We start from the raw sequence: 54,707 nt of genomic DNA, 5'->3' as shown, positions 1-54,707 counted from the left end.
CGCCGTCGCGGCCGACCGGCACGACGAGCTGGCCATCCCCCGGCTGACCGTGAGCAGGGGCACCACGATGGCGCGGTTCGCGCTCGCCGTGGAGGGCCGCGGCGTCCCTCTCATCTACCTCAAGGAGCGCACCCTGACCAAGGGATACGCCGTGATCCGGCGCACCCGGTACGGCTTGCGCAAGATTGCCACTCGCCAGTAACAATCACGGCTCACTAGGTGTCAGCTCCGGCGCATAAGGGGAGAAATCAGGGCGATCGAAGATTGAGGGGGCACAGTGGCCCACGCATGGATGCCCGGCGCCAGCCGAATTCCCGCTCCCGAGGACTCCGGCCCCATGATCGGCGGAGTTCCGAGGGCCGTCTGGTTCATCTGGCCGACCGACCCTCTCGCGGTGTCGGCCAAGTCCGCCGCCCAACGCATGATCCAGCTCGGGTGTCCCGCCCACCTGGTCTGGAATCCCGTGACCGGCGAGATCGCCCAGTCGCTTCCCCCCACGCGCGCGGCCTGCGGACTGCCGGGCGATCGGGGACGTGAGGGACGGGTGTGCGTGCAGATCCGCGTGCTCGGCTCGGTGGAGCGTCCCTTCACCGACGGGAAGCTGGACGGTCTGGACGACATCCTGACCTGGCTGGACGCCTGGCGGGTCCCCCGCCGCTGGCCGGCCGGGCCTCCGCTGCCCTCGCCGCACTCGCTGGCGGCCGAGCGCAGCCGCCGCCTCTGGGCGCGCGGCGGCCACTTCGGCCACTCGCAGGTGCCGGGGACGGTGGAGGGCGACCCCGGCGGGATCGACGTGAACCGCATCACCGGCGAGAGCGTGCCGCCGTTCGAGCTGCCCCGCCCGCGGGAGGAGTTCCGCATGCTCGAACGGGTCATCTGAGCGGGCCGGGAGCCCCGCGGGTGCGCTGTCCGCGGGCGTTCACCGGGATCGAGGGAGCGGAGCGGAAGGGAGCGAGGCCCGGCGAAGCGGGCATTCGCGAGGCCCGCAGGTTCCCTCCGGCGAAGTGACCCACCCGGGTCGTGGACACCCCATCAGAGATCGCGGGCCAGCTCCCGGATGACGGCGCAGCCGCGCCGGAGATCCGCCAGCGACGCGGAGCCGTACCCCAGGACGAGGCCGTGGACCCGGATCGGCCCGTGGTGGTGCCGGGCGGTGGTGTCGAGCAGCACGCCACGCGCCCGCGCCTCCTCCACGAGCGGGCCGACCGCGTCCTCGGGCAGCTCGACGAGGACGTGCAGGCCGGCGGTGTCGCCCTTCACCAGCGGCCCGAGCGTCTCGACGACCGCCGCCCGCCGGCGCGCGTACTCCAGGCGCATCCGGCGCAGGTGCCGGTCCAGGTCGCCGCGCCGCAGCAGGGTCGTGACCGCGCGCTGCACCGGGCCGGAGGTGCGGTCGCCGAGCAGCGTCCTGCGTTCGGCGACCCGCGCGAGCAGCTCCGGCGCGGCCACCAGCCAGCCGAGCCCCACGTCGGGGCTGAGCGACTTCGACAGGGTGCCGAGCAGCACGACCCGCGCGGGGTCGAGCCCGTAAAGCGCGGGCAGCGGCGCGACGTCGTAGCGGAACTCCGCGTCGTAGTCGTCCTCCACGATGACCGCGCCGGTGCGGCGGGCCCAGGCGAGGAGCCGTTCGCGCCGGGCCATGGGCAGCCGTCCGCCGAGCGGGAACTGGTGGGCCGGAGTGGTGTACAGCACGTCCAGGTCGTCCGGCAGCTCGTCCACGATCACGCCCTGGTCGTCCACGGGGCACGGCACGATCTCGGCGCCGCGCGCCCGCAGGACGTTCCTGGCCACGCGGTAGCCGGGCTCCTCCACCCCCGCGCGGGCGCCGGGCCGGAGGAGGGACGCGGCGAAGAGGTCGAGCCCGTGCCCGGTGCCGCGGGTGACCAGCACGTTCTCCGGCCCGGCCGGTACGGCGCGCGCCCGGCGGAGGTGGTCGGCGAGCAGGGCGCGCAGGTCGGGGTGCCCGCGGGGATCCGGGGTGTCGCCGGGTGGCGCGTCCCCGGCGTCGCGCCAGGCCCGGCGCCACACGGCGACGTCGTACCCGAGCACCCAGGGCCGTCCCGGGCGCAGGTCCAGCAGATCCGGCCCGGCGGGTTCGAAGGGGTCCGTCGGATCCCACGGGATCCTCGGCTCCAGCGGCCTCACCAAATCCGGAAATATCGTGACATCGGCGACGTACGTGCCGGAGCCGCGCCTGCCGTCGAGCCAGCCCTCGGCGTAGAGCTGCTGGTAGGCGTCGGTCACGACCGTACGGCTGACGCCGAGCAGCGTGGCCAGCGCGCGGCTGGACGGCAGCCGCTCGCCCGCCCGCAGCGCCCCGCCGCGCATGGCGTCCCGGAGTTGGTCGGTCACCTGCGCGGCGAGCGCGACGGGCGAGAGCCGGTCCACGACCAGCGGAAGGTCGACGTGCGCCCGCAAAGTGGTCCCCCATTCATCCCCGGAAGTGGCCATGTGCAGCGGTCCACTCGGCCCCTAACGTAACGGACATGCTTTCCACAACACCCCGGACCGTCCTCAAGCGCGGCAAGGACCGTGCCCGCACCGACCGCGCCGACCTGTACGCCGTGCTGGACGCCGGGCTCATCTGCCACCTGGGCGTCCTGGTGGACGGGGCGCCGAGAGTGATCCCCACCGGGTACGGCCGGATCGGCGAGACGCTGTACCTCCACGGCTCCACCGGGGCCGCCTCGCTGCGCGCCGCATGGGCCGCGCCGGTCTGCGTGACCGTCACCCACCTGGACGGCGTCGTCCTGGCGCGGTCGGCGTTCCACCACTCGGTGAACTACCGCTCGGCGATGGTCTACGGCCTGGCCCGGGAGGTCGAGGACGACGGCGAGCGGCTCGACGGCCTGCGCGCGGTCACCGAGCGGATCGCCCCCGGCCAGTGGGACGCGGTCCGGCCGCCGACCAGGAAGGAGCTCGCCGCCACCGCCGTGCTCGCCCTCTCCCTGGAGGAGGCGTCCGTCAAGGTACGGCAGGGCCCGCCGGTGGACGACGAGGAGGACTACGCCCTGCCGATCTGGGCGGGGGTGCTGCCGCTGCGGAGCGTCTGGGGCGAACCGGAGCCCGACCCGAGGCTGACCCCCGGCATTCCCGTCCCGGAGCACGTTCTCGGCAGGTCATGACGGGTTTGTGACCGAGTTTCACGACTTTTCGTCTTATTTAGTGATCAATCACTAAGCTACGGTCTCGTCATGCGCCGATGAGGAGACCTGATGTACGGGCAGACGGGCGCCTGGAGTGCCCCCGGATACACCGAGATTCGCGAGCTGGGCACGGGGGGCGGCGGCCGGGTCGTGCTCGCCAGGCACGACGCCGACGGCATACAGGTGGCGATCAAATACCTGTCCGACGCGCTGCGCTCCGACCTCAACTTCGTCGGCCGCTTCCGCCAGGAGGCGCACCTCCTCGCGCTCATGGAGCCCAGTCCGCACGCGGCGCGGTTCTACGAGTACATCGAGGCGCCGCTCGGCGCCGCCATCGTGATGGAACTGGTCGACGGCGTCTCGCTGCGCGCGATGCTCCGCTCGGAAGGGCCTACCGGGCCGGAGGCCGCGCTCACGGTGTTGAAGGGCTCGCTGCTCGGGCTCGCCGCCGCGCACTCCGTCGGAGTGGTCCATCGCGACTACAAGCCGGAGAACGTGATCGTCACGGCCGACGGCATGAGCAAGCTGGTCGACTTCGGCATCGCCGCGCGGGCCGGCGAGGGGGTGAGCGCGGCCGGCACCCCGCCGTACATGGCGCCGGAGCAGTGGTCGGGCAGCTCGGCGAGCCGGGCCACCGACGTGTACGCCGCGACCGTGGTCTTCTTCGAGTGCCTCACCGGAACCCGGCCGTTCCGGGCGCAGAGCCTGCCCGCGCTCGCCCGCCAGCACCAGTCCACGCCCCCGCCGGTCGAGGAGGTGCCGCAGGCCCTCCAGGCGCTCATCGAGCGCGGCATGGCCAAGAACCCGGCCGACCGGCCCTCGTCGGCGGAGGCGTTCCTGCGTGAGCTGGAGACCGTCGCCACCGAGGCGTACGGGCCCGCCTGGGAGGAGCGGGGACGGCGGCGCCTGGCCGCCCTCGCCGGCCTGCTGCTCCCGTTCTTCCCGCTGGCCGAGGAGACGCCCGAGGCCGCCACGGCGCTCGCCGAGACGCACCTCGCCGGCAACCGGTTCACCAAGCTCAGCATCAGGATCGGCCTGGTCGCGGTCTCGGTGGCGCTGGTCGGCGGCGGCACGGCCGCGCTCGTCGGGTCGTTCGGCGGCGCCAAGCTGCAGGCCCACACGACGGTCGATTCCCCCAGCAGCACGCCCCTGGACCTCGGCATCGACGACGAGGACGAACCGGTCGTGGAGGTGACACCCGACGCGTCGCCGTCACCGTCGCAGACGCCCACCCCCACCCCCACCCCCTCCCCCTCGCCCAGCGTCCAGCCCACGGTCAGGACCACCCCGCCGACGGTCCCGTCGGCGAAGCCGTCGCCGAGCAGGAGGCCGACGCCCTCGCGGACGCCCACCCGCCCGCGTCCCCGGCCGAGTCAGTCGAGCCCGCAGCCGGACGACACGGTGAACATCCCCGACCTCCCGGACTTGGGGTCCACGCCGACCCGGCCGCAGAGCACCCCCACGACCTCCTCGCCCACGTCCGCGCCGACGGACACGGGCCGCCCCACGGAGACGCCGCAGGAGACTCCCCGGCTCACCTCCGCGCCCGTGCCCACCGCCTCGATGGGGGCGTTCGCCCTGGGCCTGGTGACGACCGGCCTCGTTCCCGCCACACTGGCCGTGAAGAGGATGACGGGACGGCATCGGAGGCGGCGATAGATGGATGACGGCGGTTCCGTCGCGGGGCACCGGCTGACCGGACGCGCCCGGTCCGGCGAGATCGGCATCTGGAGCGAGGCGGTCTCCCCCGCCGGAACGCCATCGGGCGTGCTGCGGTTCGACCCCGCCCTGGTGGCCGCGCCCGCGGCCCGCGAACGGCTGGTCGCCGCCGTGACCGCCGACCGCCACCTCGCCGGAAGCACCGGGCTGCTCCCGGTCGCCGACCTCGTCACCGCGCGCGGCGACATCTGGCTCATCACGGACGGCGCGCCCGTTCCCGCGCTCGCCGACCTGCTCACCGAGGTGTACCGCAGGGGCGTCCCCTCCCCCGGCTCCGGCGCGGTGGCGGCGATCCTGGCCGACACCGCGCGGACCCTGCTCGACCTGCACGCGGCCGGGCTCGCCCACGGCGCGCCGCACCCCGGCACGATCGTGATCGCGGGGGACGGCACGGCCCTGCTCGCGGAGCGCGGCCTGCTGCAGGCGCTGCGCGGTGCGCCCGCGTCGCCGGAGCGGGACGTCGCGGCCTGGGCCGAGCTCGCCAGGGGGCTCGCCGCGAGCTGGGCGGACGACGGCTCGGCCGGCCTGTTCGAGCGCGCGGCGGCGGTCGCCACGGCCCACGGGCTCGCCGCCGCCCGCGACGTCCTCCTCGCCGTGGGCGACCCGATCACCCAGAGCCACACGACCAGGGAGCCGCTGGTCCGCACGCTCCACCTGTGGTCCTCGGCCGCTCCGGAACCCGCCCCGGCGGCGGACGAGATCGGTGACGCCGTCACCCTGCTGGGGATCCCCGGTACGGCCGCCGCGGACGACGTCGTCATGCGCTTCGGTCCCGGCGTTCCCGCCGACACGACGGCGGCGCAGATCTGGCGTTCCGGGACGACCACGCAGTTCGCCGGCGATGTGGACCGGAGCGCCGGGCCGGCCCGGCGCGGTGGGCGGCGCGGTGGGCGGCGCGGTGGGCGGCGCGGCCGGCGGGGCGCGTGGGCGGGATCGGTGCTCCTCGCCATACTCCTCGCGGTGGTCATCCTGTGGCTGCGCTTCCAGCCGGCCGCGGACGTGCTGGCCGAGAAGGTGGACGTGCGCGGCCCCAAGAAGGCGATCGCCTGCGACGGCACGGCCACGCTCGTCGGCACGGTGACCACCAACGGCGGCGCGGGCAGCATCCGGTACGTCTGGCTGCGCAGCGACGGCGTGCGGATGCCGGAGCGCGAGCAGAACGTGCTCTCGGGGGACACGTCGGTCGAGCTCCCGCTGCGCTGGGAGGTGACGGGGTCCGGCCGTTTCAAGGGCGTGGCCACGTTGCGCGTCCTGTCGCCGACCGCCTCGGGAAAGCCGCTCCAGGACAAGGCGTCCTTCTCGTACCGGTGCTGAAACCCGATGCGGACACCACCTGCGGAAACACCTGCAGCAACACCGTGCGGAAACACGGTGGGTGAACCCGCTGCGTGAACCCTGGTGCTTGAACTCCGGTGCTGAAACGGCGCGCCCGGGTGACCGCGATTTGACCGCACTTTCCCGCGAACTGACAGCAACATCACAGAAAGCCGACGTTTTCCGGCAATCTCATGAACAGATGCGGGATTGCTAATGTGGCCCGCATGACGACGACGCCCGCCGGCTGGTATCCGGATCCGTACGGCTCTCCTCTGTTGCGGTGGTGGGACGGGTCCCAGTGGACCGACGCGACGCATTCCAGGGAGCAGCCGGGCGGCGCCCAGCCGGAGGCCGGGCAGACCGTTCCCGGCGGCGCGCAGGGCGGCAACGAAGGCGATTTCCCGACCCAGGCCGGCGGCCCGCAGTGGGGCTCCGCGCCCCAGACCGCCCAGTACCCCCTCCCCGGCTTCGGGACGCCGCCGCCGAAGCAGTCGTCACCGTGGCCATGGCTGCTGGGCGGGCTCTCGGTCGTCATCGTGCTCGCCCTGGTGGCCGCCGCCGGGCTGTTCCTCTTCCGCGGCCAGAGCGGCGGCGCGGTCGCAGGGACCAACACGGAGACGACGGCGCCCCCGCTCGACCACACCGTCCCTCCCCAGGAGACGGAGCCGCCCGCGCAGCAGCTCCCCGAGCTGCCGCAGCCGTCGGACGGCCGGATCTCCGACCCCGTCACCGGACTGTCGTACGCCTTCCCGGGCGACCCGTGGGCGGTGCCGAAGGCGGCGGACATCAACAACCCGAACAACCAGAGGATGCCGCTGTGGTCGAGCGGCTACGAGGCCCTCTCCCAGCAGAACTTCGACGGCAAGAACGGCGACTGGGTCGCCTCGGTCTTCGCCGCTCCGCTGCCCGAGTTCTTCCCGTACAGCGGCCCGCAGGACCTGCGCAACCTCACCAGCGGGGTGCTGGCCGCGTACGAGCCGTTCTTCTACTCGCCCCAGCACACGCGCAAGATCGTGAGCAACAAGGCGATCAAGGTGAGCGGCCGCGACGCCTGGATGACCGAGTTCGAGATGGACTTCACCGAGGAGTCCCAGCGCAACGGCTGGAAGTTCAAGACGGAGAAGGGCGCGTTCATCCTGGTGGACCGGGGTGCGGGGCAGCAGCCGGCCCTGGTCTACGCCTCGGTGCCCGACAATCTCGACCAGTCGGTGCTCCAGCAGGTGGTGGACTCCCTCCAAGTGAGTTGAACGCCCTACTACTCTGGGTCCCATGACTGACCTGCTGGTCTGGATCGACTGTGAGATGACCGGGCTCGACCTCGGCCGTGACGCGCTCGTCGAGGTGGCCTGTATCGTCACCGACGGTGAGCTGAACCAGCTTGACGAGGGCGTGGACGTCGTCATCAAGCCCCCGCCCGAGGCCCTGGCCCAGATGTCCGAGGTGGTGCGCGACATGCACACCACCTCGGGTCTGCTGAGCGCCCTTCCCACCGGGGTGACGCTGGCGGAGGCGGAGACCATCGTCCTGGAGTACATCCGGACCCACATCCGCGAGCCCAAGAAGGCCCCGCTGTGCGGCAACTCGATCGCCACGGACCGCTCGTTCATCGCCAGGGACATGCCGCTCGTGGACGGCTTCCTGCACTACCGCATGATCGACGTCTCCTCCATCAAGGAGCTGGCCCGCCGGTGGTACCCGCGGGCCTACTTCGCCTCCCCAGAGAAACAGGGCGGCCACCGCGCGCTGGCGGACATCACCGAGAGCATCCGGGAGCTCCGCTACTACCGCGCGGCCGTCTTCGTGCCGCCGCCGGGCCCCGACACGGCCACGGCACGCGAGGTCGCCGAGGCCGTCTCCACCGACTGACCGGTTCTCAGGTCCTGGCCGGGTCCTCGCGCTCCGCACGGGCGAGCGCGAGGATCTCGTCCACCGGCCACTGATCGTAGGCGTGGTCGCCGTACTTCACCGCGACCACGCGGCCGTCGGGTGCGATCAGGAAGTCGGCCGGCAGCCCGAGACGCCCGCCCTCGGGATTGAGTGACGGCGCCGGCCGCCGCCCGCGCAGGACGGGACCGAGATCGCGGAGCACTCCGTACACCACCCGGCCCCAGACACGCGGGTCGAGCAGGGCGCGGAGCGCGGACTCGACGCCGAACTCGCGGTACAGCCGCCTGCCCGGATCCGCGACGACCGCGAACGGCAGCTCCGCCGTATGCGGCCGCAGCGTCTCCGCCGTCGAGTGGAAGACCACCACCTCGCGCACGCCCGCGGCCGCGATCTCGTCGTGCCGCGCCGCCACCGAGCGCAGGTGCAGGTTGCAGACGGGACAGCCGGCGAACCGCCGGAACTGAAGGTGGACCAGCCGGTCGGCGTCCGGGATCGGGACCGCCTCCCCCGAGACGGCGGTCCACCACCGCTGCGTGATCGTCGCGCCTGCCGTGATCCGTCCGGGACCCCCGTATCGCGCCAACGCCCTCTCCTCTCCGTAGGCGTATGACGTACGCCTACGGACGTTATGAGCGTATGTTGTACGCTGTCAACTCGTGCCCCGACCCCGCTCCTTCTCCGAAACGGACATCGCCGCCGCCGCCCTCGCGGTCATCGACCACGACGGGCTCGCCGCGCTCTCGATGCGCGCCGTCGCGGTCCGGCTCGGCCTGGGCACGATGTCGCTGTACCGCTACGTCAGCGACCGCGAGCAGTTGGAGGGGCTCGTCGTCGATCTCGTGCTCTCGGCCGTCGACACGACACCGCCACCGGACCTTCCATGGAACGAGCAACTCACGGTGCTGGTCGAGCGCGCCCGCGACGCCGTCGCCGCACACCCGCAGGTCGTGCCGCTGACCCTGACCCACCGCCACACCTCGGCGAGCGTGCTGCGCTGGGCGGAGGCCGTCCTCGGCGTGCTGACCGCCGCGGGGTTCACCGGAGACCGGCGGGCGGTCGCGCTCCGCTGCCTGCTGGGCCATCTGATCGGCTCTATCCAGATGGACCACCTCGGGCCGCTGTCCGGCGCGGGCACGGAGGCGATGGCGCGGCTGTCGCCCGAGGCCCACCCCCTGCTGGCCGAGACCGCGCACGGGGCACGGGAGATCGGCGCCGGGGACGAGTTCCGGGGCGGCCTCCACATCCTCCTGCTGGGCCTGCGCGCCTCGCTCGACGAAGCCGCAGAAGCCGGCCCGGAGGTGACGAATCGGTGAACGCCGCGCGGTGCGACATGACGACTCCGAAATACCGCTACACTTTTCTCGTACGCCGCTGAGCGCGGCGGACATGGTGGGTGTAGCTCAGCTGGCAGAGCGCCAGGTTGTGGTCCTGGATGTCGTGGGTTCAAGTCCCATCACTCACCCGGAAGACGGCCGGTCCGAAAGGACCGGCCGTCGGCTTTTGTGGCGGCGCAACGCGAATGATCCACAAAAATGACCCATGCGCGTTATGCTCGCTCTCGACCGCTACGCCGGACGCGCGGGGGCCTCGGCGATCTTGATTCTGCCCGGGAGGCCGGATGAGAGTCGACGACCGCACCCGCTTGAGCCTGAGCAAACGCGAAACCGAGGTCATGGACCTCATCGCCGTGGGTCACTCCAACGGTGAGATCGCGCAGCGCCTCTTCCTCAGCGAGAAGACGGTGAAGAACCACGTCAACCGCATCTACGCCAAGCTCGGCGTGGAGTCGCGGAACGCGGCGATCGGCCGCTGGCGGGACTCGACCGGCGACTGAGGCCGGCCCCGGTCAGCTCGGTTTGAGGACCTCGCGGAGGCGGTCCAGGCCGTACTCCAGCTCGTCCGGCTGCACCGACAGTGCCGGGCGGAGCCGTACCGACCGCTCGCCGGACGGGAGCACCAGCACCCCGGCCTCGCCCTCGTCGCGCAGCCGGGCGATCACATCGGCCCGGTCGGGCACGTCGAACGCGCACATGAGGCCGCGGCCCCGCGCGTTCGCGACGAGACCCTCGGCCTCCAGGGTCTGCAGCCCGGAGAGCAGTTTCTCGCCCATGATCGCGGCCTTCGGGATCAGCTCGTCGCGCTCGATGATCTCCAGCATCCGGCGCGAGCGCACCATGTCGACCAGCCCGCCGCCCCAGGTCGAGTTGATCCGGCCGCTGACGTTGAAGACGTTGTCGGGGACCAGATCCACCCTGCGGCCAGCCATCACCCCGCCCACCTGGACCTTCTTGGCGAAGACCACGATGTCGGGCGCCAGGCCGAACTGCTGGTACGCCCAGGGGGTGCCGGTCAGCCCGACGCCGGTCTGGACCTCGTCCACGATGAAGAGCGCGTCGTACTCGTGGCAGAGGTCCTGCATCGCCTGGAGGAACTCGGGACGCATGTGGTTGTCGCCGCCCTCGCCCTGGACCGGCTCGGCGATGAAGCAGGCGATGTCGTGGGGGTTGCGGGCGAAGGCGTCGCGCGCCTGGGCCAGGGAGCGCCGCTCCGCGGCCTCCACGTCGCCGAAGTGGACGGCGGGCACGTCGATGCGGGGCCAGGGGAACTTGGGGAAGCGGTCGGTCTTCACCGGGTCGGTGTTGGTGAGGGAGAGCGTGTAGCCGCTACGGCCGTGGAAGGCGCGGGTGAGGTGGAGGACCTTGGTGCCGAGGCCGGGGTGGCGGCCGTGGGCCTCATTCCAGCGGCTCTTCCAGTCGAAGGCGCACTTCAGCGCGTTCTCGACGGCCAGCGCGCCGCCCTCGACGAAGAACAGGTGCGGCAGTTCGGGGTCGCCGAGCACCCGGTGGAAGGTCTCGGTGAACTCGGCGAGGTGAGTGGTGTAGAGGTCGGGGTTGGCGGGCTTGTTGGCGGCCACGCGCGCGAGCAGGGCCATGAACTCGGGGTCGTCGTCAAAGGGGTTCATCCCCAGCGGCGACGAGGCGAAGAACGTGTAGAAGTCGAGGTATCTCCGGCCGTCGCGCGCGTCGACCAGCCAGGAGCCCGCGCTCCTGTCCAGATCGAGCACCAGTCGGAAGCCGTCGACGAGCAGGTGCCGGGCGAGAACGTCGTGCACGGCGTTCGGGTCCATATCGCCTCCACATTGAGCCGGGACAACACGATTCCCTCACGACCGGGGTCGAATGTGAAGACTTTCCCGTCGAATGAACCTCCTGGAGAACGTTTTACTACCTCCTGGGCACATCGGCCGTAGAACATCCGTCTCACAGGGCACGCAGGAAACGCGCGGCGATCGGAACCGCCGCGTTGCGCCCGGTGCCGCCGTGCTTCACGAACACGGCGAACGCGAGGTCGCCCTTGTATCCGATGAACCAGGCGTGGTCCGGGCCGCCCTGCCAGTCCTCCGCGGTGCCGGTCTTGCCGGAGACGCCCTCGGGCAGCTCGGATCCGGCCGCGGTCCCCTCGGTCGTCACCGCGCCCATCAGCGACCGGAGCCCGGCCACCACCGTGTCGTTCAGCGGCACGCTGGCGGGCTGGGCGTGCCCCTCGATCCGCTCCGCCACGTCGGCCGGGAGCAGCCGCGGCGGATGCCAGGCGCCGCTCTGCACGGCCGCCGCGACGCTCGCCATGCACAGCGTGCTCGCCTCCACCGTGCCCTGGCCGAACGAGTCCTCCGCGAGCGCGTCCGAGTTCTCCGGTCGATTCAGGCTGCCGCAGGCGCCGCCGACGCCGGTGGCGAGGCGGGCGCCGAAACCGAAGGCGGCCGCCTTCTCCATCAGCCGGTCGGCGCTCACGAGCTGCACCGCGAGCTGTGCGAACGTCGTGTTGCACGACAGCGCGTACGCCTGCCGGAGCGTGACGCTTCCGTGGTCCTTGTCCTGGTAGTTGTCGATCGTCCGCCCGTTCGGGATCGTGTACTTCGCCGGGCAGGGGACCTGGGAGTCGGCGTTCAGCCCGCCGTCGAGCAGCGCGGCGGCGGTGACCGTCTTGAAGGTGGAGCCCGGGGCGTACTTCCCGGTGAACGCCTCCCTGCCGCCCAGGCGGTCGGCCACCGCGGCCACCTCGCCGGTGGACGCCCGCACCGCGACGATCGCGGCCGGCTGCTGGACGGGGTCGAGCGCCCGGGCCGCGGCCGCCTGGGTGAACGCCTCGACCGTGGTCCTGGTCCCCTCCGCCGCCTTCGCCTTCTTCTCCAGCAGGACCCGGGGCGGCTGGGCCGGGTTCCGCAGCTCGATGGTCCACCCCACCTCCGTGCCGGAGGGCGGCTGCGGGATCCGCGTGCCGAGCTCCGCGAGGTACGGCTCGGCGTAGTTCTCGTGCGGGAACGCGTGCCCCTCCTTGGTGAGGAACCGCGCGGCGGACACCTGCTTGTCGACCCGGACCAGCTCGCCTCCCTCGGCCAGGTCGGGGTGCATCACGGCCGGGGTCCACAGCACCTTCCAGCTCAGGTCCCGGACGGCCAGGCGCAGCGTCGAGGCGAAGTCCCAGGTGCCGCCGTATCCGGCCACCTTCCGCGCCCCGGTGAAGCGCATCTCGGCCGTCTGCTCCCCGGTCCTGATGACCTTGCCGGGCGTGAGCCGTACGACCCGGGCGGAGAGGGCGTCGTCGAGCTGCCGGTGCCGGTCGGCGAAGCCGGAGGGCGGCTCGTCCACGAGTTCGCGCATCGACTCGTAGTCGCCGGTCGCCCAGTCGCTCAGGTAGGTGCGGGCCGTCTCCTCCGGCGTGCCCTCGACCTGTCCCTCGACCTGCCCCTCGACCGGTCCCTCGTCGGGGGCGGGCGGGGGCGGCGTCGAACCATCGATCACGAGCCGCGTCTGGGGGCCGGTCCCGGCCTCGTCCTTCCCCTGCAGAACGAGCCCGGTGACGCTCGTGACGATGATGGCGACGACCACCCCGACGAGGGCGAGCAGCGCTCGTCTGCGCATACGGTTTCTCCTGGGGGGTCGGAGTGCTCCCCCCGATATACCACGCAAAGGGAGCAAAAGGTTGAGAGAACCGGCGCAGGGCCGCTATCCCGTGACGTATGGCGAGGTGGAGCTCCTGCGGGACCTCGACCGGCCGGACGGGTGGATGCTCGTCATGAACGGCGTCGCTCAGTCGTACGTGGACCTGGCCGATCCGACCTACCTCGACTTCGACTACGTCCGGCTGATGGCCGAGGTGATCGGCTGCCTCCCCGAGGGGCCGCTCGACGCCGTACACGTCGGGGGCGGGGCCTGCACGCTGCCCCGCTACCTCGCCGCGACCCGGCCCGGCTCCCGGCACATCGTGATCGAACCGGACGCCGAGCTGGTCCGGCTCGTCCGCGAGCAGCTCCGGCTGAAGTCGGTGCCCCGGCTGAAGGTGCGGGTGCTCGACGGGCGGGCGGCCGCGGCCGGGCTGGACGGCGCGTCCGCGGACCTGTTCGTACTCGACGCCTTCTCCGGCGCGGTCATGCCGGCCGAGCTGGCCACCGCCGAATACCTCGCCGAGGTGCGGCGGGTCCTGCGCCCCGGCGGCACGCTGCTGATCAACGTGGCCGACGGGAAGGGCCTGCCGTTCGCCCGGCGGCTGCTCGCCACCGTGCTCGGCGCGTTCCGCCACGTGCTGCTGCTGGCCGAGCCCGGCATCCTCCGGGGACGGCGCTTCGGCAACCTGATCGTGGCGGCGTCCCCGGCCGAGCTGCCGATCGAGGCGGTCACCCGCCGGGCGGCGGGCGGCCTGACCCAGGCCCGCTGCCTGTACGGCAGGGAGCTGACGAACTTCGTCGCCGGCGCCGCCCCGATCAGGGACGGCGAACCGGTCATCTCGCCCGTGCCGCCGCCCGGCCTCTTCGACTGACGGTCAGCTCGCCCCGTGGGCGGCCGCGATCTCGTCGATGCGGGCGGCGAGCGTGTAGTCCAGCTCGGTCAGGCCGCCCGCGTCGTGCGTGGTGAGCGCGAGGTGCAGGGTGCGCCACCTGATGTCGATGTCGGGATGGTGGTTCATCTTCTCCGCCTCCTCCGCGATCTCGTTCACGATCGCGATGGCGGTGCGGAAATCGGGGGCGGTCACGGTCCTGCGGATCGTGTCGCCGTCGGTCTGCCACGTGGTCGGTTCGCCCATGCGGACAAGGAGATCACGAGAGGCGACCGCCGCGCTATTTGAGCGCGCCCGCGGTGAGCCCCGACTGGATCTGCCGCTGGAAGACGATGTAGACGATCAGCATCGGGATGATCGCCATGCTGAGCGCCGCGAACAGCCCCGCCCAGTCGGCCTCGTAGCCGGCGTTGGTGGAGATGTTGGCGATGCCCTGGGTGATCAGCCACTTGTCCTCGGCGTTGCCCGGCAGCAGCACGATCGGCAGCAGGTACTGGTTCCACTGACCCAGGATGTTGAAGATCGTGATGCTGATCAGGCCGGGTTTCGCCATCGGCAGCATGACCTGGAAGAACGTGCGCGTGTGCGAGGCGCCGTCCATCATCGCGGCCTCGGCCACCGAGGTCGGCAGCGTCTTGAAGAACGCGGTCAGGAAGAACACCGAGAACGGCAGCGAGTACGCGACGTAGACGATGACCACGCCGGTGTGCGTGCCGAGCAGGCCGAGGTTCTTCACCGTGAGGAACAGCGGGACCAGCGCGAGGAAGACCGGGAACGACAGGCCGGAGACGAACAGCAGATAGATCACCTTGCTGCCGAAGAACCGGTACCGGGCCAGCACGTACGCCGCCATCGAGCTGAGCAGCATCGTGAAGAAGGTGGACAGGGCCACCACGATCACGGTGTTGACCATGTACTGGCCGATGTGGGCCTTGGCCCAGGCGCGGCCCCAGGCGTCCCAGTGGAAGGTCGCCGGCAGCCCCAGGGGGTGCTCGCCGAAGATCTCCGTGTTGGTCTTGAAGGAGCCGAGGAACGTCCAGATGATCGGGAAGATCACCAGGATCGCCCAGACGACCAGGGCCAGGTGCGACAGCGCGCCGAAGACGCCGACCCGGCCGCCCGTGCGCTGCGGGGGACGTGTCATGTCTAGAACTCGATCCTCTCGCGCCGCGTGACCCGCAGGGTGAGGACGGCGAACGTCAGGGTCAGGAAGAACAGGGCGACGCCCATCGCGGAGGCGTAGCCGTACTTGGAGAAGGTGAACGCCTGGCGCCAGATCTCCAGCGGCAGCACCGTGGTCGCGTTGTCGGGGCCACCCCGGTCCACGGAGAGAACCTGGACCAGGGCGAACCCGTCGAACGCGGCGATGCCGAGATAGACCCAGCCGACCTGCAGGGTGTCCCAGAGCAGCGGCAGGGTGATCTTGAAGAAGAGCGTGAACCGTCCCGCCCCGTCCAGCGCCGCCGCCTCGAACACCTCCGACGGGATGGACGACATGCCGGCCGAGAAGAGCACGACGTAGAAGCCGACGGCCTGCCAGACCATCACGCCCATGATGGTCCACAGGGCCAGGTCGGGGTTGATCAGCCAGCCCACGGGGTCGATCCCCACGGCCCCGAGGGCGTTGTTGACCACGCCGGTCTTGTCCGGGCGCAGGATCGCCTGGAACAGCACGCCGACGATGGCGACGGCGAGGACCTGCGGGAAGAAGAACACGATCTTGTAGAAGGCCGCCCCCCGCACACCGGTGCGCCGCCCGTTCGCCTGCCCGCCCCCGATATTGAGGAGGAACGAGAAGAACAGCGCGATGGCGATGGTGGCCAGCGGCATGACGAGCAGCAACAGCCCGTGATGGCGCACCGCCTGCCAGAAGACGTCGTCGGCGAACATCTTCCCGAAGTTCTCGAAGCCGACGTAGTCGAAGTCCGGGGAGATGCCCTTCCAGTTGGTCAGCGCGATCTGGAACGCCTGGACGTACGGCGCGATCACGAAGACGACGTAGAGGACCAGCGGCGCCGCGAGGAAGGACAGGATGAACCCGTACCGCCTCAGCGCCATCGGCGAGGCCGAAGACAGCTTGCCATGCCGCATGGGATCACGCGGTCCGCTTCTGCTTGGTGACCGAGCTGTCGGCCTTGGTCTTGTCCGCGGCCTTCTGCATGTTGGCGCAGAACTGGTCGGCGGTGATGCGGCCGAACATGAGCGCGTTGGTCTGCTTGCGCAGCTCGGTCTCCAGCTCCTTGTACCACTGCTCGAAGCTGGACCAGGTCACCACGTTGGCGCCGGCGGCCGACTGGGCGGCCACCACGCTCTCGGTGCCGGGCGACAGCGTGAGGCCCTCGGTGGCGCCGACCACGACGGTGAGGCTCTTGGTCTTCTCGGTGAAGGCCTTGGCCGCCTCCTTTGAGAGCATGACGCGCATGTACTCCAGGCCGCCGTTGACGTTCTTGCCCTTGGCCGGGAGGACGTACGGCTCGCCGGCGATGGCCCGGATCGCCTCGTACGGCATGGCGTCGGACGCGCTGACCGACGGGGTGGGCGCCATGGCGTACTCGAAGCCGGCCGGGGTGTCCTTGGCCTGCTCGGGCTCCAGCCAGGAGCCGGAGGGGTAGAGCGCGACCTTGCCCTGGTTCTGCTGGGTCTGCACCTCGGTGTGGATCAGGCCCTCGTAGGACTTGTCCATGTACTTGCCGATCTCGGCCCAGGCCGCCGCCGCCTGCTTGACGGCGTCGTTGGTCCAGGCGCCGTCGGCGAGATTGTCGATGTCGATCAGGACCTGGTTGCCGCCGATCTTCGCCGCGCTGATCAGGATCATCCAGTACTGGTAGTACGAGGCGTTCTTGCCGGCGTAAGCGTACGGGGCGATGCCCTTGGCCTTGATCTTGTCGGCGAGGGTCTTGAACTCGTCGAACGTCTTCGGAGGGGTCCAGCCCTCCTTCTCGAAGAGCTTGGCGTCGTACCAGAGGCCGTACGCGGTGTAGACGTAGTTGAGGAGGTACGGCTTGGCGGGGTCGCCGACCAGGCCGGACTCGATCGTGCCGGGGACGAGGGTGTCCTTGACCTTCTTGCTCGGGTCGTCGATCGACGGCGCCTCGTAGAGCGGGGTCAGGTCGAGGAGCTGCCCCGCCGCGACGAGGGAGCCGGTGTCCAGGTTGTCGGTGCCGGAGTTGTTCACCACGTCGGGCACGTCGCCGCCGGCGAAGCGCGGCGTGAGGGTCTGCGCGATCGTCTGGATGCCCTGGTGAGTGATCTTCGCCTTCGGGAACTCCTTGGCGTACAGCGGCTCGTGCGACTTGGTCGCGTACTCGTCGCCGTAGGCGCCCTTGAAGATGACCACTTCGAGGGGAGCGTCCGCCTTGACGCCGAACGGGTTGGACGCCGACGTCGCCGCGCCGCCGGCGGCGGAGGCGGTCGGCTCGGCGGTGCTCCCGCCGCCGGAGGTGGCGCAGGCGCTGAGCAGGCCGGCCGCGGGGCCGGCGACGAGAGCGGTGAGGCCGAGACGGTGCATCATCTGGCGCCGGGTGATCTCGCGAGGCGTGTTGGTCATCCAACTCTCCTGGGGGGACAGTTAGGAAAGTTTCCTAAACGTTGCTGGAACGTACGGCGAGCCGAGAATCGCGTCAAGAGTCCACGGTCGGTCTAGACCAATCTGTGATCCGACCGGGATCACCTTCAGCCGTCATTCGGAGGTTATATCGACGTTTGAGCAGCTAAAAGGCCTTACCAAAAGTAGGATCATCCGATCAGGTCTGGTATAGACCAGCGTCACGATCGACCGCGCCCACGGGGAGAGGCAGTAAGTTGTCCGGCATGTGGGATCTTCGCCGGGAATTGTGCGAGTACGGCCATAAAGCGGCCAAGCTGGGCCTGGTCATCGGGACCTCGGGCAACCTGAGCGTCCGCAAGGGCGACCTCGTGGCGGTCACCCCCTCCGGGGTGGCGCTCGACCGGCTCAACCCGGAGGACTGCCCGATCCTCGACATGGAGGGCCACCCCGTCGAGGGCGACACGCGGCCGTCGTCGGAGACGCCGATGCACCTGGCCATCTACGCCTCCACTGACGCGCGGGCCCTCGTGCACACCCACTCGGTCTTCGCGACGGTGGTCGCGACCACCGCGACCGAGCTGCCGCCGATCCACTACAACGCGCTGCTGCTCGGGGGCGCGGTCCGTGTCGCCCCGTACGCCACGTACGGCACGCCCGAGCTGGCCGAGCACGTGCGCGCCGCGCTGGCCGGCAAGCAGGCCGCGCTGCTCGCCAACCACGGCGGGGTCACCATCGGACCGACCCTGGAGAAGGCGTTCGAGGCGACCCGCCTGCTCGAATGGCTGTGCGAGGTCTACGTGCGGGCGCTCGGCGTCGGCACCCCCACCGTCCTCACCGACGAGCAACTCGCCGCGGTGGTCGAGCGGGCGTTCAGCCCGGGATGACCGTACGGCGGGCCAGGCCGAGCGGAAGCCCGCCGCTCCCGGCGATCTCGTCGTGGAACTTGCGCAGGTCGCCGGCGTAGTCGTCCCGGATCCGCCGGATCTCCAGCGCGCCGGTGAGGTAGGACGGCGCCTGGGTCGGCCACGCGCAGTAGCGGTTAACCTCGCCCTTGGCCGTGCCCGGCGACAGTGACGCCTTGGTCGCCATGAACGTCTCGGCCTCCTCGATCGTCATGTCGCCGCAGTGCAGGGCTGTGTCCACGACCATCCGGGCGGCCCGGAAGATCCGGCAGTCCAGGTGGGCCAGCTCGGTCGCCGGGGTGTCGAAGTACCCCTGCTCGTGCAGCACGCCCTCGACGTACAGCGCCCAGCCCTCGGTGAAGTACGGCGTGCGGAAGATCTTGCGCACCTTCCTCGGGTTGGCCGCCATCCACCCCAGGTGCCAGTGGTGCCCCGGGTACGCCTCGTGGACGGCGATCGACGGCATCTGCGCCCGGCAGTTGGTGCGCAGGCGCTGCCGTACCTGCTCGGGGGTGAAGTCCTCCGGCGTGAACGGGACGAAGAACACGCCCGACCTCGACGCGCTGAGCGGCGGCGGCGCCAGGTAGCTGGCCACGGCCAGGATGGGCCGCTGGAACTCCGGCGACGGCAGCACCTGGCACTCCTCCCCCTCCGGGAAGGTCACCAGGCCGCGCTCGCGGACGAAGTCGCGGGCGCGCAGCGTCTCGGCCTCGTACTCGGCGCGCATGTCCTCCAGCGTCTCGGGGTGGTCGTCCATGAGCGACTCCATCGCCGCCCGCCAGTCCTCGCCCCACTCGCCGGAGCCCACGCGCGGCGCGACCTCGCGCATCCGGGCGTCGATCTCGTCCCACGCGCGGCGGCCCTTCTCGTGCAGCTCGGCCGCGCCGTACCCGAGCATCTCCCGCTCGCGCAGCAGCGTGGAGTAGAGCTCCTCGCCCATGCGCCAGGTGCCGCCCGCGGTGAAGCCCTCAAGGAAGGAGACGAAGTCGTCGAACGCCGCCGCGGCCGGCTCGGCCGCCGCCGCCAGCCGGGCCCGCAGCACCGGGTCCGCCACCAGGCCGGGGACGGTCTCGGTGAGGAAGCGCCGCGCCGTACGTGCCTGGCCCAGGCCGCGGGCGACGAGCAGGTCGGCCGCGAGGTCGGGGGCGAGGTTCGCGCGGCAGGCGGCGAGCACCGCGGGCACCTCGGCGAGCCGGGCGAGGGCGCTCTCGACCAGCTCGGCCTCCGGCTTCAGCCGCTGCTGGAACGGTGTGAACAGGGCGCCGAAGATCGCGTTCACGTAGGGCGCGGGATCGCGCCGCCACTCCGGCCAGCGGGCGCTCGCCACCGCCCCGCGCAGCTGGGAGAGGACCAGCTCGCGGTCGATCTCATCCCCCGCGGTCTCGCCGGGGACGCGTTCGGCGGAGAGCCGTTCCAGCCAGCGCTCGGCGCCGCGTTCCCTCGCGATGAAGGCGGCCTCGGTGAAGTCACCGAGCGTGTGGTCATATCCCTCGGCTCCGAGCAGCGCGGCCCGGACCGGGTTCTCCTCGAAGTACCAACCGATGAACTCGTCCAGCAGTGTCATGCTCAAGGACTCTATCCGCGACACTGGATCACGAATCCCCCTCAACGAGGAGCGAACGGTGCCCCTGCAGATGATCGGCACCCCCGGCGACCCCGACCTGATCCGGCTGCCGTGGGACATCCCTCTGGAGAAGTGGCCCGAGCACCATTTCGTGGCCCTGCCGCGCGGCATCTCCCGGCATGTCGTCAGGTTCGCCCGGGCGTCCGGGCGGGTCTACGCCATCAAGGAGATCAGCGAGCGGTACGCCAGGCGGGAGTACAAGCTGCTGTGGGACCTGGCCCGGCTGGACGCCCCGTCCGTCGAACCGGTCGCGGTCGTCACCGGGCGCACCGCCGCGGACGGCACGGAGCTGGACTCCGCGCTGATCACCCGGCACCTGCAGTTCTCCCTCCCCTACCGGGCCGTGCTGTCGGGCTCGGTCCGGCCCGACACGCTGACCCGCCTGCTGGACGCCCTGGTGGTCCTGCTCGTACGGCTCCACCTGACCGGCTTCTACTGGGGGGACTGTTCACTGTCCAACACCCTGTTCCGGCGGGACGCCGGGGAGTTCGCGGCGTACCTGGTGGACGCCGAGACCGGCGAGCTGCATCCGATGATCAGCGAGGGGCAGCGGACCCACGACATCGACGTCGCGCACGTCAACATCTACGGCGAGCTGCTCGATCTGGAGGCCGGCGAGCTGCTGCACCCGTCGATCGACCCGCTCGCGTTCGCCGACCAGCTCGTCGAGCGGTACGAGCGGCTGTGGAACGAGCTGAACTCCGACGAGATCATCGAGGACGTCGACTGGCACCGGGTGGACCAGCGGATCAGGCGGTTGAACTCGCTCGGCTTCTGCGTCGCCGAGATGATGGTGCGCAGGAAGGCGGGGACCGGACGGCTGATCGTCCGCCCCAAGGTCGTGGACGCCGGGCACCACCAGCGCCGCCTGCTCAGGCTGACCGGCCTGGACGCGGAGGAGAACCAGGCCAGGCGGCTGCTGAACGACCTCGACGCGTTCCGTGTGTCGCGCGGCCTGCGCCACGAGGACGAGGCGATCGTCGCGCACCACTGGCTGGCCGAGGTCTTCCAGCCGGTGGTGAACGGGATCCCGGCCGAGCTGCGGCGCAAGCTGGAACCGGCCCAGCTCTTCCACGAGGTGCTCGACCACCGCTGGTTCATGTCCGAGGCGGCCGGGGCGGACGTGGGCCTCGAGGCCGCGCTCCGGTCGTACGTCGAGAACGTCCTGGTGTTCAAACCGGACGAGAACGCGGTGATCATCGACTCCGGCGCCGACCCGCTGTCCCCCTGAACTCGGAGGTCAGCCCTCCCGGAGATGCCGGGCGGCTCCGGCGATGTCGTCCTCGTTGAAGACGCGGATGCCGTTCTGTTCGAGGAGCGCGGTGGTCACGCCCTGGCCCGGGGTCGTGCGCCCGGCGAACGTGCCGTCGTAGACGCGCAGCGAGCCGCACGAGGGGCTGCCCTCCTTGAGGATCGCCACCCGGGCGCCGACCGCCCGCGCCGCGTCGAGCGCCCGCCGGGCCCCCTCGACGAACGCCTCGGTCACGTCGTCGCCGTCCGGCGTCAGGATGCGCGCGGTCCCGGCCAGCACGGCGGCGCCGCCCGCGCCGCCCTCGATCTCCGCCGGCGGCCGGGGGACGGAAAGTCCGCCCGCGACTTCCGGGCAGAACGGGACAAGCCGCCCCTCGGCGTTCCAGGCCGCGAGCAGCTCGTCCTCGCTCGTCTTGGCGCCGCCGTCGTAGCGCACCTTGCGGCCGAGGAGACAGGCGCTGACCAGGACTCGTTCCATGACGCCTATTCTCTCCCACCCTTAACCCAAAATACGCCGCGCGATCTTCATATATGCCCGTAAATACAACTCTTCTATACGGTTGGAGATTTCTCCTCCTTGAGGGACTAATCCTTATATCTCATCTCTTATCGCGATCGATCGTGCGGGCTGTGCGGGCACCGGCATCTCTAGTGTTGGCCGGGCTGTATGGACGACACGGCGAGGGAGCTGCGCGTGATCGGGATAGAGGAGTGCCTTTCCGAGGCCATGACGATCCCCGGCGCACTTGACGCGATCCTCGTGGATCACACCAGCGGAATGGCGGTCGCCGCCGAGGGCGTGCCCTATCCGGAGGGGTCGGCCGCGGGACTGAGCGAGGCGTTCCGCGCCACGCTCGACGGCCTCGCCCTCTCGACGCCCGACGGAACGATACGCATCGAGGACGTGATCATCACCACCGACCGGGCCTACCACCTGATCAAACCCATGGAGACGATGTTCGACGGCCCGCTGCTCATCTGCCTCCGGCTCGACCCCGACCGGGCGAACCTCGCCCTCGCCCTGCGCCGGTTGCAGGCCATCTCCCACCGGCTGATCGCCTCGTGACCCATGGCCACCGCGACCCTCGACTCCATGCTCGCCGGACTGGCCCAGGACAGGGCCACCGGCTCCCTCAAGATCGGCCGCGCCGGCACGATCTTCCTCACCCGAGGCCGGGTGTCGTACGCCGAGTGCACGGGGACGCCCGGCGTGGAGGAGCTGCTGACCGCCTCCGGGCGGATCAGCGTCGGCGCGGTCAGGAAGGCGCGCCAGACCGCCACCGGGGAGAGCGGCCCGCAGAGCGGCGGCGACCTGCTGGTCGACGCCGGCGTCCTCACCAGGGGCGAGCTGGAGTTCTGCGTCCTGGGCGCCACCCTCGACGCCTCGTACTTCCTGCTCGGACCGGCGCTCGCCGCAGCGGCCGACGCGGGCGGAGCCCGTCCCGCGCCCAAGCCCCGGTTCAGGGACGGGGAGCGGCACTGGCTCGGGACGCACTGGTTCTTCGACGTGCCCGGTCTCTTCCAGGAGTGCCGGCGGAGGAAGGCCCAATTGGACCGAGCATGGCCGTCGAGCGAGCTCGACACACGACCGGTGATCCCCGTCCGGCGCATCCCCGGCCGGCACGTGGTGCTGACCGCGCTGCAGTGGGAGGTACTGCTCGGAGCGGACACCACCGCCACACCCGCCGAACTGGCCCACCGCCTCGGCCGTCCCGCCTACTCGACCCTGCTCGCCGTACGTGAGCTGGGCGCGGCGGGGCTGCTCGCGACCGGGGCCGACCACGCCGACCAGGCCACGCCCGCCCGGCCGGCACTGCCGAAACGCGCCGAGCGGAGCGGGCCGCGGGCCGAGCTGCGCCCCGGACCGGGGGCGGACCCGGCACAGCCGTACCTGCCACAGGTCAGCGCCGACCCGACCGACGTGAAGCTGCTCATCAGGCTGCGTGACGCACTGGAGGCGCTGCAGTGATCACCTGGCTCAAGCGGGCCGGAAGGGGCATTTCGATGGATCTACGCGGCGAAATACACGAGGAGATGCTCCTCCTCAGGGAACGCGCGCCCGAGATCACCGGCACGCTCACCTGCACGGTGGACGGGATGCTCATCGCGACCGACATCTCCGGCCACACCGAGCAGACGGCGGCGCTCTCCTCGGCGCTCATCTCGATGGCCCGCAGGATGACCGACCTCGTCCAGGTCGGCGCCCTCGAGGAGACCTTGATCTCCGGCACGCGCGGGCACGCCGCGTGCTACGCCGCGGGTCCCAAGCTCGTCCTCGCCGTTCTCGCCGGGCCGGGGGCCAACCTCGGCCTGCTCCGGATCGAGGGCCGCAAGACGGCGGCCAGGCTCGCCGCCATCGTCGAACGCGAATAGCCGAACCAACAGGAGGAACGAACATGACGAACATCGACATCTCGCTCAAGGAGATGATGGGCATCGACGGCGCCCTCGGCGCCTGCGTCGTCGACTACGGCAGCGGCATGGCCCTCGGCACCCTCGGCGGCTCCAAGGACCTCGACCTCCCGGTCGCGGCCGCGGGCAACACCGAGGTCGTCAAGGCCAAACTCCGTACGATGGAGTCGCTCCAGCTCAAGGACGCCATCGAGGACATCCTCATCACGCTCGGCTCGCAGTACCACATCATCCGCCCGGTCACCGGGCGCAGCGGCAAGGGGCTGTTCCTCTACCTGGCCCTCGATCGCAACAGGTCCAATCTGGCCATGGCCCGCCACCAGCTCAGGTCCATCGAAGAGCGCCTGGAGGTCTGACCGCTCCCCCGGGAGGCCGCCGGCGCGGGCGGCCTCCCGGGCGAGCACCGTCAATCATTACGGCGCCGAACCATCACGCTCGGGGCGCGGCGGTGTCTGGACTGAGGAGCGAGTGGGGAGCGAGGGACGTGAGGGGCGCGGCGGTGAAGTAACCGACGAGCGAGCGGGCGAGGGACGAGCCCCGAGCGAGGAGGGCACGAGCCGACTTCGGGCGCCCCGAGCCCGCCGAGCGAAGCGAGGCAAATCAACACGGTACCGTTGTAATAGTGCAACTAATGAATCGCCGCCGACGGGTCCTGGTGCTGCTCATCTGCTGCATCAGCCTGCTGATCGTGTCCCTCGACAACACGATCGTGAACGTGGCGCTCCCCTCGCTCGGACGCGACCTGCACGCGCCCGTCTCCGGGCTGCAGTGGACGATCGACGCCTACACGCTGACGCTCGCGAGCCTGCTCATGCTGTCCGGCTCCACCGGCGACCGGATCGGGCGACGGCGGGTCTTCCAGATCGGTCTGCTCGTCTTCACGTCCGCGTCGCTGTTGTGCAGCATGGCCCCGACCCTGGAATGGCTGGTCACGTTCCGCGCGCTCCAGGCGATCGGCGGGTCGATGCTCAACCCCGTGGCCATGTCGATCATCACGAACACCTTCACCGACCCGCGCGAACGCGCCCAGGCGATCGGCGTGTGGGGCGGCGTCGTGGGCATCAGCATGGCCCTCGGCCCCGTCGTCGGCGGCGTCCTCACCGACAGCGTCGGCTGGCGGTCCATCTTCTGGATCAACGTGCCGATCGGGCTGGCCGCCGTCCTGCTCACCTGGCGCTTCGTCCCCGAGTCCAAGTCCGAGAAGCCGCGGAGGATCGACCCCATCGGCCAGGCGCTCGTCATCCTCCTGCTGGCCACCCTGACGTACGGGATCATCGAGGGGCCCGGCCTGGGCTGGACGTCCGGCCTCACCATCGGGTGCTTCGCCGTCGCCCTCTTCTCCCTCGTCGCGCTGATCTGGTACGAGCCGCGCCGCGACGAGCCGCTCATCGACGTACGCTTCTTCCGCAGCGCCCCGTTCTCGGGAGCGGCGGCCATCGCGGTGGCCGGCTTCGCCGCGCTCGGCACCTTCCTCTTCGTCAACACGCTCTACCTGCAGGACATCCGCGGCCTGTCCGCCCTGCACGCCGGGCTCTGCATGCTGCCCGCCGCGCTCGCGACGCTGATCTTCGGACCGCTCTCCGGGCGGCTGGTCGGCGCCCGTGGCCCCCGCATGTCACTCGTCACGGGAGGCGCCTGCATGGCCGTCGCCGGGGTCCTGCTCGCCCAGATCACCCCCACCACGCCCATCCCGGTCCTGCTGGCGATCTACCTGGTCTTCGGGCTCGGCTTCGCGGTGGTCAACCCGCCGATCACCAACACCGCCGTCTCCGGAATGCCGCTTTCCCAGGCCGGCGTCGCCGCCGCCGTCGCCTCCACCAGCCGCCAGGTCGGCCAGTCGCTCGGGGTCGCCATCGCCGGATCGGTGGTCGCCTCGGCCACCGACGTCTCGGCATTCACCCGGGCCAGCCACGCCACCTGGTGGATCGTCGCCGCGTACGGGCTGCTCGTCCTGGTCCTCGCCCTCGTCAGCACCAGCGGGTGGGCCATGGCCACCGCCGAACGGACCGCCGCGCGTCTGACTCCGTACGAACCGGCGAGGTCCCGATGAACGCCCTTCCCGACCGCGGCACCGAGAGACCCGCGTCCGAGGGCGAGGAAATCGCGATCCGCGTCTGGCGCGGCATGCGCGGCCTGGTCGTCGACCGGCACGAACGGCGCAAAGAAGTGTGCGAGGCCCTCGGCATGAGCTTCATCCGCGTCAAGGCCCTCCGCCTCGTCGCGGCGGGACCACTGACACTGCGCCGGCTCGCCGAACGGCTCACCACCGACCCTCCGTACACCACGGTCGTGGTCGCCGACCTGGAACGCCGAGGACTGGTCGAGCGCTCTCCCCATCCCGACGACCGGCGGGCCAAGATCGTCTCGATCACCCCCGAGGGCGTACGGGCCGCCGAACTCGCCGAGCGCATCCTCGGCACACCGCCCGCCGCACTGCTCACCCTGGACCCGGCAGATCTCAACGCCCTCGACCGCGTCATCACCCACCTCCTCACCCACGGCGGGGTGTGAGGAAGCGGTCCTCGCCGTCGATAAGTGGCGCTGCGCTGCGGCGGGACCATGTTCGCGCCGCTGGTTACGGCGCTGCGCTGCGGCGGGTGGCTGTTCCGGCGCGCCGTGATAGTTGCGCTCCGGTGATGCCGCTTTCGCGGCCATCGCGGGCGCGGTGGTACAGGGCACGGTCCTACGCGCGCCTCCACAACCACCCGCACTCCGCTCCGCTTTCCCTCCGCACCGGCCTCCGTCCACAACGTTCGCCGGTATGAAGCACGGGGAGGCTCAGGTGCGCCGGGACGCGATCCCGTCGAGCAGGGCGGCGAGGCCGAAGTCGAACTCGGCGTCGGGACCTGCCGCCGCGACCGCGTCGAGCAGCCCGGAAAGGGGCCCGGGAGCAGGGTCGAGCTCGGCGGATTCGTCGGCGGCCTGCTCCTCGAGCACGACGCCGACGGTGTACCGGCTGATCGCGATCAGAGCGTAGACCGCGTCGCGGGCGTCGAATCCTTCGGAGACGAGGAAGGCGACCTGGCGCTCGGCGGTATCGCGTCCCGCTCCCCGGGGGCGCGTGCCGGCGTGTATGCGCGCGCCGTCGCGGACGGCGGACAGCGCCGCGCGGAAGCTGCGGGCATTGCGGTCGAGGAAGGAGCGCCAGGTGTCGCCGGGCTCCGGGAGCGAAGCGGTGTGGCCACGGACGAGCAGTTCGTCGGCGAGGGCTTCGAGGAGCGCGGTCTTGCCGGGGAAGTGCCAGTAGAGCGCGGGCTGCTGGACCTGGAGGCGGTCGGCGAGGCGGCGGGTGGTGAAGGCGTCGAGACCGGACTCATCGATCAGGTCGAGGGCGGTGGAGACGATCGTCGCGCGGTCGAGGCGGGGTTTGCGAGCGGCCATGTTGACAGCTTATCGCCGATAAATTTATCGTCGATAAAGTGACTCTCTCCCGATCTTCCCCGACCCTCGCGGTCGTGATGACGACCGCGACGCTGGACGCGCTCGGACTCGGGCTCGTCATGCCCGTGCTCCCCACCCTGTTGTCCGGGTTGGTGGCGCCACGCAGTGTCCCTCTCCAGGTCGGGGTCCTGACGGCCCTCTACGCGGTGATGCAGTTCCTGTTCGCCCCGGTGCTCGGCGCGATCTCCGACCGGTTCGGCCGTCGGCCGGTGCTGCTCGTCTCGCTCGCGGGAGCGACGGCCGACTACCTCGTGCTCGCGCTCAGCCCCGTCCTCGGCGTGCTCTATCTGGGCCGGGCCGTCGCCGGGATCACCGGAGCGACGACGGCGGTGGCGGGCTCGGCCATCGCGGATGTCTCCGGCGAGGACGAGCGCGCCCGCCGGTTCGGCATGCTCGGCGCGTGCTACGGAATCGGGATGGTCGCCGGGCCGATACTGGGCGGCGTGCTCGGCGGGCTCTCGCCGCACGCTCCCTTCCTCGCCGCGGCCGGGCTGAACGGCCTGAACCTGCTCGTCGGCGCGCTGCTCCTGCGCGAGACGCGCGTGCCGCTACCCCGGGCCGAGCGGGAGCCCTTCCGTTTGGCCGCGCTGAACCCGGTCGGGTCGCTCGGCTGGGTCCGCATGGTCCCCGGACTCCTCGCGCTGCTCGCGGTGTTCGGACTCGTGCAGTTGATCGGCCAGATCCCCGGCTCCATGTGGGTGCTGTTCACCGAGCATCGCTTCGGCTGGGATCCGCTCACGGTGGGGCTCTCGCTCGCGGCGTTCGGCACTGTGCACGCTCTCACCCAGGCCCTGGTCACCGGTCCGCTCGTCGCCCGGCTCGGGGAACGGCGCGCCCTCGCGCTCGGGATGTGCGCGGACGCCGTCGGGTTCCTCGCCCTGTCGATCGCGGCGAGCGGTTGGCTCGTTCTGCCCATCCTGCTGCCGCTCGCTCTCGGCGGGGTCGCGGCCCCCGCCCTCCAGGCGCTGCTCTCGACGGCGGTGGGCGACGACCGTCAGGGCCGGCTGCAAGGCGTGCTCGCGAGCCTGAACAGCGTCAGCGGGATCGTCGGCCCCCTCGCCTTCACCGCGCTCTACTCCGCGACGATCCATGTCGGGGACGGATGGGTGTGGGTCTGCGGCGCGGCGCTGTACGTGCTGTGCGTTCCGGCCCTCCGGCGGTCGAGACGGCTGCCCGTGAAAGCGCCGGCCCGACTCACTCGGGAGACCGAGCCGTCCATCGACTGATCTCCAGCGCTAACAGGTCACGCTGAGGTGATCAGCGTCGTGCCCCGGGCCAAGCGTCGAGCGCCAGTTCGGCGGTTTCGGTCAGCTCGGCCGCCGTGGCCCCGTCGCGGGCGCGCTGCGACATGCCCTGGATGACTGCGGCGAAGTACGCGGCCAGCGAACGGGGGTTGGCCGAAGGTGGCAGCTCGCCCTCCTGTTGGGCCACCCGCAGGCGGGCTTCGAAGGTGGCCAGGTTCTCGTTTCGCAGGTTGCGCAGGAACGCCTCGATCTCGGCGTCTTGCGGGGCGACGTTGGTCGCCGCGCTGATCGTCAGGCAGCCGGCCGGGTGGGACGGGTCGGGATAGATGACCGCCGCCTCCCGCAGGATGCGCGCGAACGCACCGTGGGCCGTGGGCTCCTCCTCCAGGGCGACAGCCACGAACCCGCCGACCGGCGAGCGGCCGTAGCTGTGCACGACCTCCTGGAACAGCGACTTCTTGTCCTTGAAAGCCGCGTACAGGCTGCCGGGCCTGATGCCCATCGCCTCGGTCAGATCACCAATGGAGGTGCCCTCGTAGCCGCGCTCCCAGAACAGCCGGGTGGCCGCCATCAGCGCCGCGCCGCGGTCAAACGTCCGTGGCCGCCCTCGCCTGACATCCGTATCGCTCACGCCCCCATTTTAGAGCGACCACTCAAGAAGGATGGTATGTTCTTTCTTGAGTAATCGCTCAACAAATCGGAAGGTGGTAATCACCATGGGTGCACGGGGACTTGAGGGCAAGGTCGCGCTGGTCACCGGCGGCAGCCGGGGCATCGGCCGGGCCATCGCGGAACGTTTCAGCCGGGACGGCGCCACCGTCGCGGTCGCCTACGCTCGCGATGAGACGGCGGCGTACGAGGTCGTGGAGCGCATCCGGAAGAACGGCGGCCAGGCGTTCGCGCTGCGGGCGGAGCTGGGCCGGCACGGCGACGCGGCCTCCCTGTGGGCCGCCTTCGACGCTCAAATAGGCGAGCACGCGCCTGACGGGAGCGTCGACATCATCGTCAACAACGCCGGCATCGGCCGCAGCTCGGATCTGGCCTCGCTGACCGAGGAGCAGTTCGACGAGGTCTTCGCCGTGAACGTCCGCGCGCCGTTCTTCATCGTGCAGGAGGGACTGAAGCGGCTGCGCGACGGAGGGCGGATCATCAACATCTCCAGCGGCGCGGCCCGTCTCGCCATGCCGGAGATCATCGCCTACGGCGCCACCAAGGGCGCCCTGGACACCTTCACCCTGAACCTCGCCAAGGAGCTGGGGCCCCGAGGTATCACGGCGAACTCGGTGGCCCCCGGCGTCATCGACACGGACGTCAACGCGAGCTGGCTGCGCGGCAATCCGGAAGCCGAAGCCCACGCGGCCTCCTTGTCCGCGCTGGGCCGGGTCGGGCAGCCGGAAGACGTGGCCGACATCGTGGCCTTCCTCGCCTCGGACGACGCACGCTGGGTGACCGGGCGAGTGATCGACGCCACGGGCGGTTCCTGCCTGTGAGCCCTCTCCCTCGGGCGGAAACACCCTGCTATCCCGTCCGAAGGGGCCGCCGCGATCACGCCTTCGGACGGCGATCGACCATGCCCAGGTGCGGGGAAGTGCGGAACACGGGACGTGACGGCGGGAAGTGGGGGGCGGTGGGGAGCGGAGCGGAGTGCGGGTGGTTGTGGAGGCGCGCGTAGGACCGTGCCCTGTACCACCGCGCCCGCGATGGCCGCGAAAGCGGCATCACCAGAGCGCAACTATCACGGCGCGCCGGAACAGCCACCCGCCGCAGCGCAGCGCCCCTCATCGACGCGAGGACCGCTCCCCCACGCCGGGACTCGTGTTCAGGCGAGTGTGACGGTGACCGGGAGCTCCTTGATGCCGTTGACGAAGTTGGAGCGGACCCGGCGGATGTCGCCGGCGAGCTTGATGTCGGCGATGCGCGGCAGCAGCTCCTCGAACATGATCCGGATCTCCAGGCGGGCGAGGGCGTTGCCCAGGCAGAAGTGCGGGCTGCCCTTGCCGAAGGTGATGTGGTCGTTGTTCTGCCGGGTCACGTCGAAGGTGTAGGGGGAATCGAAGACCCGCTCGTCCCGGTTGCCGGAGGCGAACCACATGACGACCTTGTCGCCTTCGGCGATCTTCTGCCCGTGCATCTCGACGTCCTGGGTCGCCGTACGGCGGAAGTGGTAGACCGGGGAGGCCCAGCGCAGGAACTCCTCCACCGCGTTCGGCATGAGGGAGAGGTCCTGCCGGAGCTTCTCCGCCTGCTCGGGGTGGTCGATCAGGGCGCGCATGGTGTGGGAGATGGCGTGCCGGGTGGTCTCGTTGCCGGCGACCACGAGCAGCAGGAAGTAGTTGTCGAAGTCGGTCGGCGAGAGCGGCACGCCGTCGGCGGGGGTCTCGTTGACCAGCTTGCTGACGAGGTCGGTGCCGTCGCCGCCGCGGCGCTGCCTGGCCAGCTCGCGGCCGTACTCGAAGACCTCGATGGAGGCGGGGCTGCGGAAGGGCAGGTCGCGGTACTTCTCGCTCTCCTCGCTGTGCAGGAGGACGTCGGCGTAGTCGGGGTCGGTGTTGCCGATGATGCGGTTGCCCCAGTCGATGAGCTGCTGGGTGTCGTCGGCGGGCACGTCGAGCATCTTGGCCAGGACGTTGATCGGGAAGTCGGCGGCGACCTCCTTCACGAAGTCGAACGTGCCCTTGGCAAGCGCGGCGTCCAGGGTGCGGGCGGTGAGCCCGCGCAGGAAGACCTCGTAGCCGGCGACGGCCCTGGGGGTGAACTCGCGCTGCAGGATGCGGCGGAGCACGCTGTGCCGGGGGCCGTCGGTCTCCAGGATGGAGCGCCGGATGGTGGCCTGCCGGTCGTCGACCTCCTCCAGGTTGGTGAACTTCATGGAGGTGAAGGTGGCCGGGTCGCGGTCGACGCGGACGATGTCGGCGTGACGGGTGACCGACCAGAAGCCGCTGCCGTGGTCGCCCTCGTCCTGCCAGTGCACCGGGGCCTGTTCGCGGAGCACGTCGAACATGCGCCACGGGGTGTCGCCGTCGAGGAACTTGTCGTTGTCCGCCAGGTCGACGTCTTCCAGGCGCATTGATCCTCCAGAAGGGGTTTCAGGAACTACGGATGGCTAGAGGTGGTAGGCGTACTCGCGGAACTCCCAGTCGGTGATGAACTGGGAGAAGCGCTCGACCTCGTTCCGCTTGTAGGCGAGGTAGGCGGTGGTGAACTCTTTGCCGAGGACCTCGTTGAAGGCGGTGTCGGCGCTGAGGGCGTCCAGTGCGACGGGCAGCGACATCGGCAGCACGGGGGCCTTACTGGTGTCGTAGCCGTAGCCGGAGAGCGGGGCGGGCGGCTCCACGCGGTCGCGGATGCCGAGGTAGACGGCGGCGAGCAGGCCCGCGATGCCGAGGTAGGGGTTGGCGGAGGCGTCGCCGAGCCGGACCTCCAGGCGGGCGCCGGCGCCGCGCTCCGGCGGGACGCGCAGCATGGCGCTGCGGTTGTCGAGGCCCCAGTCGATCAGCCAGGGGGCGAGCGTGTCCGGCCCGAACCGCTTGTACGAGTTGATCGTGGGGTTGAGCAGGGCGGCGAGCGCGGGCGCGTGCGCGAGGATGCCGCCGATGGCGTGCCGGGCCCGGTCCGAGAGCCCGTACGCCCCGGAGGGGTCGTCGAAGATGTTGCGGCCGCTCTCGTCCGTGCAGGAGATGTGGACGTGGAAGCCGGAGCCGCCCTCGTCGTTGAACGGCTTGGCCATGAAGGTGGCCATCATGCCGTCGCGGCGGGCCAGCTCCTTGATGGCGGATTTGAAGCGGAAGGCCCGGTCGGCGGCGTCGACGGCCTCGGAGTGGTGGAGGTTGATCTCGAACTGGCCGCCGGAGAACTCGTGGTTGCCCATGGTGACGCCGAGTTCCATCCCGCGCAGCGTGCGCAGGGTGCGCAGCACGTGGGAGCCGCGGTCGCCCTTGGCGCCGACGACGTAGACGTTGCCGGGGGCGTCGTCGTAGCGCTTCCAGCCCGCGCCGTCGGGCTCCATCAGGAAGTACTCCAGCTCGGGGCCGACGACACCGGTCAGTCCGAGCTCGGCGAGCCGGGCGGCGGCGGCGCGGACGACCTCGCGCGGCGACTCCGGGAAGGGCTCTCCTGTGGCGGGGTTGACCGCGTCGCCGAGACAGTAGGCGACTCCGGGCTCCCAGGCGAGCGGGACGAGCGTGGACAGGTCGGGACGGATCGAGATGTCGGGGAGGCCCTCGTCGAGCCCGCCGGGCACGGGGACGACGTCGGCCTGCGGCGAGGTGTAGTAGACGGCGCGGCAGAAGGCGACGCCGCTCTCGCACACCTCGGGGAGCCGTTCGACGAGCACGTCCTTGCCGCGGTCGGTGCCGATGAGGTCGGGATAGCCGATACGGACGACGTCGACGCCCTGGTCCTGCAGGCGCTGAACGGCCCGTTCCGCGGACTCCGTGCTCACGTGGCCTCCTCGATAGTGACAGCACATGGGGGGTTCATTTGGACGCAAACAATACGCCGCAATTGGGGGGACAACAAGAGTCCGTTTTTGACGATATCCGGAGGCGGCTGATGACAATGCGCAGCTCAGGCCATATCGTATGGATCCAAATGAACTACTCCACCACCAAGGAGGCGCCGTGGCCAAGCTGCGCGGTTTCTACACGCCCAAGACGGTGACCGGCCGGTCCTCGCTGGTTCCGAGCCCGCCCTGGTACTACTCGGGCGACCTGCTGACCGTGGAATACCGGACCGACCCCGCCAAGGTTGCCGCGCTGCTCCCCGAGCCGCTCTCGCTCGCCGAGGAGGACCCGGGCGCGGTGGCGGTGATCTGGGCCGACTGGCAGTCGTGCTCCGGAGGCCGTGAGGAGCTGCTGGACCCGGTGCGGTCGCAGTACAAGGAGTGCTTCGTCGTGGTGCGCTGCTCCTACAAGGGGCGGACCTACTCGCGGTGCGTCTACATCTGGGTGGACAAGGACTTCGCCATCGCCCGGGGCGTCCACCAGGGCTACCCGAAGAAGCTGGGCTCCATCCATATGACCCGTCCGCACCCGTTCGGGCAGGCCGCGCCGCGGATCGGCGAGGGGGGCGTCTTCGGCGCCACGCTCGCCGCCGCCGACCGGCGGCTGGCCCAGGCCGTCGTACGGCTCCGCGAGCCCAGCGAGACCAACGGCTTCGTCAACGGCCACCCGATGGCGCACAACCGCTGGCTCCAGTCGATCGAGCCGGGGAAGGGACTGGCTCTGGACGAGCTGATCGTCACCGGCGCCGAGAGCTTCGAGGGCGGCCAGGCGTGGACCGGCGACGCGGAGATCGAGCTGTTCGACGCGCCGACCGAGGAGCTCGCCGACCTCACGGTGGACGAGATGATCGGCGGCTACTACCGCCAGGTCGGGGTCGTCTGGAACGGCGGCACGCTGCTGGAGTCGGGCGCGTCCGGCGCGGAGTAGGTCGAACCGTCAAGGAGGGCCGGGGTCACCCCGGCCCTCCTTTTCGCTGCCCGGACGGCTACTCCCCGGGAGCGCCGTGGCCGATCCGGGCGTACGTCTCGGGGTCGGCGGCCTTGATCCGCAGGCCGTAGCCGACGCCGATGATCCCGGCGAGCAGGACGAGGCCGGGGATCAGCCAGTTGAGGATCGAGTCCGGCGGGGTGCCTAGCAGGGCGTTGAAGTTGATGACGGCGAGCACGAGGATGGCCGCCAGGGCCGCACCGGCCAGCGCGGGGGCGAGGACGCGGCTGAAGCCGTTCTCGCCGCGCGAGTCGCGGCGGAAGAACCCGATCACCGACACCGAGGTGACCACGAGCAGCAGGATCACGCCGAGCGCGCCGAGGTTGGTGAACCAGTTGAAGAGCGTGTCGGTGGGGCTGCCGCCGAGGACGCCGAAGCCGACGACGACCACGAGCGCGATGACCGTCTGGGCGAGCGAGCCGACGTACGGGGAGCCGTGCCTGCGGTGGGAGTCGCCGAGCCGGGCGGGCAGGACGCCCTCGCGGCCGAGCGCGAAGAAGTACCGCGCCACCGCGTTGTGGAAGGACAGCAGGGCGGCGAACACGGCGGTGACCATGAAGACGTTGGCGAGCGTGGAGAACGCCGAGCCGATGGTCGCCTCGCCGAGGATGAAGACCAGGTCGGTGCCGTTCTTCGCGGACTCGTCGATGATCTTGTCGACGCCGGTGCCCATGGACATCGCCCACGCGGTGAAGGCGTAGAAGACGCCGATCAGGGCGACGGCGATGTAGGTGGCGCGGCTGACGGTGCGGCGCGGGTCGCGGCACTCCTCGCTGTAGATCGCGCCGGACTCGAAGCCCATGAACGAGGCCATCACCCAGCAGAACCCGGCGCCGACCGCACCGGTGGTGACGGCGCTCCAGGTGAACGGCTCCGCGCTCAGGCCCGAGGGGGCGTTCCCGATCTGGGCGATGTCGAAGACCAGGACGGTGAGCCCCTCGCAGACCAGCAGGACGGCGAGCACGCGGGCGTTCAGGTCGATCCTGCGGTAGCCGAGGAACGCGATCAGCGCGAGGGCGACCAGCGAGCACACCCACCAGGGCACGTCCACACCCAGGTGCGCGGAGACCAGCCCCGAGGCGGCCGCGCCGAACAGGCCGTACAGCCCGACCTGCATGGCGTTGTACGCGAGGAGGGCGACGAACGAGGCGCCGACGCCGGTCACCCGGCCGAGCCCCTGCGCGATGTAGGAGTAGAACGCGCCCGCGTTGGAGATGTGCCGGCTCATCGCGGCGTACCCGGCGGAGAAGACGGCGAGCACGGCCGCGAGGATGAGGTAGATGAGCGGGACCCCGGTCACCCCGGTGGTGCCGTAGCTCATCGGAAGGCCGCCGGCCGCGACGGTCAGCGGAGACGAGGCCGCCACGACGAAGAAGACGATGTCGGGTACGCCGATCCGACGTCGGGAGAGGGCGTGCGTGGCGGACTGTTCACCGGCTGAAAGCCGTCCGGTGGCGATTGCCTCATCGGCCATGGCAACCTTCCATATAAAAAGGGGTGGATGAGCGGGATGTTTCGTCAGCGATCCGCCCGCTCACCGGCCTGACCACTGGAATTCATGAGATCGTTTGAGTGCGTACGACCTGCCGTTTGGCGGATCGTACGTGTACAAATGAACCCCGCGCAAGAGTTGACATGAAAGGAGTCGGGGTGCCCGCGCACTACTCGCTCTCCGAAACCGAGGAGGCGGTGAAGCGCAGGTTGGGGCCGATCCCGGTCCGCAGGGAGGCGCTCGCCGCGGTCTCCAACCTGTATCGCGCGGCCGCCGCGGTCCGCCAGCACCTGGAGAACTCGGCGCTCCGGTCGGCCGACCTCACCTGGAGCGCGTTCGTCGTGCTGTGGGTCGTGTGGATCTGGGAGGAGATCGAGACGCGGTACGCCGCGGCCGAGGCGGGCATCTCCAAGGGCACGCTCACCGGCATCATCAAGACCCTGGAGTCGCGCGGCCTGGCCGAGCGCCGCCAGCACCCCGACGACGGCCGGCTGGCGCTGCTGCGGCTCACCCCCGAGGGGCTCGCGCTGATGGAGAAGCTGTTCCCCGCGTTCAACGACGAGGAGTCGTTCGTGGTCGGCGCGCTCGACGCCGAGGAGTCCCTGCACCTCGCCGACACGCTGCGGCGGATCGTCACGCACCTGGAGGAGCACGGCGAGGAGCGCAGGGAGAACCTGCGCCGGGAGTCCCCCGCGCCGCCGCGCCGCGGGGGACGCCGCCGGTCAGGCTGAGCGGGCCGCCGCGACCAGGCCGTCGAAGATCCGCTGGTTGACCGGGTCGGTCGCCGCGGTGTCCTCGGGGTGCCACTGGACGGCGAGGAACCATCCCCTACGCGCGGCCGGCTCGGCGGCCTCGATCGTGCCGTCCTCGGCGTGCGCGACGGCCTCCAGCCCCTCCCCCAGCGACGACGCGCACTGGTGGTGGTAGCAGGACGCCTCGATCTTCTCCACCCCGGTCACCTCGGCCAGCAGCGAGCCAGGCCGTACGCGCACCGGGTGGACGACGTGGCGGTGGTCGGGCTCCATGTGCTGGACCAGCCGCCCGCCGAGGACGACGTTGACGACCTGCAGGCCCCGGCAGACGGCCAGGGTCGGCATCCCGGTGGACAGCGCGTGCCGGGCCGCCGCGAGGTCGAAGGCGTCCTGCTCGGCGTCCACGTCGTAGACGCTCTCGTGCGCCGCGTCCTCGCCGTACACGGACGGAGAGAGGTCGCCCCCGCCGGGGAGCAGCAGGCCGTCCGCGACGGCGAGCCGCTCGGCGGCCTCGTCCGCACCCACGGGGTGCATGAGGAAGGGCTCGCCGCCCGCGCGGTGGACGGCGTCGGCGAGCGCCCGGGCGGTGACCACCGCCGAGTAGCGGAGCGCGGACGTTGTGGCGGCGAACCGCGAGGGAATCGCGATGATCGGCCGGCGGTCGGGCATCCCAGCCTCCTTGCAGTTGTTTGACTCCAAACGATAGCGGCATATTGACTGGCCGGGAGAGCGAGACCTAAGTTGTTTGGGACCAAACGAGCTGGAGGAGCGGATGGCCACTGTCGGGGATGTCACGATCCAGGAGGACCACTGGATTGGAGGCGCACGGGTCTCCTCACCTGCGACGTTCGACGACGTCTCGCCGATCGACGGACAGGTGATCGCGCGCGTCGCACGCGGCGGCGCGAAGGAGGCCGAAGAGGCGGTCCGGGCCGCGACCAAGGCGTTCCCCGCGTGGGCCCGCACGAGCCGTGAGGAGCGGGCGCGTCTGCTGCACGCGATCGCCGACGGAGTCGAGAAGCGGCTGGACCAGCTCGCGATCGTGGAGACGACCGACAACGGCGCTCTGCTGCGGTCGCACCTGCGCGGCGTGATGCCCCGGGTGGCGCACAACTTCCGCTTCTTCGCCGACTGGCTGCTCGGGCTCGGGCACGACGACTTCGAGACCCGCGGGCACCGCAACCACGTCTCGTGGGATCCGGCTGGCGTCTGCGCGCTGATCACCCCGTGGAACGCGCCGCTCATGCTGGCCACCTGGAAGATCGCCCCCGCGCTCGCCGCGGGTGACACGGTCGTCCTCAAGCCGGCCGAGTGGTCCCCGCTCACCGCGTCGCTGCTCGCCGAGATCACGGTCGAGGCCGGGCTGCCCGACGGCGTCTTCAACGTCGTCCAGGGGTACGGCGAGGAGGTCGGCGCCCCGCTGGTCGCCCACCCCGACGTGCGCCGGATCAGCTTCACCGGCTCGGTGCCCACCGCCCGCCACATCGCCCGCGCCGCGGCGGCCAACCTGACCCCGCTGTCGCTGGAGCTCGGCGGCAAGTCTCCGCTGATCGTCTTCGCCGACGCCGACCTCGACCTCGCCGTGAACCTCGCGGTCGAGCAGTACGACAACGCCGGGCAGGTGTGCCTGGCCGGGACCCGGCTGCTGGTCGAGGAGAGCGTCGCCGCCGAGTTCACCGAGCGCTTCGTCGCCAAGGCGAGCGCGCTGCGCCAGGGCGATCCGCGCGACCTCGCCACCGACATCGGCCCGAACATCCACCGCGAGCACTTCGAGCGGATCGACGGGTTCGTCCAGCGGGCCATCGCCGCCGGGGGCACCCCCGTCATCGGCGGCGGACCCAACACCGACCTCGGCGGCCTGTACTACCGGCCCACGTTGTTCACCGGCGTCGCCCCGGACAGCGAGATCGTCAACGAGGAGGTCTTCGGACCGGTCCTCACGCTCCAGACGTTCCGCACCGAGGACGAGGCCGTCGAGATGGCCAACTCCACGAAGTTCGGCCTGGCCGCCACCCTCGCGACCGGCTCCCGCGAGCGGGCCGACCGCGTCACCGAGCGGCTGGTCGCCGGCACCGTCTGGGTCAACTGCTTCTTCGTCCGCGACCTGCAGGCCCCGTTCGGCGGCGCACGGCAGTCCGGCGTCGGGCGCGAGGGTGGCGACTGGAGCTTCGACTTCTACTGCGACGTCAAGAACACCGTCACCGCGCCGGGAGGCTGGAATGGGTGAAATCGTCGGCGCGGGCATCCTCGCCCACGCCCCGACGGTCATGCTGCCCCTCGAGGTCCGCAAGGAGCTCAACGAGGGCAAGGAGATCAGCATCGTCCCCGGGCTGCGCCGCCTGCGGGAAGAGGTCTTCGACGCGGTCGACTACGACACCGTGATCGTCTTCGACTCGCACTGGGCGACCACGTTCGAGTTCGTGGTGACCGCGCAGGACCGCCGCTCCGGCCTCTTCACCTCCGAGGAGCTGCCCCGCGGCATGTGCCGGATCCCGTACGACTTCCCCGGCGACCCGGAGCTGGCCCGTCTGATCGCGTCGTACCAGGACCGGCACGCCACCTGGATCACCGCGATCGACGACCACCACCTGCCGATCTTCTACGCCACAGTCAACCTGTGGAAGTACCTCGGCGTCGAGGGCAAGCGGTGGATCTCGATCGGCATGTGCCAGACCGCCGAGACCGAGGACAACCTGCGGCTCGGCCGCGCGGTCGGCGAGGCCGTCGCGGCGAGCGACCGCAAGGTGCTGCTGATCGCGTCCGGCGCTCTCTCGCACATGTTCTGGCCGCTGCGCCACGTGCGCGCGCACGAGTCGAGCGACCCGTCGCACGTCCGCACCCCCGAGGCGCGGGCCGCCGACGAGGAGCGCATCGCGTGGATGCTCGCCGGCGACCACCCCCGCGTGCTCGACACGATGGAGGACTTCTACCGCTTCAAGCCCGAGGGGCGGTTCGGCCACTACCTGATGATGGCCGGGGCGCTCGGCGAGCACGACTTCACCGCGCCCGGCCGGCAGTACAGCGACTACGAGAACGCCACGGGGACCGGCCAGGTGCACGTCTGGTTCGACCGGCCGGAGGGCGGCTTCGCCGCGCCCCGGGCGACCGACAGCTCGGGCGACCCGTACCCCTACCCGTTCACCCTCGAAGGGACCCGTTGATGCCCGAGTACCGCAGGATCCTCCTGGACGGCGCCGCCACCCAGGTGCGCCGCGAGGGTGCCGAGCTGGTCAGCGCCGACGGCCGCGTGGTGGGCGTCGAGGACGCCGTCCACCTGCCGCCGAGCGTGCCCAGCAAGATCATCGCCGTCCACCTGAACCACCGCAGCCGGGTCGAGGAGTTCATGACCTCGCTGCCCCCGGCGCCGACGTACTTCCACAAGCCGACCTCGGCGCTGAACGGGCACAAGGGCGCGATCGTCCGTCCCGAGCGGTGCAAGTACCTCAACTACGAGGGCGAGGTGGCCATCGTGATCGGCCGCACCGCACGCAACATCTCGCCGCAGGAGGCCGGGGACTACATCGCCGGCTACACGGTGGGCAACGACTACGGCCTGCACGACTTCCGCGACACCGACGCCGGTTCGATGCTGCGGGTGAAGGGCTCCGACACGCTCTGCCCGCTCGGCCCCGGCCTCGTCACCGACTGGGACTTCCGCGGCAAGCGGCTGCGCACGTACGTCAACGGCGAGGTCGCCCAGGACGGCTCCACCGACGAGATGGAGTGGGACATGCACTATCTCGTCGCCGACATCGCCCGCACGATCACGCTCTACCCGGGCGACGTGCTGCTGTCGGGCACTCCGGCCAACTCGCGGCCGGTCCAGCCGGGCGACGTGGTCGAGGTCGAGGTCGAGGGCCTCGGCACGCTGCGCAACCACGTGGTCCAGGGGCCCGCCCCCATCCGTGACGACTGCGGCGCCCAGCCGACCGAGTCGGAGGAGGTCATCTCCACCGCCTTCGGCGGCGACTGGGAGTTCCGCGGCGTCCGCCCCCCGAAGCGTTAATCACCACAAGGAGTTCCACCATGAAGGTCGTCGTCGACATGGACGTCTGCAAGGACCACGGGCAGTGCGTCTTCTCCGCCCCCGAGGTCTTCCAGATCAACGAGAACGGCCGGCTGGTCTACGTGGCGGAGCCCGACGAGTCGCTGCGCGACGCCGTCGAGGAGGCCGCCGACGTCTGCCCGCTGCAGGCCATCACGATCGAGGACTGAGCGCGATGAGCCGGCGCATCCTGATCGCGGGCGCCTCGATGGGCGGCCTGCGCGCGGCCGAGCGGCTGCGCGCCTCCGGATTCATGGGAGAAATCGTCGCCGTGGGCGACGAGATCCACATGCCGTACAACCGGCCGCCGCTCTCCAAGGAGGCCCTCGCCTCGGAGGTGACCCACGAGGCGGTCGCGTTCCGGCTGCGCCCGGCCGTCGCCGACGTGACCTGGCGGCTCGGCGTCCCGATCGCCTCCGCCGATCTCGCCGCGGGAGCCGTACGGCTCGCCGACGGCGCCGAGCTGGCCTACGACGGCCTGGTGGTCGCCACCGGGATGCGGCCGCGGCGGCTGCCCACTCCGGGCCCGGCCCGGGGCAGGCACGTGGTGCGCACCATCGAGGACGCCCGCACGCTGCGCGGCGAGCTGGGCCCCGGCGCCCGGGTGCTGGTGATCGGGGCCGGGTTCATCGGATGCGAGGTCGCCGCGACGGCGCGGATCCTCGGCGCCGACGTGACCGTGGTCGCGCCGGAGGCGGTGCCGATGCGCCGCCCGCTCGGCGACGACCTCGGGGCCGCCCTCCAGCGCCGCCACGAGGCGCGCGGCGTCCGGTTCCTGCTGGGCCGTACCGTCGCGGCCTTCTTCGGCGAGGGCCGGGTCGCCGGGGCCGAGCTGTCCGACGGCACCCGGCTCGACGCCGACGTCGTCGTGGAGGCGGTCGGCTCGGCGTCCAACACCGAGTGGCTCGACGGCAACGGCCTCGACCTGTCCGACGGCGTGCTGTGCGACAACGCGCTGCGCGTCGAGGGGCGGTCCGGCGTGGTCGCGGTGGGCGACGTGGCCCGCTTCCCCAACCCGCGCTACGACGACGTGGCGCGGCGGGTCGAGCACTGGAGCATCCCGACCGACACGGCCAAGCGCGCCGCGGTCACCCTGCTCGCCGACCTCGGGCTGGGCGCGCCCGAACCGGCGCCGTTCGCGCCGCTGCCCACGTTCTGGAGCGACCAGTACGACCTGCGGATCCAGTCGTTCGGCGCCCCGGCGCTCGGCGCGGACGACATCCGGGTCCTCGACGGCGACCTCGACGGCGAGGTCGTGGTCGGCTACCACGACGGCGGCGCACTCGTCGGCGTCGTGCTGATCGGCCTCCCGTCCGCCGTCGCGCGCTACCGCGCCGAGCTGATGCGCGCCCCTGTGGCCGCCTGACCCAGGAGAACCGATGGACACGCCGGACACCCTCCGCAACGTGATCGCCGGGGAGAGCCGCGACCCGCGCTCCGGCGAGAGGGCGTCTTCTTCGGCCCCTCCAACTGGAGCAAGCACGTGATGATCAGCCACGCGTGACCGGCGCGGCGAAGTGCTCGGCGAACCAGTCGCGGGCCAGCTCGGCCACGGCCTCGAGCGCGCCCGGCTCCTCGAACAGGTGGGTCGCGCCCGGCACGATCCGCAGCCGGTTCTCGCAGCGGAGCCGCTGCTGGGCCGCCTGGTTGAGGCCGAGCACCACGTGGTCGTCCCCGCCGACGATCAGGAGCGTCGGCGCGGGCACGGCCGACAGCCGCTCCCCCGCGAGGTCCGGCCGGCCGCCGCGTGACACGACCGCCGCGATGTCCGCGTCCGGCGCCGCCGCCGCCCACAGCGCGGCGGCGGCGCCCGTGCTCGCCCCGAAGTACCCGAGCGGAAGGCCCCCGGCCTCCGGCCGGCCCCGCAGCCAGCGGGTCACCGCCACCAGCCGGTCGGCCAGCAGGCGGATGTCGAACACGTTGGCCCGGTCGATCTCCTCGTCCGGGGTGAGCAGGTCGAACAGCAGTGTGCCCAGGCCCTCCCGGTTGAGCGCCGCCGCCACGTAGCGGTTGCGCGGGCTGTGCCGGCTGCTGCCGCTGCCGTGGACGAACACGACGATCCCGCGCGCCCCCTCCGGCACGGTCAGCCGGCCGGCGAGCGGGACGCCCTCCGCGTCCACCCCGATCTCGCCGTCGAACCCGGCCGGCTGCACGGCCCGGTGCAGCAGCTCCACCACCTGCTCGTCGCTCGTCTGCGGGAAGTCGTGGTACCAGGCCCCGATCGCGTACAGGTCGCGCGGCGTCTGCAGGCACACCACCTCGTCGGCGTCCTCGCGCAGCGCGTCGATCGTGTCGGGCGCGCCCACCGGAACCGCGAGCACCACCCGTGCCGCTCCCTGGCCCCGGGCCACCCGGCACGCCGCGCGCGCCGTCCCTCCCGTGGCCACGCCGTCGTCCACCACGATCACCGTGCGCCCGGCCGGCTCGACCCGCGGCCGGCCCCCTCGGAACCGGGCCGCGCGGCGGATCAGCTCCTCGCGCTCGGCCTCCTCCACCTTGGCCATCTGCTCTTTCGTGACACCGGCCAGCCGTACGATGTCGGGGTTCAGGACGCGCACGCCGCCCTCCCCGATCGCCCCGAAGCCGAGCTCCGGCTGGTACGGCACGCCCAGCTTGCGCACCACGATCACGTCGAGCGGAGCGCCCAGCGCCCTGGCCACCTCGTACGCCACCACGACGCCGCCCCGGGGCAGCCCCACCACGACCGCGTCCGCGCCCCCGAGTCGGTCCCGAAGCCGCTCGCCCAGGCGGGTTCCGGCGTCACGCCGGTCAGCGAACACGACCGCTCACCTCCCCTTGTGTGAGGGTCCTCCCGTTCGCCCTGCCCCCACATCGCGAACCGATGCCGCCGAGCGGAGCAAGCCCTGCTCGACCACCGGGCCGAGCGCCGGCTCGTGATATCCCGCGTCGTCGAACAGCACAGTCAGCCGGTCCTCCTCCCGCCGGATTACCTCGCCCCATCCCCACTGCTCGTGCCGTACGCGGGTGTGTCGCGCTGGAGGGCGATCAGCGGCGACACCACCAGTGCCGGGCCGGGCAGCAGCGCGGCCGGCACCTGGTAGATCGCCGATTTCCCGCCGCCGGACGCCATGACCGCCAGCGTGTCCCTGCCGTCCGCGAGCGCGGTCATCGCGGAGAGCTGACCGGGGCGCAGGTCCGTCAGCCCGAGGTGGTCGCGCGCGGCCCGCCGTACCCGCTCGGCCGTATCGGTCACGGCGCGCACCTCGGCCCGCGCCCGACCAGGCGAAACGCGGGTCCCCCGGTTTTGTCGGAGGCGATCTCTACTCTCGCCGCCATGACGAATGCCGTGCAGGCGTATTCCTACGCCGGCCCCTCCACGCTCAGCGAGGGTCACCTGGGGTTGTCGACGTCCGGTGGCCGCACCACGCGCGGCCTGCTCGATCATCCGCGGTTCTTCAGCGGGGTGGTCACCCAGGCGGCCGCGGCGGCGGCCGGCCTGCTCGCCGTCGCCGACGTGGCGCTGACCCGCTACCACCAGCCGCGTCCCGGCTGGAGCCGCGACCCCGTGGTGACCTGTGACGGAGACCGGCTCAGGTTCGAGTCGTTCTCCGCGTGCGGCGGCGTCTACGCGCGGCTCGACGTGCTCGGTCCCGCGCTCGACGGCGAGGTGGTGGACCGGGGCACCACCAACGTCGACGTCAACCTCCCGCTGCGCGAGGCGCTGGCCCGGGTGGGCGCCCGCGACCCCCTGCACCTCGGCGTCGGCCACGACGAGCTGACCGTCACGACGCTCGACGGCGCCGTGGTGGAGAAGAAGGTGCCCCTGCCCGAGCGCTGGCTGCGCGGCTTCGCCGAGGTGCAGGTGATCGCCTCGGGGTTCGACCTGCGCGCCGAGGTGTCCGGCCCGCACGCGGTGCGGTTCCTGCGCGGCCTGCCCAAGAAGAACACGACGGTGTGGGCGGTTCCGGCGGGGCGCGAGCTGCGGCTCACGTCCGCGCCCGCGCCCGGCGCCGTGTGCCTGGCCGGCCCGCACCGGCTCGCCACGATGCTGCCGCTGCTGCGCTTCGCCCGCTCGCTGCGGGCGTACGGCCCGGCCGCCACGGCCGCGTCCCGGGCGTGGAGCGGCGCCGAGGTGGCGGCGAGCGCGTGGGAGCTGGAGCTGCCTGGCATGCGTTACACGCTGGCGATCTCGCCGGAGGCGTGGCGCGGCTTCTCCGGGGAGGGCGCCGTGCTCGCCGACCTGGCCACGGACGAGGCGGCCGACGACGCCGACGTGGTCGGCATGCTGCTCAACTTCGAGCCCGCCGTCGAGGTGGGGCTGCTCGCCGAGCGCTCCGGTCTCCCGCCCGCCCGCGTCAAGGCCGCCCTCACCCAGCTCGGCGTCGCCGGGCGGGTGGGGTACGACCTGGCCGAGGCCGCCCACTTTCACCGCGAGCTGCCCTACGACCGCGACCACGTGCGCGGGCTCAACCCCCGGCTCGTCTCCGCCCGCGCCCTCGTCGAGGCGGGCACCGTACGGGTGACGGGGGACACCGCCGAGGTGAGCTCGAACGGATCCGTCCGCCGGGTGCGGCTCGGCGAGGACTCCTGCACCTGCGACTGGTGGTACGACCACCGCGGCTCGCGCGGCCCGTGCAAGCACGTCCTCGCCGTCCGGATCGTCGCCGCACGCGACAAGCGGGGGCCGGACCTCGGCGTGGACCTGGACGGCGCCGACCTGGACGCGGACCTCGGAGCGCCGGCCTGACCGGCCTGACCGTCCTGGCCGAGTCGCCCCGACCTGACCACGGCCGCGCCGTCGCCCACCTGGTCCGGCCCGGCGCGTCCACCATGATCGAACAGACGTTTGATTAGACTGAGGGGGTGTTCTTCCAGAGTTCGCTGCTGGACTGCGGCGACGAGATCGGGCCGGGCCCGCTCGGGTCGTCGGTGAAGCGCACCCTCCTGGACCACGGGGCGTGGATCGACGTCCGGCCGGGGTGGATCTCCGGCGCGGACGCGCTGTTCGATCGGCTGCTGGACGCGGTGCCGTGGCACGCGGAGAGGCGGCACATGTACGACCGGGTCGTGGACGTGCCCCGGCTGCTCTGCTTCTACGAGGAGGGCCGCCCCCTCCCCGACCCCGCCCTGGACGAGGCGAAGAAGGCGCTGAACGCCCACTACGCCGCCGAGTTGGGCGAGCCGTTCCGCACCGCCGGGCTGTGCCTGTACCGCGACGGCAGGGACAGCGTCGCCTGGCACGGCGACACCATCGGGCGCGGGAGCACCGAGGACACGATGGTGGCGATCGTCTCGATCGGGACGCCGCGCTCCCTGCTGCTGCGCCCGCGCGGCGGCGGGCCGACGCTGCGCCACGAGCTGGGCCATGGGGACCTCATCGTCATGGGCGGGAGCTGCCAGCGCACGTGGGAGCACGCGATCCCGAAGACCGCACGGCCGGTGGGGCCCAGGATCAGCGTCCAGTTCCGCCCGCGCGGGGTCCGCTGACCGAGGCTCAGGATGCCCGGTCCGCCGGGCAGCTCGTCGAGGTGGGCGGGGCGAGGTCGGTCAGGTAGGTCACGGCCGCCGTCATGGCGCACGCGTTGTGCATCGGCCAGGCGGCGTGCCCGTCGCCGTCCCAGCGGATCAGGGTGCTTCCGGGGAGCCGCCGGTGGACGGACTCGGCCCAGCGGCGCGGCGTGGCGACGTCGTGCGCGCCGGAGAGGATCAGCGGCGTGACCGTGGCGGGCACCCGCCAGGCGTGCGGGGTCCAGTGGGCCTGCTGCGGCAGGCCCGCGCAGCCGGACACGATGTCCCACATCTCGGAGGCGCCGCGCAGGCTCGGCCCCCGCCGCGTCGCCGCGCCGGCCAGTCCGATCAACTCGTCGGGACGCACGCGCGGCACGTCCTGGCAGATGATGGCGCGATAGCGCGTGTACTCGTCCCGTCCCTGGTAGCGGGACAGCGAGGTGAGCAGGTTGGCATCCCCCTTGTCCGTCGCGTCCCGGATGCCCGCGGCGAGCCTGCCGTCGACGAGGGGCGTGTTCAGCCCGTCGTTGACGGCGATCCGGAGCTCCTCGGCGGTCACCGCCCGACCGCCCGCGCGCACCTCGCCCCGCTCCGCCCGCGCGTACATGCGGCGGAGCTCGGCGGTGACGTCCTTGCCGCGCAGGACGCACGCCTCGGTCACCGCGCACCGGGCGGCGAAGCGGGCCAGGCCGTCCTGGACGGCGGCGGCCCCGTCGAGGACGAGCCGCGCGGCCGGCAGGGAGCGGTCCACGACGCCGTCGAGGACGAGGGCGCGGACCCGGCTCGGATAGCGCTCGGCGTAGGCCTGGGCGAGCATCGTGCCGTACGAGACGCCGAGGAAGCTGATCGTGGGCTCGCCGAGCGCCGCGCGGACCGCGTCGAGATCCCTGGCGACGGTGTCGGTGTCGAGGTGGGCGGCGAGCGGGCCGGTCCGCTGGAGGCACGACGCGGCGAACGAGGAGCTCGCCGCGACCAGACCGCGCACCTCGGCCCGCGTACGGGGGAAGCGCGACACCTCGGGATTCACCGGATCGGCGCATGAGACCGGCGTGCTGCCCGGCACGCCCCGCGGGTCCACGCCGACGATGTCGAACCGGTCGAGCAGGGCGGGCGGAAACCAGAACTCCGCCCAGTCCTTGCGTGCGGCCATGTCGGCGGCGCCCGCGCCGGGACCGCCGGGGTTGAACATCAGCACGCCGACGCGGCGGGCGCGGTCACGGGCCGGCCGTACCGCGATCCGCACCTGGGCGGAGCCGGACGCGGACGGATGATCCCAGTCGACGGGGACGGTGACGGCGCCGCAGCGGGCGCCCTCGTCCGGCGGGTCGCACGGGACCCAGGAGACGGCCCGCACCCCCGCCGGTGACGGAGCCGCCGCGGCGGGGAGCGCGGGCAGGCAGAGCAGCGCGGCGAGAGCGGCGAGCGACGCCCGGCCGCCCCGGACGCGGAACGCGGAGGATCGCGCGATGGCACGAGGAATTCCCATGCTGCTGAGTGCCGGGGAGGCCGCACGGGTTCAGCGTGACTTGAATCACGTGAAGTGCCCGCGTTTTGCGGTGAACCCGCGGGTCCGGAAGAGTACCCACAACGATGGAGATGACGGATCTGGAGCTGTTGCGGCTGGTCAGCCGGGGTGACGAGCATGCCTTCGAGGCGTTGTACGCCCGGCACGCGGCGGCGCTCCTGGCGTACGCCGAAGGACTCCTGGGCGAGCGCGGACCGGCCGAGGAGGCGCTCCAGGAGACGTTCATCGCCGTGTGGCGCGGCGCGGACTCGTTCGAGGAGCGGTCGCTGGTGCGCACCTGGCTGTTCGGCATCTGCCGCCGTCAGGCGCTCAAGCGGATGCGCGGCCATCTGCCGGCGCTACGCCCCCTCGACGACGCGCTCGACCTGCCCTCGCCCGAGCCGGGGCCGCAGGCCGTGGCGCTGGCGCGCGCCGACGCCGCCGCGGTCGCCGCCGCGCTGGGGACGCTGGCGCCGCTCCACCGCGAGGTCCTCGATCTCGCGTTCGCCGCCGAGATGTCGCATGCGGAGATCGCCGAGGTGCTGGGCATCCCGGTCGGCACGGTGAAGAGCCGCCTGTTCAACGCCCGGGCCGCGCTGGCCCGGGCCCTGCCCGTCGTGGTCGAGGAGGCCGGCCGATGAACCATCCCACCGAACTGCTGCCGGACTACGCCGCGGGCGTCCTTCCCGACCCGGCCGCCGTGGCCGCCCACGTGGAGGCGTGCGCCGAGTGCGCGGCCGAGGCCGAGTCGTGGCGCAGGGTCCGTACGGCCGTCACGGAGCGGGCCGCCGCGGTGGCCCCGCCCACACCGTCGATCTTCGCCGCCATCCGCGCGGGGATCGGATCGGCATCGGCCGGGTCGGCCGCCCGCCTCCGCCCGGTCCCCCGGTACGGCGGCGCACTGGGAGAGCGGCCGTGGCGGCGGGCCGTCGGCCTGTTCGCCCGCCAGCGGACCCTGATCAGATGGCCGGTCTGGGTGGTCTCCGCGGCCGCCCTCGTGCTCGGCGGCGTGATCGCCGCCCGGGTCTCGTCGCTGGGGCTGGCACCGCACGCGCTCGCCACCGTGATCCCGCTGGCCGCGGCGATCGCGGTGGCGGGGGCGTGCGGGGCGGAGCGCGAGCCGGTGGGCGAGCTGCTCGCGGCCACGCCCACCTCGCCCAGGGTGGTGCTGCTCGCCCGGCTGTCGCTGGTGCTCGGCGTGATCGTCACGGGCGGCCTGCTCGTCACGCTCGCGCTCACCCCGTTGCAACCGGTCGCGGGCGCTCTCGGCCTCGTGGCCGCGTGGTTCGGCCCGCTGGTGCCGCTGTCCGCGCTCAGCTTCGCGTTGTCGGTGCTGTGGCGGCCGTCCGTCGGCGTGGGGGCGGCGATGACGCTGTGGCTGCTCCGGATGCTCGCGACGACAGGCGAGATCGACCGGGCGGTGGCGGCCGTGATGGAGCCGCTGTGGTCGCCGGGCTCCGGCATCCTGGTGGGCGCGGCGGCGCTCGTCGCGGTGACGGTGCTGCTGGCACCGCGTCTCCCGCGCGGAGCGGCGCACCGGGCCGGCCTCTGAACCGGAACAAGATTCCGGTGAACCGATCCGGCCCGGCCGGTACCCACCTGTGTGAAACCGATGTCCCTGTGGCGGTACGAGGCCCGGCGTGCGGGATGGCCGGCCTGCCTGGCGCCGCCCGCCTCCCTTCTGGTCACCCTCGCCCTCGCGGCGGCGGGGGCGGCCTTCGGCACGCCGCGGCCGTTCGTCCACAACCTGCTCCTCTCCGGCGTCGAGGCGCTCGTCCCGCTGGCCGCGGCGATGGCGGCGGTCACGGTGGTCAGCGTGGACCGCTGCCGCGAACTTCAGCTCGCGCTGCCCACCGGCTACTCCTGGACGCTGGGCCGCCGGCTGGGTGTGGTGGCCGGGATCGGCGCCGTGTTGTCGCTGCTCTTCTCGGCCGCGCTGCGGCTCACCGGCTCGTGGGCCGGGCCGGACTCGCCCCTCGCGTCGGCCCTGGTCTGGGCGTCGCCGCTGCTGGGGCTCACCGGGCTGGCCCTGCTCGTGGCCGTCCTGGGGCGCAGCGTCGTGCTGGCCACCACGACGGTCGCCATGGTGTGGCTGTGCCAGCAGCTCTTCGCCTCGGCGCTGGTCGCCGGCGCGTGGTCGCGTCCGTTCTTTCTGTTCCTGACCAGCCGGGAGGGCGTCGCCGACGGCTGGTGGACGAACCGCGCGGTGCTCGCCGCCTGCGGCGTCCTGTTCATCACGACCGCGCTCCTGCTGCTGCGCCGGCCGGAGCGCCTCCTGACGGAGGAAGAAGTATGAGGGGGCGTTTCTTCGCCGTCTGCCGCTACGAGTTCCGCATGCAGATCCGCAAGCGGTCCCTGTGGTTGAGTACGGCCGGTCTGGCCGTCCTCATCGCCGTCGCCCAGGGCGACCGGGGCCCGCGCCACCTGCCGGCCGCCGCGGACGCCGCCCGGGTGATGGGCTCGTGGGCGCTGCTGTTCTCGATGCTGCTGCCCATCGGGTTCGGCATGGTGCTGGCCGACCGGCTCGTCCGCGACCACCGGCTGGGCGCCGCGTCGCTGCTCGCCAGCCTGCCGACCCGGCCGGGCGCGCTGGTAGCCGGGAAGTACGCCGGGTCCGTCGCCGCGACCGCCGTCCCCGCCCTGCTGGTGCTGCTCGTCACGGCGGCGGGCGAGTTCGTCCACCGGGGCGACCCGGCCCTGTTCCTCTGGGCGGTCGTCGCGTTCGCCGTGGTGCTGCTGCCGGGCCTGGCGTTCGTGGCCGCGTTCGCGCTCGTCTGCCCGCTGATGTTCTCGGCGCCGCTGTTCCGGGTGCTGTTCGCGGGCTACTGGTTCTGGGGGAACCTGCTCGGCCCGAACTACCTGCCCTCGCTGACGGGCACCCTGCTGACGCCGATCGGCGACTACCCGGCGAGCTGGCTCATCGGTGAGCGCGCTCTGTACGCGGGCGCCCCCGGCTGGCTCTCCTTCCTGCGGCCCGAACCCGGCGGCGGCGCGGCGCTCCTCAGCGTCGTCCTGCTGGCCGTGCTCGCGACGCCGCCCCTCGTGTTCGCGAGCCCGCTGCTCGCCCGCCGTACCTCGTCCTGAAACGGAGACCAAGGAAGACCATGGACATCATGATCAGCGGGCTGCGCCGGCGGTTCGGGCGCGTCGAGGCGCTGCGCGGCGTCGATCTCGCCGTACCGGGAGGCATGTTCGGCCTGCTGGGCACGAACGGCGCGGGCAAGACCACCCTCATGCGCATCCTGGCCGGGGTGCTGCCCCCGACCAGCGGGCGGGTGTTGGTGGGCGGCCACGACATCACCACGCGGGCGGGACGGCTGGCCGTACAGCGGCGGCTGGGATACCTGCCGCAGGACCTCGGCCTCTATCCCGACCTGACGACGCACGAGTTCCTGGAGTACGTCGGCCTGCTCAAGGGCCTGGACGACGACGCGGCCCGGCGGCGCCAGATCGGCGAGCTGCTCGACATGGTGGGGCTGTCCGACGTGGCCCGGCGCCGGCTCAAGGGCTTCTCCGGAGGCATGCGGCGGCGGGTCGGCATCGCCCAGGCCCTGCTCGGCGACCCCGCCCTGGTGGTCGTGGACGAGCCGACGGCCGGGCTCGACCCCGAGGAGCGCATCCGGTTCCGCACGCTCCTCGCCCAGATCGCGGGCCACCGGACGGTGCTGCTGAGCACGCACATCGTGGAGGACGTCGCGCAGACCTGCCAGGAGGCCGCCGTCATGGCCTCGGGACGGGTGGTCTTCACCGGCCCGGTGACCGGCATCATCGACCGGGCCCAGGGCGCGACGTGGGAGGTCGTCACCCAGGGGCCGCCCCCGTCCACCGGCGTGGTGGTGTCGGCGGTCGGCCGTCCGGGCGGCACCCACTACCGCGTGGTCAGCCCCACCAAGCCGGACCCGGCCGCGGTCCCCGTGCAGCCGTCGCTGGAGGAGGGCTACGTCGCGCTCATGCGGGAGGCCGTACCCGGCTGATCGCGCCGGCCGGATGACGTGCCCGGCGCGCCGGGAGGTCTCTCCCGTGACGCCGGGACGCCCGATGTGCGGCAATATGGGCGATCGGTCCCCCTCCTCAAGGAGCGCCCGTGCGCATCGGTCTCGCGTGGAGCGTCTTCGGCCTGGCCTGCGTGCTCGCCGTCGCGGGAGGACCCCTCACCCAGAGGACCGCCCAGGACGTCGCGATCGCGCTGAGCTTCTGCCCGCTCGGCGCGTACCTGGTGGCCCGGCGGGCGGGCGGCGCGGTCGGCCCGCTGTGCCTCATGGCCGTGCTCGGGGCGGCGGCGCACGCCGCGGAGCGGTACGGCGCGCACGTCGACTGGCTCCGCTGGCTGGCCGGCTGGGTGTGGGCGCCTCCGCTGCTGACCATCACGAGCGTGCTGCTGCTCCTCGTCCCGGAGGGGCGTTTGCCGAGCCCGCGCTGGCGGCCGGTCGCCGCCGTCGCCGTCGTGGTCATCACCGCCTTCACCGTCCTGCTCGCGTTCGTCCCCGACCCCGTGATGGACAATCCGTACGCCGTGGAGGCGCTGCGGCCGCTCGTGTGGGCGCTGCCGATCGCGCTCGGCGTGCTCGCCCTGATCTCGATCTCGTGCATGGCCGGGCTGGTCGTGCGGACCGTGCGCGCGACCGGGCGACAGCGGCTCCAGCTCCTGTGGATCTGCTCGGGCGGGGCCGCGTTCGCGATCGGCTCGTTCTCCGAGTCGGTGCTCCCATCGGCGGTGGCCGTGCCGCTGACCGCCGTGGGGACGTTCGCGCTGCCCGCGGGCATCGCGCTGGCCATGCTCAGGCACGACCTCTACGAGACCGGGCCGCTGCTGCGCGCGATCCTGACCTACGGCCTGCTCGCGCTGGTGCTGGTCGGCGTGTTCGCGCTGCTCGCGCCCATTCCCGGGGACGCGAACGCCGTGGCGGCGGCCGGTGTGGCGCTCGCGGCGGAGCCGACGCGGCGCTATCTCGGCCGAACCACCGGCCGGCTCCTGTACGGCGGACGCGCCGACCCACGGGAGGCGGCCGCACGGCTGGCCGAACGACTGGCCGCCACCTCGGTCCCGGACGAGATCGTCGCCGCGCTCGCGGACGCGGTCACCGACGTGACACGCACGCCGTACCTGCGGGTGCGCCTCGGCCCTCAGGACGCCCCTCTGAAGGTCATCGAGCGCGGCGGGCCGCCCCGGGTCGCCCTCACCGTGCCGCTCTCCTTCCAGGGAGAGGCGCTCGGCTCGCTCGACGTCGCCGAGGGCAGCGCGTGGACGCTGCGCGGCCTGGCGCTCCAGGCGGGCGCGGCGCTGGCCGCCGCCCACCGGCAGATGGCCCTCCAGCACTCGCGGCGGCTGCTGGTCACCGCCCGCGAGGAGGAGCGACGGCGGATCAGCCGGGACCTGCACGACGGTCTCGGGCCCGTGCTCGCCGGGATCGGCTTCTCCGTGGACGCCGCGGGGAACGCCCTGCGCGACGACCCCGACCGGGCGTCGTCGCTGCTCGCCCACATCAGGGAGCAGGTGGGCGAGGCGGGGACGAGCGTGCGCCGCCTCGTACGCGGGCTGCGCCCTCCGGAGCTGGCCCAGCTCGGGCTCGGCCCCGCGATCGAGTACGCGTCCGCGTCGCTGCACGCCTCGGGCGTGGCGGTCGAGGTCGGCGTCTGCGACACCTCCGGGCTGGGCGCGGCGGCCGAGACCGCCGCCTACCTGGTGGCCAGGGAGGCGCTCACCAACGCGATCAGGCACTCCGCCGCCCGCCACTGCGCGGTACGGCTGAGCCGCACCGCGACCGCGCTCACCGTCACCGTGGCCGACGACGGCACCGGCCTGCCCGAGCGGGTCACCCCCGGCGTCGGCCTGTCGTCCATGCGCGAACGCGTGGCAGAGCTGGGCGGTACGCTCGCGTTCACCTCCGGCGATCCCGGCACCACCGTGATCGCCTCGATCCCCCTCGGCGAGGAACGATGACGATCCGCGTCATGGTCGTGGACGACCACCCCCTTTTCCGTGACGGGCTGCGGGCGATGTTGTCCAGCGTTCCCGGCCTCGAGGTGACGGCGGTCGCCGAGGACGGCGCGAAGGCGCTGGCCGCGGCCCGCGAGCACGCGCCCGACGTGGTGCTCATGGACATCGCGATGCCGGTCATGGACGGCATCGAGGCCACCCGGCGGCTCGCCGCGCAGCCCGCCCCACCGGTGGTGATCATGCTGACGATGTCGGACGACGACCTGTCGATGCTCGCCGCCATCCGGGCCGGGGCCAGGGGCTATCTGCTGAAGACCGCCACCCAGGACGACGTCGTCAGCGCGGTCAGGGGCGCCGTCCTCGGGCAGGCCGTCTTCGGCCAGGGAGCCGCCGAGGCGGTCATCGCGCTGCTGCACGCGCCGCCGCGCACCTCGGAGCGCCCCTTCCCCAAGCTGACCGACCGCGAGTACGAGATCCTGGACCTCGTCGCGCGCGGCCTCGGCAACCAGGCGGTCGCCTCCCGCCTGCACCTGAGCCCCAAGACCGTGGCCAACACGGTGTCCGCCATCCTCGTCAAGCTGGCCGTTCCCGACCGGGCCGCCGCCATCGCCGCCGCGCGCGACGCCGGCCTCGGCCGGCCCTGACCCCTCGGGATCGGCTCCCCCTCGGCCGGGACGGTCGGCTCTGCCGTACGGGATGGGACCGGGCCGACCCTCGGAACCATGAAGAGAACATCCGTGCGGGCGGCGTTCCCGTTCGCCGCCGCGCTCGCCGCCGTGACCCTGTGGGTGACCCAGACGGTCGCCGGGCGGCAGCACATCCCGTTCACCACGCTCGCCGACTATCTGATGGAGGCGGCGTTCGCCCTCACGCTGGCCACGGGCGTGCTCGCCGTGGTCGCGCTGCGGGCGGCGCACGCGGCCGTCCCGGGCTGGGGCCGCCTCGGCGACGTCGGCGCCGTGCTGTACGGCCTGGGCCAGGCGCTGGTCCTGGTCTCCGCGACGGTCACGCTCGTCACCGCCGACGAGCTCCCCCTGCCGCAGGCGCTGTTCCTCCCGGGCCTCGTGCTCTGGGCGGCGGGGACGGCGCTGGTCGCGGTCGCCGCCTATCGGGCCGGAGTGCTGCCACGGCCCGTGTCCGTCCTCCTGCCGGCGTCGTTCGTGCTGATGCTCGTCCTCGGCGACGCGGGCTCGCTGGCCCCCGCGGCCACCTGGGCGGTGATCGGCGTACGGCTCATGGTCAGGGAGCGACCGCTGGCGGCCTCGGGGTGAAGCGCGTCCCCCGGCCGGGCGTGCCGGCGACCGTCGCGGTGCCACCCCCTCCGGCGGACCGGGTCCGCCTTCCCTGAAGCAGCGCGGGCCGGGATCCAGGCTCATGCTGACGGGACTACGCGTCCTCGACCAGAGGGTGCGCACCCGTCGCGTGAGCCCGCCGCTGGTGGTTGACGGCCCGGAACTTGCTCGATTCCTCCACGCCCCGTACAAGCGGCGCCGACTCCCTTGGGGACCCTTCCCGAAGACCTGCCGTCAAAGGGAGAGTAAAGCTAATCTTGGAGCTCCATAGCGCGGTCGGCGTGGAGGATCCCGTGGGAGAGCAGCCGTCCTTGTTCGGACCGGACCTGGGAACGTTCCAGAAGAAACCGTCGGAAATCGGATTTCAGCGCCTGAGAGTATTGATTACTGTCAAGGCGGCG

General features: G+C 71.9%; 56 protein-coding genes and 1 tRNA gene (1 of these 57 running past the window's edge). 38 read left to right on the top strand and 19 right to left on the bottom strand.

The window, feature by feature from the left end:
* Together AWQ68_RS36620 and AWQ68_RS36615 are read left to right on the top strand one after the other, a co-directional pair.
* On the top strand, window positions 1-202 hold the final stretch of the coding sequence (locus tag AWQ68_RS36620) for a polysaccharide deacetylase family protein (RefSeq protein ID WP_066950175.1). The gene continues 599 nt to the left of window position 1, outside the view; only the last 202 of its 801 coding nucleotides appear in the window; the start codon falls outside the window, past its left edge; the stop codon is at window positions 200-202.
* Between the two features lie 135 nt (window positions 203-337).
* On the top strand, window positions 338-880 hold the full coding sequence (locus AWQ68_RS36615; protein ID WP_174554187.1) for a hypothetical protein: 543 nt from the start codon (window positions 338-340) through the stop codon (window positions 878-880).
* 152 nt (window positions 881-1,032) lie between these two features.
* Here the strand turns inward: AWQ68_RS36615 and pdxR are convergent, their stop codons facing one another.
* Window positions 1,033-2,451, bottom strand: coding sequence for a MocR-like pyridoxine biosynthesis transcription factor PdxR (gene pdxR / locus AWQ68_RS36610; RefSeq protein WP_066950169.1), 1,419 nt, complete (start codon window positions 2,449-2,451; stop codon window positions 1,033-1,035).
* A gap of 35 nt (window positions 2,452-2,486) precedes the next feature.
* On the opposite strand from pdxR, the gene AWQ68_RS36605 reads away from it, so the two are divergent.
* From AWQ68_RS36605 to orn, 5 genes are all read left to right on the top strand, one after another.
* Window positions 2,487-3,125, top strand: a complete 639-nt coding sequence (locus AWQ68_RS36605; protein ID WP_066950166.1) for a pyridoxamine 5'-phosphate oxidase family protein — start codon at window positions 2,487-2,489, stop codon at window positions 3,123-3,125.
* A gap of 90 nt (window positions 3,126-3,215) precedes the next feature.
* Window positions 3,216-4,805: a serine/threonine-protein kinase gene (locus AWQ68_RS36600; protein ID WP_066950163.1), complete on the top strand. Its 1,590-nt coding sequence runs from the start codon at window positions 3,216-3,218 to the stop codon at window positions 4,803-4,805.
* Window positions 4,806-6,179, top strand: coding sequence for a protein kinase family protein (locus tag AWQ68_RS36595; RefSeq protein WP_066950160.1), 1,374 nt, complete (start codon window positions 4,806-4,808; stop codon window positions 6,177-6,179).
* Window positions 6,180-6,406: 227 nt separating this feature from the next.
* On the top strand, window positions 6,407-7,429 hold the full coding sequence (locus AWQ68_RS43165) for a DUF2510 domain-containing protein (protein ID WP_066950156.1): 1,023 nt from the start codon (window positions 6,407-6,409) through the stop codon (window positions 7,427-7,429).
* 22 nt (window positions 7,430-7,451) lie between these two features.
* Window positions 7,452-8,048 carry an oligoribonuclease gene (orn, locus tag AWQ68_RS36585; RefSeq protein ID WP_066950154.1) on the top strand — a complete coding sequence of 199 codons (597 nt, stop codon included), beginning with the start codon at window positions 7,452-7,454 and terminating at the stop codon, window positions 8,046-8,048.
* A gap of 7 nt (window positions 8,049-8,055) precedes the next feature.
* Here orn and AWQ68_RS36580 read toward each other — a convergent pair whose 3' ends face one another.
* Complete coding sequence (locus tag AWQ68_RS36580) at window positions 8,056-8,652, bottom strand: peroxiredoxin-like family protein (protein ID WP_245656460.1); 597 nt, start codon at window positions 8,650-8,652, stop codon at window positions 8,056-8,058.
* A gap of 73 nt (window positions 8,653-8,725) precedes the next feature.
* Between AWQ68_RS36580 and AWQ68_RS36575 the strand changes: the two genes are divergently transcribed.
* The 3 genes from AWQ68_RS36575 to AWQ68_RS36565 all read left to right on the top strand — a co-directional run bounded on the left by AWQ68_RS36575 (window position 8,726) and on the right by AWQ68_RS36565 (window position 9,903).
* Complete coding sequence (locus AWQ68_RS36575; RefSeq protein WP_066950152.1) at window positions 8,726-9,382, top strand: TetR/AcrR family transcriptional regulator; 657 nt, start codon at window positions 8,726-8,728, stop codon at window positions 9,380-9,382.
* Between the two features lie 76 nt (window positions 9,383-9,458).
* Window positions 9,459-9,531, top strand: a tRNA-His gene (locus tag AWQ68_RS36570).
* A gap of 156 nt (window positions 9,532-9,687) precedes the next feature.
* A complete protein-coding gene (locus AWQ68_RS36565) occupies window positions 9,688-9,903 on the top strand; it encodes a helix-turn-helix domain-containing protein (protein ID WP_066950149.1) in 216 nt (71 codons plus the stop codon).
* 12 nt (window positions 9,904-9,915) lie between these two features.
* Here AWQ68_RS36565 and lat read toward each other — a convergent pair whose 3' ends face one another.
* A complete protein-coding gene (gene lat, locus AWQ68_RS36560) occupies window positions 9,916-11,196 on the bottom strand; it encodes an L-lysine 6-transaminase (RefSeq protein WP_066950146.1) in 1,281 nt (426 codons plus the stop codon).
* Window positions 11,197-11,329: 133 nt separating this feature from the next.
* Window positions 11,330-12,991, bottom strand: coding sequence for a penicillin-binding transpeptidase domain-containing protein (locus AWQ68_RS36555; protein WP_157546323.1), 1,662 nt, complete (start codon window positions 12,989-12,991; stop codon window positions 11,330-11,332).
* A gap of 61 nt (window positions 12,992-13,052) precedes the next feature.
* Between AWQ68_RS36555 and AWQ68_RS36550 the strand changes: the two genes are divergently transcribed.
* The gene (locus AWQ68_RS36550; RefSeq protein WP_066950143.1) at window positions 13,053-13,886 is read left to right on the top strand and encodes a spermidine synthase; all 834 of its coding nucleotides are present in this window, start codon (window positions 13,053-13,055) and stop codon (window positions 13,884-13,886) included.
* Window positions 13,887-13,889: 3 nt separating this feature from the next.
* On the opposite strand, the gene AWQ68_RS36545 is transcribed toward AWQ68_RS36550, so the two are convergent.
* From AWQ68_RS36545 to ngcE, 4 genes are read right to left on the bottom strand one after another with little or no spacing between them, the layout of a single operon-like run.
* Window positions 13,890-14,150, bottom strand: a complete 261-nt coding sequence (locus AWQ68_RS36545) for a 4a-hydroxytetrahydrobiopterin dehydratase (protein ID WP_066950140.1) — start codon at window positions 14,148-14,150, stop codon at window positions 13,890-13,892.
* A 34-nt stretch (window positions 14,151-14,184) separates the two neighbouring features.
* On the bottom strand, window positions 14,185-15,048 hold the full coding sequence (locus AWQ68_RS36540) for a carbohydrate ABC transporter permease (protein ID WP_066950138.1): 864 nt from the start codon (window positions 15,046-15,048) through the stop codon (window positions 14,185-14,187).
* Between the two features lie 2 nt (window positions 15,049-15,050).
* Complete coding sequence (locus AWQ68_RS36535) at window positions 15,051-15,995, bottom strand: carbohydrate ABC transporter permease (RefSeq protein WP_245656458.1); 945 nt, start codon at window positions 15,993-15,995, stop codon at window positions 15,051-15,053.
* A gap of 4 nt (window positions 15,996-15,999) precedes the next feature.
* Complete coding sequence (ngcE, locus tag AWQ68_RS36530; RefSeq protein WP_066950135.1) at window positions 16,000-17,451, bottom strand: N-acetylglucosamine/diacetylchitobiose ABC transporter substrate-binding protein; 1,452 nt, start codon at window positions 17,449-17,451, stop codon at window positions 16,000-16,002.
* Window positions 17,452-17,714: 263 nt separating this feature from the next.
* On the opposite strand from ngcE, the gene AWQ68_RS36525 reads away from it, so the two are divergent.
* Window positions 17,715-18,335: a class II aldolase/adducin family protein gene (locus AWQ68_RS36525; protein WP_066950132.1), complete on the top strand. Its 621-nt coding sequence runs from the start codon at window positions 17,715-17,717 to the stop codon at window positions 18,333-18,335.
* Here the strand turns inward: AWQ68_RS36525 and AWQ68_RS36520 are convergent.
* On the bottom strand, window positions 18,322-19,917 hold the full coding sequence (locus AWQ68_RS36520) for a DUF885 domain-containing protein (RefSeq protein WP_066950129.1): 1,596 nt from the start codon (window positions 19,915-19,917) through the stop codon (window positions 18,322-18,324). The two genes, AWQ68_RS36525 and AWQ68_RS36520, sit on opposite strands and share 14 nt — an antisense overlap.
* Before the next feature lie 58 nt (window positions 19,918-19,975).
* Between AWQ68_RS36520 and AWQ68_RS36515 the strand changes: the two genes are divergently transcribed.
* Window positions 19,976-21,208, top strand: coding sequence for a DUF4032 domain-containing protein (locus AWQ68_RS36515; RefSeq protein ID WP_174554186.1), 1,233 nt, complete (start codon window positions 19,976-19,978; stop codon window positions 21,206-21,208).
* A gap of 9 nt (window positions 21,209-21,217) precedes the next feature.
* Here the strand turns inward: AWQ68_RS36515 and AWQ68_RS36510 are convergent, their stop codons facing one another.
* Window positions 21,218-21,706 carry a 2-thiouracil desulfurase family protein gene (locus AWQ68_RS36510; RefSeq protein ID WP_066950127.1) on the bottom strand — a complete coding sequence of 163 codons (489 nt, stop codon included), beginning with the start codon at window positions 21,704-21,706 and terminating at the stop codon, window positions 21,218-21,220.
* A gap of 189 nt (window positions 21,707-21,895) precedes the next feature.
* Here AWQ68_RS36510 and AWQ68_RS36505 point away from each other — a divergent pair, with 189 nt between their 5' ends.
* From AWQ68_RS36505 to AWQ68_RS36480, 6 genes are all read left to right on the top strand, one after another.
* Complete coding sequence (locus AWQ68_RS36505; RefSeq protein ID WP_245656456.1) at window positions 21,896-22,294, top strand: roadblock/LC7 domain-containing protein; 399 nt, start codon at window positions 21,896-21,898, stop codon at window positions 22,292-22,294.
* Window positions 22,295-22,297: 3 nt separating this feature from the next.
* On the top strand, window positions 22,298-23,197 hold the full coding sequence (locus tag AWQ68_RS36500; protein ID WP_066950124.1) for a hypothetical protein: 900 nt from the start codon (window positions 22,298-22,300) through the stop codon (window positions 23,195-23,197).
* 35 nt (window positions 23,198-23,232) lie between these two features.
* Window positions 23,233-23,601, top strand: coding sequence for a roadblock/LC7 domain-containing protein (locus AWQ68_RS36495; protein ID WP_066950202.1), 369 nt, complete (start codon window positions 23,233-23,235; stop codon window positions 23,599-23,601).
* Between the two features lie 23 nt (window positions 23,602-23,624).
* Window positions 23,625-23,996 carry a hypothetical protein gene (locus AWQ68_RS36490; RefSeq protein ID WP_066950122.1) on the top strand — a complete coding sequence of 124 codons (372 nt, stop codon included), beginning with the start codon at window positions 23,625-23,627 and terminating at the stop codon, window positions 23,994-23,996.
* A gap of 275 nt (window positions 23,997-24,271) precedes the next feature.
* The gene (locus tag AWQ68_RS36485; RefSeq protein ID WP_066950121.1) at window positions 24,272-25,690 is read left to right on the top strand and encodes an MFS transporter; all 1,419 of its coding nucleotides are present in this window, start codon (window positions 24,272-24,274) and stop codon (window positions 25,688-25,690) included.
* A complete protein-coding gene (locus AWQ68_RS36480; protein ID WP_066950119.1) occupies window positions 25,687-26,151 on the top strand; it encodes a MarR family winged helix-turn-helix transcriptional regulator in 465 nt (154 codons plus the stop codon). The genes AWQ68_RS36485 and AWQ68_RS36480 overlap by 4 nt, the downstream gene beginning before the upstream one ends.
* A gap of 267 nt (window positions 26,152-26,418) precedes the next feature.
* On the opposite strand, the gene AWQ68_RS36475 is transcribed toward AWQ68_RS36480, so the two are convergent.
* Window positions 26,419-27,021, bottom strand: a complete 603-nt coding sequence (locus tag AWQ68_RS36475) for a TetR/AcrR family transcriptional regulator C-terminal domain-containing protein (protein WP_066950116.1) — start codon at window positions 27,019-27,021, stop codon at window positions 26,419-26,421.
* 74 nt (window positions 27,022-27,095) lie between these two features.
* On the opposite strand from AWQ68_RS36475, the gene tet reads away from it, so the two are divergent.
* Window positions 27,096-28,307: a Tet(A)/Tet(B)/Tet(C) family tetracycline efflux MFS transporter gene (tet, locus tag AWQ68_RS36470; protein ID WP_281217832.1), complete on the top strand. Its 1,212-nt coding sequence runs from the start codon at window positions 27,096-27,098 to the stop codon at window positions 28,305-28,307.
* A 31-nt stretch (window positions 28,308-28,338) separates the two neighbouring features.
* On the opposite strand, the gene AWQ68_RS36465 is transcribed toward tet, so the two are convergent.
* Window positions 28,339-28,956 carry a TetR/AcrR family transcriptional regulator gene (locus AWQ68_RS36465; RefSeq protein ID WP_066950110.1) on the bottom strand — a complete coding sequence of 206 codons (618 nt, stop codon included), beginning with the start codon at window positions 28,954-28,956 and terminating at the stop codon, window positions 28,339-28,341.
* An 85-nt stretch (window positions 28,957-29,041) separates the two neighbouring features.
* Here AWQ68_RS36465 and AWQ68_RS36460 point away from each other — a divergent pair, with 85 nt between their 5' ends.
* The gene (locus tag AWQ68_RS36460; RefSeq protein WP_066950107.1) at window positions 29,042-29,815 is read left to right on the top strand and encodes a glucose 1-dehydrogenase; all 774 of its coding nucleotides are present in this window, start codon (window positions 29,042-29,044) and stop codon (window positions 29,813-29,815) included.
* Window positions 29,816-30,144: 329 nt separating this feature from the next.
* Here the strand turns inward: AWQ68_RS36460 and AWQ68_RS36455 are convergent, their stop codons facing one another.
* Window positions 30,145-31,392 carry a cytochrome P450 gene (locus AWQ68_RS36455; protein WP_066950103.1) on the bottom strand — a complete coding sequence of 416 codons (1,248 nt, stop codon included), beginning with the start codon at window positions 31,390-31,392 and terminating at the stop codon, window positions 30,145-30,147.
* Between the two features lie 36 nt (window positions 31,393-31,428).
* Window positions 31,429-32,766 carry a glutamine synthetase family protein gene (locus AWQ68_RS36450; protein WP_218007197.1) on the bottom strand — a complete coding sequence of 446 codons (1,338 nt, stop codon included), beginning with the start codon at window positions 32,764-32,766 and terminating at the stop codon, window positions 31,429-31,431.
* A gap of 178 nt (window positions 32,767-32,944) precedes the next feature.
* On the opposite strand from AWQ68_RS36450, the gene AWQ68_RS36445 reads away from it, so the two are divergent.
* The gene (locus AWQ68_RS36445) at window positions 32,945-33,754 is read left to right on the top strand and encodes an acetoacetate decarboxylase family protein (protein WP_157546320.1); all 810 of its coding nucleotides are present in this window, start codon (window positions 32,945-32,947) and stop codon (window positions 33,752-33,754) included.
* 58 nt (window positions 33,755-33,812) lie between these two features.
* Here the strand turns inward: AWQ68_RS36445 and AWQ68_RS36440 are convergent, their stop codons facing one another.
* Complete coding sequence (locus AWQ68_RS36440; protein WP_084464805.1) at window positions 33,813-35,288, bottom strand: APC family permease; 1,476 nt, start codon at window positions 35,286-35,288, stop codon at window positions 33,813-33,815.
* A 176-nt stretch (window positions 35,289-35,464) separates the two neighbouring features.
* Between AWQ68_RS36440 and AWQ68_RS36435 the strand changes: the two genes are divergently transcribed.
* Window positions 35,465-36,037: a MarR family winged helix-turn-helix transcriptional regulator gene (locus AWQ68_RS36435; RefSeq protein ID WP_066950095.1), complete on the top strand. Its 573-nt coding sequence runs from the start codon at window positions 35,465-35,467 to the stop codon at window positions 36,035-36,037.
* On the opposite strand, the gene AWQ68_RS36430 is transcribed toward AWQ68_RS36435, so the two are convergent.
* On the bottom strand, window positions 36,029-36,727 hold the full coding sequence (locus tag AWQ68_RS36430; RefSeq protein ID WP_066950092.1) for a gamma-glutamyl-gamma-aminobutyrate hydrolase family protein: 699 nt from the start codon (window positions 36,725-36,727) through the stop codon (window positions 36,029-36,031). The two genes, AWQ68_RS36435 and AWQ68_RS36430, sit on opposite strands and share 9 nt — an antisense overlap.
* 103 nt (window positions 36,728-36,830) lie before the next feature.
* Here AWQ68_RS36430 and AWQ68_RS36425 point away from each other — a divergent pair, with 103 nt between their 5' ends.
* Genes AWQ68_RS36425 through AWQ68_RS36405 form a run of 5 tightly spaced genes read left to right on the top strand, consistent with a single transcriptional unit; the run spans window position 36,831 to window position 41,469 of the window.
* Window positions 36,831-38,285 carry an aldehyde dehydrogenase gene (locus AWQ68_RS36425; protein WP_066950089.1) on the top strand — a complete coding sequence of 485 codons (1,455 nt, stop codon included), beginning with the start codon at window positions 36,831-36,833 and terminating at the stop codon, window positions 38,283-38,285.
* A complete protein-coding gene (locus AWQ68_RS36420; protein WP_066950086.1) occupies window positions 38,278-39,219 on the top strand; it encodes a DODA-type extradiol aromatic ring-opening family dioxygenase in 942 nt (313 codons plus the stop codon). Before AWQ68_RS36425 ends, AWQ68_RS36420 begins: the two co-directional genes overlap by 8 nt.
* Window positions 39,219-40,064 (top strand): fumarylacetoacetate hydrolase family protein, encoded by an 846-nt coding sequence (locus AWQ68_RS36415; RefSeq protein ID WP_066950084.1) that lies wholly within the window; start codon window positions 39,219-39,221, stop codon window positions 40,062-40,064. Before AWQ68_RS36420 ends, AWQ68_RS36415 begins: the two co-directional genes overlap by 1 nt.
* Before the next feature lie 20 nt (window positions 40,065-40,084).
* Window positions 40,085-40,273: a ferredoxin gene (locus AWQ68_RS36410; protein ID WP_066950081.1), complete on the top strand. Its 189-nt coding sequence runs from the start codon at window positions 40,085-40,087 to the stop codon at window positions 40,271-40,273.
* Between the two features lie 5 nt (window positions 40,274-40,278).
* Window positions 40,279-41,469: an NAD(P)/FAD-dependent oxidoreductase gene (locus AWQ68_RS36405; RefSeq protein WP_066950076.1), complete on the top strand. Its 1,191-nt coding sequence runs from the start codon at window positions 40,279-40,281 to the stop codon at window positions 41,467-41,469.
* 124 nt (window positions 41,470-41,593) lie between these two features.
* Here AWQ68_RS36405 and AWQ68_RS36400 read toward each other — a convergent pair whose 3' ends face one another.
* Both AWQ68_RS36400 and AWQ68_RS36395 read right to left on the bottom strand, forming a co-directional pair.
* Window positions 41,594-42,883, bottom strand: a complete 1,290-nt coding sequence (locus tag AWQ68_RS36400) for a phosphoribosyltransferase family protein (protein WP_066950073.1) — start codon at window positions 42,881-42,883, stop codon at window positions 41,594-41,596.
* Window positions 42,884-43,050: 167 nt separating this feature from the next.
* Window positions 43,051-43,317, bottom strand: a complete 267-nt coding sequence (locus AWQ68_RS36395) for a DEAD/DEAH box helicase (RefSeq protein WP_066950071.1) — start codon at window positions 43,315-43,317, stop codon at window positions 43,051-43,053.
* A gap of 81 nt (window positions 43,318-43,398) precedes the next feature.
* Between AWQ68_RS36395 and AWQ68_RS36390 the strand changes: the two genes are divergently transcribed.
* Both AWQ68_RS36390 and AWQ68_RS36385 read left to right on the top strand, forming a co-directional pair.
* Entirely contained in the window at window positions 43,399-44,811 is a 1,413-nt protein-coding gene (locus tag AWQ68_RS36390) for an SWIM zinc finger family protein (protein WP_066950068.1), read from the top strand.
* 116 nt (window positions 44,812-44,927) lie between these two features.
* The gene (locus AWQ68_RS36385; RefSeq protein ID WP_066950064.1) at window positions 44,928-45,551 is read left to right on the top strand and encodes an alpha-ketoglutarate-dependent dioxygenase AlkB; all 624 of its coding nucleotides are present in this window, start codon (window positions 44,928-44,930) and stop codon (window positions 45,549-45,551) included.
* A 7-nt stretch (window positions 45,552-45,558) separates the two neighbouring features.
* On the opposite strand, the gene AWQ68_RS36380 is transcribed toward AWQ68_RS36385, so the two are convergent.
* The gene (locus AWQ68_RS36380) at window positions 45,559-47,058 is read right to left on the bottom strand and encodes an alpha/beta fold hydrolase (protein WP_084464804.1); all 1,500 of its coding nucleotides are present in this window, start codon (window positions 47,056-47,058) and stop codon (window positions 45,559-45,561) included.
* A gap of 110 nt (window positions 47,059-47,168) precedes the next feature.
* On the opposite strand from AWQ68_RS36380, the gene AWQ68_RS36375 reads away from it, so the two are divergent.
* The 8 genes from AWQ68_RS36375 to AWQ68_RS36340 all read left to right on the top strand — a co-directional run bounded on the left by AWQ68_RS36375 (window position 47,169) and on the right by AWQ68_RS36340 (window position 54,285).
* Entirely contained in the window at window positions 47,169-47,717 is a 549-nt protein-coding gene (locus tag AWQ68_RS36375; protein ID WP_218007196.1) for an RNA polymerase sigma factor, read from the top strand.
* The gene (locus tag AWQ68_RS36370; RefSeq protein WP_066950058.1) at window positions 47,714-48,628 is read left to right on the top strand and encodes a hypothetical protein; all 915 of its coding nucleotides are present in this window, start codon (window positions 47,714-47,716) and stop codon (window positions 48,626-48,628) included. The genes AWQ68_RS36375 and AWQ68_RS36370 overlap by 4 nt, the downstream gene beginning before the upstream one ends.
* 60 nt (window positions 48,629-48,688) lie before the next feature.
* Complete coding sequence (locus AWQ68_RS36365; protein ID WP_066950055.1) at window positions 48,689-49,372, top strand: hypothetical protein; 684 nt, start codon at window positions 48,689-48,691, stop codon at window positions 49,370-49,372.
* Window positions 49,369-50,160 carry an ABC transporter permease gene (locus AWQ68_RS36360; RefSeq protein WP_066950052.1) on the top strand — a complete coding sequence of 264 codons (792 nt, stop codon included), beginning with the start codon at window positions 49,369-49,371 and terminating at the stop codon, window positions 50,158-50,160. Before AWQ68_RS36365 ends, AWQ68_RS36360 begins: the two co-directional genes overlap by 4 nt.
* A 20-nt stretch (window positions 50,161-50,180) precedes the next feature.
* Window positions 50,181-51,050, top strand: coding sequence for an ABC transporter ATP-binding protein (locus tag AWQ68_RS36355; RefSeq protein WP_066950049.1), 870 nt, complete (start codon window positions 50,181-50,183; stop codon window positions 51,048-51,050).
* Window positions 51,051-51,160: 110 nt separating this feature from the next.
* Window positions 51,161-53,017 (top strand): sensor histidine kinase, encoded by a 1,857-nt coding sequence (locus AWQ68_RS36350; RefSeq protein WP_066950046.1) that lies wholly within the window; start codon window positions 51,161-51,163, stop codon window positions 53,015-53,017.
* Window positions 53,014-53,658 carry a response regulator gene (locus AWQ68_RS36345; RefSeq protein WP_218007195.1) on the top strand — a complete coding sequence of 215 codons (645 nt, stop codon included), beginning with the start codon at window positions 53,014-53,016 and terminating at the stop codon, window positions 53,656-53,658. Before AWQ68_RS36350 ends, AWQ68_RS36345 begins: the two co-directional genes overlap by 4 nt.
* A 78-nt stretch (window positions 53,659-53,736) precedes the next feature.
* Entirely contained in the window at window positions 53,737-54,285 is a 549-nt protein-coding gene (locus AWQ68_RS36340) for a hypothetical protein (RefSeq protein ID WP_157546317.1), read from the top strand.
* Window positions 54,286-54,707 lie beyond the last annotated feature (422 nt).

Source organism: Microtetraspora fusca (assembly GCF_001570365.1).
Lineage (GTDB): Bacteria > Actinomycetota > Actinomycetes > Streptosporangiales > Streptosporangiaceae > Microtetraspora > Microtetraspora fusca.
This window is presented reverse-complemented; position numbering and strand designations above follow the sequence as displayed.

Coding starts and splice junctions, on each gene's coding strand:
- AWQ68_RS36545 (WP_066950140.1), bottom strand. CDS start 14,150: ATGGGCGAACCGACCACGTGGCAGACCGACGGCGACACGATCCGCAGG.
- AWQ68_RS36440 (WP_084464805.1), bottom strand. CDS start 35,288: ATGGCCGATGAGGCAATCGCCACCGGACGGCTTTCAGCCGGTGAACAG.
- AWQ68_RS36565 (WP_066950149.1), top strand. CDS start 9,688: ATGAGAGTCGACGACCGCACCCGCTTGAGCCTGAGCAAACGCGAAACC.
- AWQ68_RS36415 (WP_066950084.1), top strand. CDS start 39,219: ATGCCCGAGTACCGCAGGATCCTCCTGGACGGCGCCGCCACCCAGGTG.
- AWQ68_RS36345 (WP_218007195.1), top strand. CDS start 53,014: ATGACGATCCGCGTCATGGTCGTGGACGACCACCCCCTTTTCCGTGAC.
- AWQ68_RS36485 (WP_066950121.1), top strand. CDS start 24,272: ATGAATCGCCGCCGACGGGTCCTGGTGCTGCTCATCTGCTGCATCAGC.
- AWQ68_RS36455 (WP_066950103.1), bottom strand. CDS start 31,392: ATGCGCCTGGAAGACGTCGACCTGGCGGACAACGACAAGTTCCTCGAC.
- AWQ68_RS36380 (WP_084464804.1), bottom strand. CDS start 47,058: ATGGGAATTCCTCGTGCCATCGCGCGATCCTCCGCGTTCCGCGTCCGG.
- AWQ68_RS36405 (WP_066950076.1), top strand. CDS start 40,279: ATGAGCCGGCGCATCCTGATCGCGGGCGCCTCGATGGGCGGCCTGCGC.
- AWQ68_RS36370 (WP_066950058.1), top strand. CDS start 47,714: ATGAACCATCCCACCGAACTGCTGCCGGACTACGCCGCGGGCGTCCTT.
- AWQ68_RS36615 (WP_174554187.1), top strand. CDS start 338: ATGATCGGCGGAGTTCCGAGGGCCGTCTGGTTCATCTGGCCGACCGAC.
- AWQ68_RS36555 (WP_157546323.1), bottom strand. CDS start 12,991: ATGCGCAGACGAGCGCTGCTCGCCCTCGTCGGGGTGGTCGTCGCCATC.
- AWQ68_RS36360 (WP_066950052.1), top strand. CDS start 49,369: ATGAGGGGGCGTTTCTTCGCCGTCTGCCGCTACGAGTTCCGCATGCAG.
- AWQ68_RS36355 (WP_066950049.1), top strand. CDS start 50,181: ATGGACATCATGATCAGCGGGCTGCGCCGGCGGTTCGGGCGCGTCGAG.
- AWQ68_RS36375 (WP_218007196.1), top strand. CDS start 47,169: ATGACGGATCTGGAGCTGTTGCGGCTGGTCAGCCGGGGTGACGAGCAT.
- orn (WP_066950154.1), top strand. CDS start 7,452: ATGACTGACCTGCTGGTCTGGATCGACTGTGAGATGACCGGGCTCGAC.
- AWQ68_RS36520 (WP_066950129.1), bottom strand. CDS start 19,917: ATGACACTGCTGGACGAGTTCATCGGTTGGTACTTCGAGGAGAACCCG.
- AWQ68_RS36495 (WP_066950202.1), top strand. CDS start 23,233: ATGGATCTACGCGGCGAAATACACGAGGAGATGCTCCTCCTCAGGGAA.
- lat (WP_066950146.1), bottom strand. CDS start 11,196: ATGGACCCGAACGCCGTGCACGACGTTCTCGCCCGGCACCTGCTCGTC.
- AWQ68_RS43165 (WP_066950156.1), top strand. CDS start 6,407: ATGACGACGACGCCCGCCGGCTGGTATCCGGATCCGTACGGCTCTCCT.
- AWQ68_RS36600 (WP_066950163.1), top strand. CDS start 3,216: ATGTACGGGCAGACGGGCGCCTGGAGTGCCCCCGGATACACCGAGATT.
- AWQ68_RS36390 (WP_066950068.1), top strand. CDS start 43,399: ATGACGAATGCCGTGCAGGCGTATTCCTACGCCGGCCCCTCCACGCTC.
- AWQ68_RS36500 (WP_066950124.1), top strand. CDS start 22,298: ATGGCCACCGCGACCCTCGACTCCATGCTCGCCGGACTGGCCCAGGAC.
- AWQ68_RS36525 (WP_066950132.1), top strand. CDS start 17,715: ATGTGGGATCTTCGCCGGGAATTGTGCGAGTACGGCCATAAAGCGGCC.
- AWQ68_RS36475 (WP_066950116.1), bottom strand. CDS start 27,021: ATGGCCGCTCGCAAACCCCGCCTCGACCGCGCGACGATCGTCTCCACC.
- AWQ68_RS36510 (WP_066950127.1), bottom strand. CDS start 21,706: ATGGAACGAGTCCTGGTCAGCGCCTGTCTCCTCGGCCGCAAGGTGCGC.
- AWQ68_RS36340 (WP_157546317.1), top strand. CDS start 53,737: ATGAAGAGAACATCCGTGCGGGCGGCGTTCCCGTTCGCCGCCGCGCTC.
- AWQ68_RS36540 (WP_066950138.1), bottom strand. CDS start 15,048: ATGACACGTCCCCCGCAGCGCACGGGCGGCCGGGTCGGCGTCTTCGGC.
- AWQ68_RS36595 (WP_066950160.1), top strand. CDS start 4,806: ATGGATGACGGCGGTTCCGTCGCGGGGCACCGGCTGACCGGACGCGCC.
- pdxR (WP_066950169.1), bottom strand. CDS start 2,451: ATGGCCACTTCCGGGGATGAATGGGGGACCACTTTGCGGGCGCACGTC.
- AWQ68_RS36505 (WP_245656456.1), top strand. CDS start 21,896: ATGGACGACACGGCGAGGGAGCTGCGCGTGATCGGGATAGAGGAGTGC.
- AWQ68_RS36365 (WP_066950055.1), top strand. CDS start 48,689: ATGTCCCTGTGGCGGTACGAGGCCCGGCGTGCGGGATGGCCGGCCTGC.
- AWQ68_RS36490 (WP_066950122.1), top strand. CDS start 23,625: ATGACGAACATCGACATCTCGCTCAAGGAGATGATGGGCATCGACGGC.
- AWQ68_RS36535 (WP_245656458.1), bottom strand. CDS start 15,995: ATGCGGCATGGCAAGCTGTCTTCGGCCTCGCCGATGGCGCTGAGGCGG.
- AWQ68_RS36480 (WP_066950119.1), top strand. CDS start 25,687: ATGAACGCCCTTCCCGACCGCGGCACCGAGAGACCCGCGTCCGAGGGC.
- AWQ68_RS36410 (WP_066950081.1), top strand. CDS start 40,085: ATGAAGGTCGTCGTCGACATGGACGTCTGCAAGGACCACGGGCAGTGC.
- AWQ68_RS36605 (WP_066950166.1), top strand. CDS start 2,487: ATGCTTTCCACAACACCCCGGACCGTCCTCAAGCGCGGCAAGGACCGT.
- ngcE (WP_066950135.1), bottom strand. CDS start 17,451: ATGACCAACACGCCTCGCGAGATCACCCGGCGCCAGATGATGCACCGT.
- AWQ68_RS36430 (WP_066950092.1), bottom strand. CDS start 36,727: ATGCCCGACCGCCGGCCGATCATCGCGATTCCCTCGCGGTTCGCCGCC.
- AWQ68_RS36460 (WP_066950107.1), top strand. CDS start 29,042: ATGGGTGCACGGGGACTTGAGGGCAAGGTCGCGCTGGTCACCGGCGGC.
- AWQ68_RS36420 (WP_066950086.1), top strand. CDS start 38,278: ATGGGTGAAATCGTCGGCGCGGGCATCCTCGCCCACGCCCCGACGGTC.
- AWQ68_RS36425 (WP_066950089.1), top strand. CDS start 36,831: ATGGCCACTGTCGGGGATGTCACGATCCAGGAGGACCACTGGATTGGA.